This is a genomic window from Phycicoccus avicenniae, assembly GCF_018139485.1.
GTDB classification, from domain to species: domain Bacteria; phylum Actinomycetota; class Actinomycetes; order Actinomycetales; family Dermatophilaceae; genus Phycicoccus; species Phycicoccus avicenniae.
Genome location: NZ_JAGSNF010000023.1, coordinates 1 through 55,634 on the forward strand (window position 1 = coordinate 1; position 55,634 = coordinate 55,634).

Sequence of the window (55,634 nt, forward strand, 5' to 3'; positions counted from 1 at the left end):
AGACCTCGACACCGTCGCCGACGGCCTCAACAACCGCCCCCGGATGACCCTCGGCTGGCACACCCCCGCCGAAGCCCTCGCCGACGTAGCCTGAAACCCCCCGTTGCACTCACCGATTGAATCCGCCGCCGATCCGTCTGCGTGTTGCCCGATCTCGACCGACCTCCCAGCTCGACCGACCTTCCGGCTCGACGGACCTTCCGGCTCGACCGACCTTCCGGCTCGACGGACCTCCGGCTCGACGGACCTCCCGGCTCGACGGACCTCCCGGCTCGGCGAAGCACGGGGGCGACGACCGGGTCGACCTGCCGACGACGCGTCGGTCAGCGGGCGGTGACGGCGACGACGAGCGGGATCGTCGAGGCGAGCACGAGGACGGTGTCCCGGACCCGCCATGGCGCCGGCGCCCACCACGTCCGTCGCTGGGCGGTCGCGAACCCGCGGGCGTCCATCGCGACGGCGAGCTCGGCGGCGGACCGCAGCGTCCGCACGAGCAGGCCCATCGTCGCGGCCCCGAGGTACGCGGCGACCGAGCGCGGGTGCCGCCAGGAGACCCCGAGGCCCCGGACCCGCCTTGCCCGGCCGATCTCGCTCCACACGGCACCGAAGGTGTGCACCCGCTGCAGCGCCGCCGCGACGGCGACGACCGGGCGGTCGGGCAGCCCGAGGCGCTGGCCCAGGTGGTCGCCGAGCCGGTCGGGGTCGACCCACGGGACGAGCACCGCGGACGGCAGGACGATGACGAGCACCCGGAGGGCGACGGTGGCGGCGGCGTCGACGTCCTGACCGGCGAGCAGCCACGTCGACCACGCGACGGACACCGCGGCGAGCAGGCCGGGCAGCATCCGCAGCCCGACCCGCCGCAGCCGCGCCGGCGGGCGGTCCCCGGCGCCCGGCGCCGCCAGCCCGACGACGGTGAGCACCGCCTGCACGGCGAGCACGGCGAGCGAGGTCGACCAGTGCGGCGACAGCACCCCCGCGGGGACGCCGAGGAGGGCCCCGCCGAGGAGCGCGAGCGGCCCGCAGCGGGCGACGAGCGGCACCCGGGCGGGGGGCGGCTCGGTCGGCGGTGGCGGCGGCACCGTCCGGTGCACGACCTCGGCACGCGCGACGACGACGGGGTCGTGCGTCGCGGCGACGACCGCGCCGCCCGCCGCGCGGTAGGCGGCGACGAGACCGACGAGGGCCGCCCAGGTGTGGCGGTCCTGCCCGACGGTGGGCTCGTCGGCCAGCAGCACCGCGGGTCCGTGGAGGACGGCGGCGGCGACCGCGAGCCGTCGCTGCTCGCCCCCGGACAGCTCCCGGGGGTCGGCGTCCGTGAGACGGCCGAGGTCGAGCGCCTCGAGGAGCCGGCGGGCGCGGTCCTCGACGTCGGGGCCGTCGTGGCCGAGCGAGCGCGACGTCACGAGGACCTCGTCGAGGACCCGCCCCGTGACGATCGTCGAGCTGGCCCACTGGGGGACCCACGCGAGGACCGAGGCCAGGGCCGCGGCACCGAGGTCCCCGGGCGCCACCGGGCCCTCGGGACCCGTGACCCGGACGGCCCCCTCGGGCTCGCCGTCGAGGAAGCCCGCGAGCGCGGAGAGCACCGTCGACTTCCCGGACCCGCTCGCCCCGACGAGGGCGGTGAGGGTCCCCGGGTGCGCCGCCAGCGGGTCGCCGAGGACGGCCGCCCGCCGGGTGCGCGCCGTGCCGTCGAGCAGCCGGGTCGTGCGGTCGACGGCGAACGGGTCCGCGGTGAGCGCTGCCCCGGGCACCGCACCGACCGCGAGGAGCGAGGGGTCGACCGGGGTCGGCTCCGGCGGCGGCACGCCCGGCACCCAGATGCCCATCGCGAGCAGGCGATCCCGTTCGAGCGCGAGGACCTCGCCCACCGGCCCGTCGGCGACGACGCGGCCGTCGTCCGAGAGCACGACGAGACGCTCGACGAGGTCGACCCACGGCTCGAGGACGTGCTCGACGACGACGAGGGTCCGCTCACCGTCGCGGGCGAGGCCGGCGACGGCCGAGCGCACCTCCGCGGCGCACTCCGGGTCGAGCATGGCCGTCGGCTCGTCGAGCAGGACGAGGGACGGGTCGAGCGCGAGCGTCCCGGCGAGGGCGAGCCGCTGGGTCTGCCCGCCGGACAGCGCCGAGGTCGGGGTGTCGAGGTCGAGGTGGCCGAGGCCGACGGCGGCCAGGGCCCCGGTGACGACCGGCGGCATCGCCTCGCGGGCCGTCCCGACGTTCTCGAGCCCGAAGGCGACGTCCCGGCCCACGGTCGCCGCGACGACCCCGGCGCCCGGCTCCTGGAGGACGAGGCCGACGGCTCCCGGCCGGGTGCCCGGGTCGTCGCCGTCGAGCGTCACCGCCCCGCCGAGCTCCCCCGCCTCGACCGTGCCGAGGAGCCCGGTGAGCGCACGCAGCAGGGTGGACTTGCCGGACCCGGACGGGCCGACGAGCAGGACCCGCTCGCCGGGGCGGACCGTGAGCGAGACCTCGCGCAGCACCGGCTCGCGCCGCCCGTAGGGGCGCCAGGTGAGCCGGTCGACCTCGACCCGCCCGCGGACGGCGGACACCGCCGGCTCAGACAGCCCGGGTCTCCCGGTGCTCCTGGCCGGCGGGGAACGCCGACAGCGCGCCCGCCCGGGCGAGCGCCCGGGTGAGCAGCCAGGCGACGACCCCGGCGAGCACGACGCCGGAGACCCCCATCGCCGCGAGGTAGACGAGCTTGTCGCGCAGGACCCACTCGGCGTACCAGCCGCCGCCGTTCGCGAGGACGGACAGGACCGGGACGTCGGCCCACGAGGCGGGGAAGCTGACGGTCTCGAAGAGCCACTCCAGCGGCGCGGAGAGCGCCCCGGCGAGCGCGGCGGCGCCGATGCCGAAGAACCGGTAGCCGAAGATCGCGAAGGCGATCTCGGCGCCGAGGCCCTGGAGGATGCCGGAGACGAGGACGGTCGCGCCCCACTCCGTCCCGGGGACCATCGACACGAGCGCGGCGACCACCTCGCACAGCAGGGCGGCGCCCGGGCGGCGGACGACGAGCCCGCCGATGACGCCGGCGAGGAACCAGGTGCCGACGAAGAGCCCCATGAGCGGGGCGTAGCCGATCTTCAGCGCGGTGATCGGCCCGTTGTAGACGATGCCCCAGCCCCAGAAGGCGACCCCGAGGGCCGCCCCGAGGAAGGTGACGGTGAGGATGTCGACGGTGCGCCACCCCATGAGCGGGCGGGTCGCGGTGATCGACCCGCGGCGGGCGGTGACGTCGGACGTGGTGGACGGACGCGTGGGTGCAGACATGGCAGTTGCACGACTCCCTATCGCCGGTGCTAACCGGATCAGGTTCAAGGGTCTGCGGCGGACCGCACTCTCAGCGCCGGGTGGCGCTCCCCTGTCGGTGGACCCCGCCACCATAACGCGCTCGGGGATACAGTGGCCAGGACGGGCCGCCGCGCCCGTCCGACCACCTCCGCGAGCCACGGAAGGACGCGCCCATGGGCACCCTCGCTTGGAAACTCCTCGGCACCGGGGGACCGATCCTCGCCGGCATCCTCGCCACGAAGGCCGTCAACGCCGTATGGGCCAAGGCCGGCCAGGACGAGATCAACCCGAAGAACCCCGACGCCCCCGTCGTCAAGGCCCTCGCCTACGCGGCGATCATGGGTCTCGCGGTCGGCGCCGCCCGCACCCTCACCGAGCGCAAGGCCGCGTCGTACTACCGCAACTCCTCGGGCCACCTGCCGAAGGAGATCAAGGTCGAGCCGATCTCGTGAGCGAGGCCGCACCGGGCGACCCGGCCGCGGAGGCCGCCGCCCGCGCCCGGGCCGCGGTCGCGACGTCGGGGCTGGCCTACGAGATCACCGAGCACGGTCGCGTCCGCTCGCTCGCGGAGGCCGCCGCGGCCCGCGGCGTCGAGCCGGGCGGGATCGTCAAGACGCTCGTCGTCCGCCGCGCCGAGGACGACTATCTCTTCGTCCTCGTCCCCGGCGACCGCGAGATCTCCTGGCCGAAGCTGCGGGCCCACCTCGGCGTCAACCGCATCTCGATGCCAGACGCCGACACCGCCCGTGAGGTCACGGGCTACGAGCGGGGCACCATCACCCCGTTCGGCTCGCTGCGCCGGCTGCCGGTCCTCGCCGATGCCACGATCACCGGTCGCACCGTGTCCGTCGGGGCCGGGGCGCACGGGGTCGCGGCGACGGTCGGGGCCGACGCCCTCGTCGCCGTGCTCGACGCCGACGTCGCGGACGTCACCGACCCCGTCGCCGGGTGACCGAGCGCCGCCGCGTCGACGGCGATCGGACCGTGCTGTCGGTCCTCACACTGCGCTGCGCCGCGCCGACCGGGCCCGACGTCGTCCTCGTCCACGGGACGGGATCCGACGCGACGACCTGGGACGAGGTCGCCGTGGGACTGGGGACGGACCGCACCGTCCACGCCGTCGACCTGCGTGGACACGGACGCAGCGACCGGCCCGGCACGTACTCGGTGGCCCTCATGGCCCAGGACCTCGCGCAGGTCCTGCCGCACCTCGTGGCCGGTCCCGTCGACCTCGCCGGGCACTCGCTGGGCGGGCTCGTCGCCCTGCGCCTCGCCGACGACCGCCCCGACCTCGTCCGTCGGCTCGTCCTCGAGGACGTCGGTCGGCTCCACCCGCGCCCGCCGACCGCGCCTGCGCGCCCGGACGAGGACCCCGGCTTCGACTGGCGCGTCGTCGAGCAGGTCCGCCCGGAGGTCGACGACCCCGCTGCAGACTGGCCGGACCTCCTCGCACGGCTCAGGCCCCCGGTCCTGGTCGTCGCCGGCGGTCCCGAGCGCTTCGTCGACGAGTCGCACGTCCATGAGCTCGTCGACCTCGTCCCCGACGGCCGGTCGCTGACCCTGGGGACCGGACACGAGGTGCACCTCGGCGCGCCGGCGGCGTTCGTCACGGCCGTGCGGACGTTCCTCGACGGGTGAGCGGCCCGGGCACCGCTTGCCGGTCCGGCAACGGGACGCGGCGTCGAGCGACGGGCGGCAGCAGACTCCTGCCATGACCGACATGAGCAGCCAGGAGCTGTGGGACGAGCTGTACTCCGAGCAGGACCACGTGTGGAGCGGGGCGCCGAACCACGCGCTCACCGTCGAGGTCGCCGACCTCGCCCCGGGCCGGGCGCTCGACGTCGGCTGCGGGGAGGGCGCGGACGCGGTGTGGCTCGCCCGGCGGGGCTGGGCCGTCACCGGCGTCGACCCCTCGACCGTCGCCCTGGGGCGCGCCCGGCGGCAGGGCGCCGACGCGCGGGTCGACGTCGACTGGCGGCACGGCGTCCTCGCCGACCTGGACCTGCCGGGCGCCGGCTTCGACCTCGTCTCGGCCTTCTACGCCGTCCTGCCGCGGGAGACCGACCCGGTGCCGCGGCTCGTCTCGCTCGTGGCTCCCGGCGGGACGCTGCTCGTCGTCCACCACGACATGGTCGGCGACGGTCACGGGCACGGCGACCACGAGCACGGCGACCCGGTGGACGAGCCGGACCCCCGCTTCGACCACGAGGCGCTCGTGATGCCGGACGAGGTGGCGGCGGCGCTCGGCGACGGGTGGACCGTGCACGGCCCGGAGCTCCGCGACCGCGTCATCGACGGCGGCCGGGGCGGGCACCACGTCCGCGACGTCGTCGTCCGCGCCGTCCGGAGGGCGTGAGGGTCGACCCCGCCGGGTAGGGCCGTCACACTGGAGACCCAGCACGACGGAGGTGTGATGGACCCCCGCCCCACGGACTCCTCGGGGACCGGGCCTGCGAGCAGGGAGCCCCCGGGCACCGGACCCTCGTCGACCGGGCCTCCGGGCGCCGGTCCTGAGAGCACGGGCCATCCGGGCACCGGGCCCTCGTCGACCGGGCCCCCGGACCGCGCGGACGCGAACCCGGCGGCCTCCGGGTCGGCGCGCGGCCGGCCCGCGGCGGCCGGGCCGCTCACGGCGGTCGGTGTCGTGCTCGCCGCGCTCCTGGCCGCGGCCGGTCGGGTGCCGGCGCTCGGGCAGAGCCTGCGGCCGGACGAGTCCGGCTACACCCTCGTCGCCCGCGCGTGGGACCCACGGCCGAGCGACCCCTACGGCGAGTACTGGGTCGACCGGCCCCCGCTGCTCGTCGCCGTCTTCCGCCTCTCCGACGCCCTCGGCGGCCCGTCCGCGATCCGCTGGGTGGCGCTCGCGGCATGTGTCCTCTTCGTCCTCGCGACGGCGGCCGCGGCGCTCGAGGTCGTCCGGCAGGTGCGACCGGGCGCGACGCCCGGCGTCGTCGCGGCCGTCGTCGTCCCGAGCGCCCTCGCCGCCGCGGCCCTGACCTCGAACTCCTCGGTCGACGCGGTGCTCGCCAAGGGCGAGGTGCTCTCGCTGCCCCTGCTCACCGGCGCGGTGTGGCTGTCGCTGCGGGCCGTCCGGACGGGGTCGATCGCCCTCGTCGCGCTCGCCGGTGTCCTCGCGGGCCTGCCCCCGGGACTGAAGCAGAACCTCGTCGGCGCGGTGGTGTTCGGGATCGTCCTGCTCCTCGCCACACGCCTGCGAGGGGGCCTGGCGACCGGCGCGACGCTGCGCATGCTCGGGGCGTTCGTCGGCGGGGCCGCCCTGCACGTCGTCGCGACCCTGATCTGGGCGAGCGTCGCCGGCGTCCGGTGGGGCGCCCTCTGGTACGCCGTCGCCGGGGTCCGCTCGGACGCCCTCGACACCATCGCGTCGCAGAGCCTGTACACCGCCCTGCGCCGGGGGACGACGCTCGCGGAGGTCGGGATCACCTCCGGGCTCGTCGTCGTCCTCGCGTGGTTCGTGCTCCGCGCGGTCCGGCGCCACCGGGTGCTCACCCCGGTCTCCGTCGCCCTCGTCGTCATGGTCCTCGTCGACGGGGTCGGGCTGCTCCTCGGCGGCAGCTACTGGGTCACCTACCTCGTCCCGCTCTACCCGGCCGCGGCCCTGGCCCTCGCCGTCCTGCTCGCCGCCGGCACCGAGGACCGGACCCGCCGCACCGACCGCGGGGTCGGGGCGGCCCTCGTCACCGTCGTCGTGGCCTCCTCCGTCGCGGCGGGCATCGGGGACCTGCGGACGTGGCCGCAGTCCCAGCGGCCGACCAGCCGGGTGCTGCTCGGCGCCTCGATCGGCGCCGCCTCGCAGCCCGGCGACACCCTGACGCTGTTCCGCGGCTCCGCCGACGTCCAGCTGGCGTCGGGGCTGCCCTCGCCCTACCCGTACCTGTGGAGCGTGCCGGGTCGGGTCCTCGACCCGACGGCGCAGGAGCTCGCGGACCTCATGCGAGGGCCGGACGCACCGACGTGGTTCGTCCTCGCCTACGACCTGGACACGGCGGGGACCCCCGCCCCGCGGACCGTCGGCCCGGTGCTCGAGGAGCGGTACGTCGAGATCGGGACGGGCTGCGGCGGGATGCCGGTGTACCGCCTCGCGGACGAGCCGAGACCGGACCCCGTCCTGCGGTGCGGGCCCCTACGCGCGGCGGCCGAGGACGGCTGAGGCAGGCACCTACGCTCGGACGATGAGCACCGGCACCGGCACCGGCACCGTCACCGTCGTCGTCCTCGCCGGCGGCCGCTCGACGCGGTTCGGCGCGGACAAGCTCGCAGCGTCCCTGGGCGGCGGCACCGTCCTGGACCACCTGCTCCAGGCCCTGCCGGCGCATTGGTCCGTCGTGGCCGTCGGGGGCCGACGGGACACCGCGCGCCCGGTGACGTGGGCGCGGGAGAGACCGGCGGGCGCGGGTCCGCTCGCCGCCGTGCTCACCGGTGCCGGAGCCGCCGGGACCGACCTCCTCGCCGTCGTCGCAGGGGACATGCCGCACGCCGCCCCTGCGCTCGTCGACCTCGTCGCGGCGCTGGACGGGGCCGCGCCGGACGTCGCCGCCGTCGTCGCCGTCGACGACGAGGGGGTGCCCAACCCGCTGCTCGCGGCCTACCGGACCCCCGCCCTCCTCGCCGCCGCCCCCGAGGACCCCGCAGGGGTGCCCGCCCGCCGCCTCCTCGGCCTGCCGCACCGCAGGGTCGCGGTCACCGGCCGGGCGGGCCGGGACGTCGACACCCCCGCCGACCTGGCCGCGCTCGACGACGACGCCTAGCCTCGCAGGTATGCAGGCCATCACGATCCCCGAGCCGGGCGGCCCCGAGGCCCTCGTGCTCTCCGACGTCGAGACCCCCCGGCCGCGCGAGGGGGAGGTGCTCGTCCGGGTCGTCGCCGCCGGGGTGAACCGCGCCGACTCGATGCAGCGCCAGGGGTTCTACCCGCCGCCGAAGGGCGAGTCCGAGGTCCCCGGTCTCGAGGTGAGCGGCACCGTCGCGGAGCTGGGCGACGGGGTCGAGGGCTGGTCCGTCGGCGACGAGGTGTGCGCCCTCCTCGCCGGCGGCGGCTACGCCGAGCACGTCCGGGTGCCGGTGGGGCAGCTGCTGCCGGTGCCCGCCGGGGTCCCGCTCGTCGACGCCGCCGGTCTGCCCGAGGTCGCCTGCACCGTGTGGTCCAACGTCTTCCTCACCGCGAACCTGCAGCCCGGCGAGGTCTTCCTCGTCCACGGCGGGTCCTCCGGGATCGGGACGATGGCCATCCAGCTCGCGAAGGCCGTCGGCGCGACCGTGGCGACGACCGCCGGGAGCGCCGCGAAGCTCGACGCCTGCCGCGACCTCGGCGCCGACGTCCTCGTCAACTACCGCGAGGAGGACTTCGTCGAGCGCGTCAGGGGGGCCACCGACGGCCACGGCGCCGACGTCGTCCTCGACGTCGTCGGGGCGAAGTACCTCGGGCGCAACGTCGACCTGCTCGCGACGAACGGGCGCCTCGTCGTCATCGGGCTGATGGGCGGTCGCACCGGCGAGCTCGACCTCGGCGCCCTGCTCGCCAAGCGCGGCGCCGTCGTCGCGACGTCGCTGCGATCGCGGCCCGCGGCGGAGAAGGCGGCGATCGTCGCGGCCGTCCGCGAGCACGTGTGGCCGCTCGTCGCCGACGGGGTCGTGCGGCCCGTCGTGCAGTCGCGCCACCCGCTCGCGGACGCCGCCGAGGCGCACCGCGAGATGGAGGCGAGCGGGCACGTCGGCAAGATCCTGCTCACCGTCGGCTGACGGGCACCGCCGGTCCCTACCGCCGGGCCGCCCCGCTGCGGTAGACATCCGCCATGCAGGCCGTCGCCCTCGCCCTCACCGCGCTCGTGGCGCTCGTCCACGTCGGCGTCGTCGTCCTCGAGACGGCGCTGTGGGACACCCCGCGCGGCCGGGCGGTCTTCCGGATGTCGCGCGAGCAGGCGGCGGCGACGAAGGTGCTCGCGGCGAACCAGGGGCTGTACAACGGCTTCCTCGTCGCCGCGCTGGTCCTCGGCCTGCTCGGTCCGGAGGAGCACCGGGCCGCGTTCAGCGTCTTCGGCCTCGGCTGCGTCCTCGTCGCGGGCGTCTTCGGGGCGGCGACGGTGAGCCCGCGCATCCTCCTCGTCCAGACCGTCCCGGCGGCCCTCGCGCTCGGGGCGTGGGCGCTCAGTTGACCTGTCGGTCGCGGCCCTCCCAGTAGGGCGCCCGCAGCTTGAACTTCTGCAGTTTGCCCGTGGCGGTCCGCGCGAGCTCGTCGCGGAACTCGACCGAGGTCGGCGCCTTGTAGCCGGCGGCCCGCTCCTTGCACCAGGCGATGAGGTCGGCCTCCCCGACGTCCTCCCCCTCGGCGAGGACGACGAGCGCCTTGATCGTCTCGCCCCACCGCTCGTCGGGGACACCGATGACGGCGACCTCGGTGACCGCCGGGTGGCTGAAGAGGACGTCCTCGACCTCGATCGACGACACGTTCTCGCCGCCGGTGATGATGACGTCCTTCTTGCGGTCGCTGATCGTGAGGTAGCCGTCCTCGATCGTCCCGCCGTCGCCGGTGTGGAACCAGCCGCCGTCGAGGCAGCGGGCGGACTCCTCCGGCTGGTCCCAGTAGCCCTCGAGGACGACGTTGGAGCGCGCGAGCACCTCGTCCTCCTCCGACAGCGACAGGGTGACCCCGAGGGCCGGCACCCCGGCGCGCACGAGGCGCGCGGCGCGCTCCTCGGTGCCCAGGTCGTCCCACTCCTCGCGGGTGCGGTTGATCGTGAGCAGCGGCGAGGTCTCGGTGAGCCCGTAGATCTGGATGAACTCCCAGCCGAGCTCGGACTCGACGCGCGCCACGGTCGTCGTCGGCGGCGGGGCCCCGGCGACGATGATGCGCACGCGGTCGCGGCCGGGGACCTCGCCCTCCCACGTGCGGGCGGCGTCGAGGACGGCGTTGACGACGGCCGGCGCGGCGCACATGTACGTCACGCCCTGGTCGCGCACCCGGCGCAGGATCTCGGCGCCGTCGACCTTGCGCAGGACGACCTGCCGGACGCCGAGGCCGGTCGCGACGAACGGCATCCCCCATCCGTTGGCGTGGAACATCGGCAGGGTGTGGAGGTAGACGTCGCGGTCGGACACCCCGGCGTGCAGGCCGAAGGTCAGGGCGTTGGTCCAGATGTTGCGGTGGGTGATCTGGACGCCCTTGGGCCGGGCGGTCGTCCCGGAGGTGTAGTTGATCGTCGCGGTCGCGTTCTCGTCGCGCTCCCAGGGGCGGGGGGTGCTGCCCTCGGGCGCGAGGACGGCGGCGTCGTCGCCGAGGACGAACCGGTGCTCGGCGGTGACGTCGGCGAGCGCGGCGTCGACCTCGGGGTCGACGAGCAGGACGCGGGCGCCGGAGTGCTCGACGATGTAGCGCACCTCGTCGGGCTTGAGCCGGAAGTTCACCGGGACGAGGACGCGCCCGGAGCCGCAGACGCCGAAGAAGGACACGAGCATCCGGGCGGCGTTGTGCGACACGATCGCGACCCGCTCGCCGACCCCGACCCCGAGCTCGTCGAGGCGGGCGGCCTGCCGCTCGGCGAGCGCGGCGACCTCGGCGTACGTGAGGTCGCCCCACGGGTCGGCCGGCTGGTCCGGCTCGTCGACGACCCCGACCCGGTCGGGGTAGACCGTGCGGGCACGGTCGATGAAGTCGGACACCGTCATCGGGACGAGCATCGGAACACCTCTCCGTCGTGGGGTCCGGACCGGTCGTCGTCGACCGCCCGCTCCGACATCCTCACCGCTGCCGGTCCGTCGCGCCACCACCCGTCCGGACGGACCGGCCCGCGTCCGATCCCGCCGACCGGGTGCAGACCTCTCCGACCCATGCCGATCCCGCCGACCGGGTGCAGACCTCTCCGACCCATGCCGATACCGCCGAAGGGAGGCGTCGTGGCGGCAGGGGCCGACGAGGTCGGCAGATCCCGGCGAGACCGACAGGTCAGGGAGAGGTCTGCACCCCGTCAGGCCTCGATGGAGGACACGGGACACGTTCGCCCGGGGAGATGCTTGACGGCGGCCGGTAATACTCGGTATACATCTCCCCGACAGACCCGACATACCGGGTATGCACCCCTCGGAGAGGAGCCCACGATGTCCGTCCGCCTCGGCCTCATGGCCCTCCTCGCCGAGGGCGACTCCTACGGCGCCCGCCTGCGGGCCGACTTCGAGGCACGGACCGGCGGCACGTGGCCGCTCAACGTCGGGCAGGTCTACACGACGCTCGACCGGCTCGTCCGCGACGGGCTCGTCGAGCAGGCCGGCGAGGCCGACGACGAGGGCCGCATCCCCTACCGCCTCACCGACCCCGGCCGCGCCGAGCTCGGCGTGTGGTGGACGACACCGGTCGACCGGTCGAGCACCCCGCGCGACGAGCTCGCGATCAAGCTCGCCCTCGCGGTCACCGCGCCCGGCGTCGACGTCCGCACCGTCGTCCAGGACCAGCGCACGTCGACGCTGCGTCACCTGCGCGACCTCACCCGCCTCAAGCGGGACGCACTCGCCCGCGCGGAGGGGTCGGGCGAGCGCACCACGGACGGGGACGGGCAGCCGGCGGAGCAGGGGCTCGCCTGGCTGCTCGTCCTCGAGAACCTCGTCTTCGCCGCCGAGGCCGAGGCGCGCTGGCTCGACCACGTCGAGTCCACGCTCGCCCGGCACGTCGCGCTCGGACGCCCCCGCCCCCCGGCCGGGCCGCCGCAGCGCACCACACCGACCGCCGACGCCGCGTCGGCCCACCTGGAGGGGAACCGATGACCGACACCACCGCCCACGTCGTCCTGCGCGACGTCGTCCGCGTCCACGGCGACGGCCCGACCGCCGTCCGCGCCCTCGACGGCGTGAGCCTCGAGATCCACCCCGGCGAGCTCGTCGCCGTGATGGGCCCGAGCGGGTCCGGCAAGTCGACCCTGCTCAACGTCGCGGGCGGCCTCGACCGCCCGACGTCGGGGTCGGTGACGATCGGCGACCAGGACCTCACGACCCTCGACGCCCGCGCCCTCGCGAAGCTGCGCCGCCGCCGGATGGGGTTCGTCTTCCAGGACTACAACCTCATCCCGAGCCTCACCGCCGCCGAGAACGTCGCGCTGCCGCTCGAGCTCGACGGCACCCGCGCCCGGCTCGCCCGCCGGGCCGCACGGCACACCCTCGACCTCATGGGGCTGATGGACCTCTCGGACCGATACCCCGACCAGATGTCGGGCGGCCAGCAGCAGCGGGTGGCGATCGCCCGCGCCCTCGTCGGCACCCGCCGGTTCGTCCTCGCCGACGAGCCGACCGGCGCCCTCGACAGCCACACCGGCGAGGAGGTGCTCCGCGTCCTGCGCGAGCGTTGCGACGACGGGGTCGCCGGGCTCCTCGTCACGCACGAGGCCCGTCACGCCGCGTGGGCCGACCGGGTCGTCTTCCTCCGCGACGGGAAGGTCGTCGACTCGACGGGCGGCCCCGACCGCGCCGAGGACCTCCTCGCCTCCGGCACCGTGTGATGAGCACCCTCACCTCCCCGCGCCCGGACCTCGCCCCCGGACCGGGCACCGACGACGAGCCCGCGGACGCCTCCCGGTTCGCCCGGTGGCGCTCGAGCTGGGCGGTCGCGATGCGGATGGCCCGACGCGACGTGCGGCGCTACCGCGGCCGCAGCGCGCTCGTCGTCGTCATGGTCCTGCTGCCGACGCTCCTGCTGTCGGCCGTCGTCACGCTCGCCTACACCGAGGACGTCTCCGGCGTCGAGCAGATCCCCTCCCTCATGGGGTCGGGCCAGGCGGTCCTCGAGGGTCCCGAGCCGTTCCCCCTCGCCCAGGGGCCGACCCCGAGCGAGGGGCTCGCCGGGGGCGACGACGCCGCGACCCCCGTCCCGGGCTACGACGCCGAGGCGGGCGCCGACGTCAACGCGGCCGCGGTCGCCGACCTCCTCGGCCGGCCGGTGGTCGCCGAGTCCGGCGAGAGCGTCCGTGTCACCCTCGACGGGCGTCGACGGTCGTTCTCGACCCTGGCCCTCGACGGCCGCGCCGGCCTCGGCGAGAAGCTGACCCTCACGACCGGCCGCTGGCCCGAGGCGCCGGCGTCCGACGGGCCCGTCGAGGCGCTCGTCACCCCCGAGGGCGAGCGACGAGGCCTGCCGACGAGCGGCACCTTCGTCGGGAGCTTCGAGGGCACGGAACGGACCGTCGAGGTCGTCGGCACCGCGGACGCCGCCACCCGCTGGGACCGGCCGGGGCTCGTCACCGCGGCCCCGGTCGGGGAGCGGGCCGCAGGGGGCCGGTGGATCGTCACCGGGAGCATGCCCGTCCTGTGGGAGGACGTACGCGCCCTCAACGAGTACGGCTTCCAGGTGACCTCCGCCGCGGTGCTCGCCGACCCACCCGGCGAGGCCGAGCTCGCACCGGAGGTGCGCGACCAGATCGTCGCGAACGGCAACCGCACGGCGATGTACGTGGGCCTCGCCGGGGCGATGCTCCTCGTGACGACGACGCTCCTCGTCGGGCCGGCGTTCGCCGTCAACGCCTCCCGGCAGCGCCGTACCCTCGCCCTCACCGCGAGCAACGGCGCCCCCACCGCGGCCCTGCGCCGGACGGTGCTGGCCCAGGCGCTGGTCCTCGGCGCGCTCTCCGCCGTCGTCGCGGTCGGGCTCGGGGTCGCGGCCGCCTACGGCATCGTGGTGTTCGCCCGGGCTCGCAGCCCGTTCTCCTTCACCGGACCGTTCGACGTGCGCCCGCTCATGCTCGGCGGGGTGCTCCTGTGCGCCGTGGCATCGACGGTCGTCGCCGCCCTCGTCCCCGCCCGTCGCCTCGGCCGGCTCGACATCGTCGGCGTCATGCGCGGACAGTCGGTCTCGCCGCGTCCGAGCCTGCTCGTCCTCGCCGTCGGCGTCGTCACCACGACGGTGGGAGGGCTGCTCACCCTCGCCGGCACGAACGCGCTGCCGCCCGCCCTGGCCTCGGTCGTCCAGCCGTGGGTCGGCTACTCGACCGAGTACCTCGTCGTCGTCGGCGCGGTCGTCCTCGTCGTCGGCTCCCTCCTCCTCGTCCCGATGGTCCTCGCGGGGGTCGGCCGGCTCGGCGGCCGGCTGCCGACGTCGCTGCGGATGGCGACCCGCGACCTCGCCCGGCACCGTGCTCGCAGCGCGCCGTCGGTCGCGGCGATCCTCGCAGCGGTCGCCGGGCTCACCTTCGGGCTCACCGGCCTCGCGAGCGACACCGAGCAGGCCGCGCGGCAGTACCTGCCCTCGACCGTCCCGGGCGAGGTGCTCGTCGACTCGTGGGGGGACGACACGCTGACGACCGAGACCGTCGCCTCCGCCGCCGGCCCCGACGTGCTCGTCACCCCGAACGAGACCTTCGCCGGGGACCCCGGACGGTTCTCCTTCGAACCGCCACAGGACTCGTACCGCGTCGCGTTCGTGAGCGTCGTCCCCGAGGGGTGCACGGTCGAGGAGACCCTCGGCTGGATCTCGGCCGGACCGGACACCGAGGGGTGCGTCGTCGCCGGCTCCGAGTCCTTCGGATCCGGCGCGGTGCCGGTGCTCCCGGCCGACGAGCTCGTGCGCCGCCTGGAGCTCTCCGGCGCGGACGCGGAGGCCGTGCGGGCCGGAGCGGTCGTCCTCGTCGGTGACCTGTCGGAGCCGGTGCGGGTCGCGCAGGGGACGTACGCCGTCGACCCGGCCGCCACGGAGCCGATCGACCCGGACGTGGAGACGACGTCCGACGAGGAGGTCCCGGCCGTCGTGCTGCCACTCACGAAGGACACCAGCGGCAGGGCGTTGCAGGCGACGATGCTCGTCCCGGCGGAGTCCTCCGTCTCGAGCGACTGGCCGCTGCGCACCGGGAGCTGGACGGTCCGCACGCCCGACGGCGACCCGGTGCCGGAGTCGACCGTGGAGACCCTGCAGGAACGGCTCGGCGACGAGGTCGGCGTCCGCCAGGAGAACGGCTTCGAGCGCAGCGACCGCGTCGTCGTCGCCATCCTGCTCGGGGTGTTCGCCCTGCTGATCCTCGTCGTGACGCTCACCTCGACCGCGCTCACCCTCGCGGAGCAGCAGACCGACCAGGCGACCCTCGCCGCCCTCGGCGCGACCCGGGGGACGAGGCGGGTCATGGCCGCGGCCCAGGCGTTCGCGCTCGCCGTCGTCGGATGCGTCCTCGGGGTGGCCATCGGCATCGTGCCGGGCATCGCCATCTCCGTGCCCCTCACGAGCGGCGGCTACGACCCCCTCGCGCCGGGCGGCGTCGGCACCGAGGGCAGCATCCTCGTCGTCCCGTGGGTCTCGCTGCTCGTCGTCGGGGTGCTCGTGCCCGTCGTCGCGGCCGCGCTCGCGGCGGCCGGCATCCGCAAGGCCCCGCAGGTCACCCGCCGGACGACCTGAGCGGTCCTGACGCACGGCGCACCGGCGGTAGACTGGGTGCAGCACAGGGTCCCCGGTGCGCCGTGTGAGGTGGGAACGGCGCACACCGGACCGCCCGTACCCCGGGCAGACCCAGGAGCGTCATCCCCGTGTCACCCCTCGCCGGCTACCGGCGCCTGCTCGACCTCGCCGGCCCCCTCTACGTCCTCGTCGCCTTCGTCGGCCGCCTGCCGCTCGCCATGAGCCAGATGGGCACCCTCCTCCTCGTCGCCGGCGCCACCGGCTCCTACGGCACCGGCGGGGCGGCGGCCGGGGCGATCGCCGTCGCCAACGGGATCGGGGCGCCGGTCGCCGGCGCGCTCGCCGACCGCGTCGGCCAGCGCCCCGTCGTCCTCGTCCAGAGCCTCGTGGGCGGCGCGGGACTGCTCCTCCTCGTCGCCGTCGTGCGGGCGGAGTCCGAGGCCCCGCTCGTGATCGCCGCCGCGGGCCTCGCGGGGATCGCGATGCCCCAGGTCGGCCCGCTCGCGCGGGTGCGGTGGCGGCCGCTGACCCGGGACACCGGCAGCCACCAGCGCCGCCTGCTCGAGACGGCGTTCTCCTACGAGGGCGCCGCCGACGAGGCCTCGTTCGTCCTCGGCCCGGCCCTCATCGGCGCGCTCGTCGTCCTCGTCGACCCGGCGCTTGCCGTCACCGTCGCCGCGGTCGTCCTCATGACGTTCGGCAGCGCCTTCGCCCTCCACCCGTCGGCCCGGCTCACCCACGCGCACCGGCCGACCGCGAGCGCCGTCGGGCGGGTCCTCACCCCGGTGTTCGTCGTCCTCCTCGCCGCCCAGGCCCTCATGGGGGTCGTCTTCGGGTCGGTGCAGACCGGCACCACGGTCCTCACGACGGCCGCGGGCCAGCCCGGCCTCGCAGGCATCGTGCACGCCACCCTCGGCGTCGGGTCCGTCCTCGCCGGGCTCGCCGTCGCCGGCCTGCCCGACCGGATCGGCGTCCCGAGCCGCATCCTCGCTGCGGCCACGGGCCTCGCGGTGCTGTCGGCGCCGCTGCTGCTCGTCGACTCCGTCCCCGCCCTCTTCGGCGTCGTCCTCGTCCTCGGGTTCGTCGTCGCGCCGTACATGATCAGCAACTTCGTCCTCGGAGAGCGTGCGGTGCCGCGGGCCCGGGTCGGAACGGCGATGACGCTGCTCGCGGCCGTCACCGGCGGTGGCTACGCCCTGGGGTCCGCCGTCGCAGGACGTCTCGCCGACGTGCACGCCCACCCGGGCGCGTTCGCGGTCACCGTGACCGCGGGGGTCTGCGCGGCGCTGCTCGCGCTCCTCGCCCAGCCGGTCATGCGTCGGGTCACGCCTGCGGCGGACTGACGCTGAGGAGGTCACCGACCTGGCAGTCGAGGACGTCGCACACCGCCGTGAGGGTGCTGAACCGCACGGCCCGGGCGCGGTCGTTCTTCAGGACCGAGAGGTTGACGACGGTCACCCCGACGGCCTCGGCGAGCGCGGCGAGCGTCATCCCCCGCGCCTCGAGCAGCTCGTCGAGGTGGCAGTGCACCCGGTGCGGCTCGTCGACCGGCATCAGACGAGCCCCTCGAGGTCCTCGCGCATCCTCGTCCCGGCGCGGAACGCCTCGGCGACCACGAGGACGAGGAACCCGGCGACGAGGGCCTCCCAGCGGACGTCGATGACCCCGGTGAGCTCCGGCAGGTCGAGCGAGGCCACGACCTGCAGGTCCGCGACCCCGCGGAGCACGCCGAGGACGGGGACGCCCAGGGCGACGAGGACCCCGAGGACGCGCAGCCGGACGACGGTGCGGGTCCCGAAGGCCTCGCCCCCCACGATGTCCGCGGTCGTGCGCCACAGCATCCAGCAGCCGACCGCGACGAAGACCGTCACGAGGACACCCGGTGCGAGGTCGAGCAGCCACAACGACGCGCTCGGACCGGGGACGACGGCCCGGACCGTCCCCTCCGCGTCGTGGGCCACGCCGGCGACGTCCAGGCGGGGGGCGTCCACCGGGCCGACGTAGTCCACGACGATCCCGCGCCCGGTCACCCACCGCCACAGCGGCACGATCACCTGCGTCGCCGCGGTCATGACGGTGGTGACGGTCAGGATGACCGCGGCTGCCACCCGGTCCGACCGGTCCAGCTCCCACAGGCTGCGGACTGCCGCGCGTGACCGAACCATGAGGTCCTCCATGTCGTTCGTCGATATGTTGTCGAGGAACGATATGCATATCGACTGTCGATGTCAACGGTCGGCTGTCCGGACGAGGGGGCAGGATGGGCGGATGAGCGACGAGGCGAAGCGCCCGCAGGACGACACCGACGACGAGCAGGGCCGACAGGTGCCGGCGGCAGTCTCGACCGACGACGAGAAGGTCGTCGTCGTGACGCCCGAGGGCATGGGCGTCGCACCCCGCACCGCCCCCGACGAGGGCGACGAGACCCGTCCGACGAACCCCGCCGACCTCGTCGAGCAACCCGCGAAGGTCATGCGGATCGGCTCGATGGTCAAGCAGCTCCTCGAGGAGGTCCGCAGCGCCCCGCTCGACGAGCAGGGCCGCGCCCGCCTCGCCGACGTCCACGAGCGGTCGCTCGCCGAGCTCAAGGACGGCCTCGCCCCCGAGCTCGTCGAGGAGCTCGAGCGGATCGCCCTGCCGTTCAGCGAGGAGGCCCCGAGCGACGCGGAGCTGCGGATCGCGCAGGCCCAGCTCGTCGGCTGGCTCGAGGGGCTCTTCCACGGCATCCAGACCGCGCTCGTCGCGCAGCAGATGGCGGCGCAGGCGCAGCTGCAGCAGATGCGCCAGCTGCCCCCGGGCACGGCCCAGGGCCACGGCGGGCCGGGGCACCAGCGGCCGGGGCACCCCGGCCAGGGCGGCCCGCTCCCGGGCACGGGTCCCGCCGAGGGCACCGGTCAGTACCTCTGACCCACCCCCATCGGGTGCCGCCCCGCGCGCGGCAGCCAGTGCAGGGCCACCGGTGACCCGTCGACGGTGACGACGGGGATCTCGATCCCGAAGACCTCCCGCAGCACGTCGGTCCGCAGCACCTCGGCGGGCCTCCCCCGCGCGACGACCCGCCCGTCGCGCATGCCGACGACGTCGTCCGCCCAGGCCGCGGCCATGTTGACGTCGTGGAGGACGACGACGACCGTCCGCCCGAGGTCGTCGGCGGCCGTGCGCAGCACCCGCATCACCGAGGCCGCGTGCTCCATGTCGAGGTTGTTGAGCGGCTCGTCGAGGAGGACGTACGGCGTCTCCTGCGCCAGCACCATCGCGATGAACGCGCGCTGCCGCTGGCCGCCGGACAGCTCGTCGAGGTAGCGGTCGCGCAGGTCGGCCATCCCCACGTGCGCGAGCGAGGCGGCGACGACCTCGTGGTCGGCGGTGGTGAGCCTTCCCCCACTGTGCGGGAAGCGGCCGAACCGGACGAGGTCGACGACGGTGAGCCGCGCGGACAGGCGGGTGTCCTGCCGCAGGACGGCGAGGACCCGCGCCACCTCCCGGTCGGGCGCCCGGGCCACGTCGACCCCGTCGACGACGACCCGACCGTGGTCGGGCCCGAGCAGCCGGGAGACCGCCGCGAGCAGCGTCGACTTCCCCGCGCCGTTCGGTCCGACGAGCGCCGTCACCGCACCACGGGTGATGTCGAGCGCGACGTCGTCGAGGACGGGCGGGCCGGACGGGGTGTAGGCGTGGCTGACGTGGTCGACGTGGATCACAGGCGTACCGATCGCAGGAGGAGGACGAGGAAGTAGACCCCGCCGACGAGGTTGACGACGACGGACAGCGGGGTGGCGAGGTCGAGGACGTGGGTGACGACGACCTGGCCGAGGACCGTCGTCGCCGCCCCGGTGACCGCCGCCGCCGGGACGAGAACGACGTGGGTGTGCGTGGGCAGGAACTGGCGGGTGAGGTTCGCGACGAGCAGGCCGAGGAAGAGCATCGGCCCCACGAGCGCCGTCGACGTCGCGACGAGGAGGGTGACGACGACGAGCACCCGGGTCACCGTGCGCCGGTAGTCGACCCCGAGGGCCACCGCGGCGTCCCGGCCGAGGTCGACGACGTCGAGCCGCCGCAGCAGCGGGACGAGCGCGGCGAGACCCGCCGCCGACGTCGCCGCGCAGACCAGGAGCAGCCGGACGTCGACGGTCGTGAAGCTCGCGAAGAGCACCGCCTGGAGGGTGAGGTAGTCGTCGGGGCTGAGCATCCGGCTCGCGAGCGTGCTGAGCGAGGCGAAGAGCGACCCGAGGACGATCCCGACGAGGACGAGGACGAAGAGGTTGCGGCTGTGCCGGCGGAAGAGCCACCGGAAGAGCAGCACCCCGAAGACCGTCAGCAGGGCCGTGTCGAGGACGAACGACTCGACGACGCCGAACAGCTGCAGCGCCCCGGCCCCGAAGGCGAACACCGTCACGGTCTGGATGAGCACGTAGAGGGTGTCGAACCCCATGACGCCCGGGGTGAGGATGCGGCTGCCGGCGACGGTCTGGAACGCCAGGCTCGACGCCCCGACCGCCGCCCCGACGACGACGAGCGCCCCGAGCTGCCGGCTGCGCAGGTCCAGCGCGTACGCCCACGAGCCCCGCAGGTCCCACAGCAGGTGCGCCGCGCAGCCGACGAGCAGCACGAGGACGAGGACGACCAGTGCCCGGCGGACCCTCGTTCGCCGGGCCCGCTCGGACGACGACGGGCCGACGGCGGGGCCGGGGTCGAGCGGGGTGGACGGGTCGAGGACGGTGCTCATCCGTGCGCCTCCTTCCCGGACGCGGTGCGCAGGACGAGCCACAGGAAGACCCCGGCCCCGAGGACTCCGGCGACGGTGCTCACCGGGATCTCGTAGGGGAAGCGGACGACCCGCCCGACGACGTCGCACGCGAGGACGAAGCCGGCGCCGGCGAGGGCGACGACCGGCAGGGTGCGCCCGACGTGGTCGCCCAGGGCGAGCGAGACGACGTTCGGGACGATGAGCCCGAGGAAGGGGATCGCCCCGACGACGACGACGACCGTCGCGGCCATGACGGAGACGACGACGAGACCGACGGACCGGACCGTGCGGTAGGAGACCCCGAGGTTCGTCGCGAACTCCTGGCCCATGCCGACGACGGTGAACCGGTCGGCGTAGACGTAGCCGACCGCGCCGACGGCCAGGACGAGGAAGAGCGGCTCGTACTGCCCCTCCGTCGCGGCGCTGAAGGACCCGGTCGACCAGAAGTCGAGGAGCTGGAGCAGGTCGCGCTGGTAGGCGACGAACACCGTGACGGCACCGATGACCCCGCCGTACATGATCCCGACGAGCGCGACGACGACCGGGTCGCGGTGCCGCACCCCGCGCAGCAGCCGGAGGAAACCGGCGGTCGCGACGACCGAGGTGGCGATCGCGACGACCATCTTCACCAGGAGCGAGGCAGCGGGCACGAGCAGCGTCGCCACGAGGATGCCGAGCACGGCGGCCTCGACCGTCCCCGCCGTCGTCGGGGAGACGAACGAGTTCTGGGTGATCCGCTGCATGACGAGCCCCGCGACCGACAGCGCCGCCCCGGCGAGCAGGATCGCGAGCACCCGGGGGATCCGCGAGACGCGGATGACCTCCCACTGCTCGGCGGTCGGGGACAGCAGGTCCGCGACCGGGATGCGGACGACGCCGACCGCCATCGACAGCCATGCCGCGACGAGGAGGCCGAGGAGCCCGAGGAGCAGGTGGCGCCCGCGGACCCCCGACGTGCGGGGGTCCGCGGGCGCGGGCGCGGTGACGGTCAGAGCGAGCCCCGCACGTCCGCCGCCATCTGCAGCCAGGAGCCCGGGGCGCTCGTCGCGAGGTACCAGGCGAAGCCGTCGATCTCGACGACCCGGTCCTCCTGCGCGGCCGTCGTCGAGTCGGCGAGGCCGCCCTCGAGGACGTCGAGGGCCGGCGTGGCGTCCTGCCCGATGGCCTTGGCGCGGTCGAGGACGAAGAGGACGTCGGGGTCGTACTCGACGAAGAACTCCTGGCTGATCTCCTCGCCGTGGCCGCCGTCGCCGTCGAGCGGCGCGTCCGTCGGGTCGTACCCGAAGTCGGCGAAGACGGTGCCGAAGCGCGACCCGGGGCCGTAGGCGCTCACGGTGCCGTCGCTCACCTGCACGACCATGGCGGTGCGCCCGGTGGCCCGGACCTCCTCGCGGACCGCCGCGACCTCGGCCTCCACGTCGTCCATGAGCGCGCTCGCCTCCGCGTCGATGCCGAAGACGGCGCCGAGCGCCTCGACCCGCTCCCGGGTCTCGGCGAGGATCTCGGCGGGGTCGGTGGCGCGGACCGACATGTCGAGGACCGCGGGGGCGAACCGCTCGAACTCGGCGACCACCTCCGGGGTGCCGCTGCGGCTGCCGACGATCACGAGGTCGGGCTCCATCGCGGCGATCGCCTCGTAGTCCGGCTCGAAGACGTCCCCGACCTTCGGGACCTCCTCGCCCTCGTACACCGCGAGGTCCTCGGGGAGCGTGCTGTTCGGCGTCGGGACGGCGTCCGCCTCGATGCCGAGGTCGGCGAGGGTGCGGATGACGCTCCAGTCGGTCGCGACGACGACCTCCGGCTCGGTGGCGACCTCGACGGTCCGGTCCTGGGAGTCGGTGACGCTCACCGTCGTCGGGGCTCCGTCACCGGACGCGGTGTCGGCGGACGCGGCGTCACCCCCGGACGCGCTGCCGCCGCAGCCCGCGAGGGCGAGGGCGGCCGCGGCGAGGAGGCCGGCGGGGGCGGTGCGTCGTAGGACGCGGGGACGGGTGGTGGGCATGGGGGAGCCTTTCGGTGGGTGGGTCCGGTCGCCGGGGCGACGCGGGGGGTCGGGTGGGGACGGGTCAGGACTCGAGCGGCGCGTGGTGGTCGCGGCCGGCGACGCCGTGGCGCCAGTAGCCGTGCACCTCGAGGGCGTCCGGGGCCACCCCGAGGTCCTTGGCGGCGCGACGCACGGCGAGCATCGAGCCCGCCTCGCCCGCCGCCCACACGAGGTCGTCGGGGCCGGGACGGAGGTCCGCGAGGTGCCGGGCCAGCCCGGCGCCGTCGGTCCCGGCGACCCAGGTGACCCGGGCGTCCCCGCGGGCCGGCAGCGGGACGGCGGCCGTCGCGGGGTCCTCGACCTCGACGGCGACGTCGACGAGGGCCCCGGCGGGCGCCTCCTCGAGCCACCGGGCCGCGACGGGCAGGGCGGACTCGTCGAGGAGGCAGAGGTACCGGGCCCGGTCGCCGGGCATGACGACGGACCCGCGCGGCCCGAGCACCCCGACCGGGGTCCCCGGCGCTGCGGCGGCGGCCCAGGTGCTCGCGGCCCCCTCGCCGTGCAGGACGACGTCGACGACGACGTGCCGCTCGTCCGGGACGGCCCGGACGGTGTAGTCGCGCAGGACCGGTCGCGGCGCCCCCGGCTCGGCATCGGTCCCCGGCCGGGGCAGGACGAGGTCGCCCGTCACGGGGTGCGGCAGCGCCAGCTTGACGTGGTCGCCGACGGCGAGCGGGACGAAGGGGACCGCGGCGGCGTCGGCAGCGAGCGCGAGGGTGAGTCGGCGCAGCCGAGGGCCGAGGTCCTCGACGACGGAGACCTCGGCACGACGGACGTGCAGGTCGTGGCGGACGCGGGTGGCGGTGGCGGACAAGGGTCCTCCTCGGGTGCAGCGGTCGTGTCGGTGACTGAGGTTAGCCTTACCTAACCACACGCTCGCACGGGGGGTCCACCGACCGAGACGGGACACCCGCCGCTCCTCGGACCGCCGTCGGCCCTACCGTGAGGGCGTGCACCTCGACGTCGTCTCGCTCCGGCTCCTCGCCGACGTGGCCCGGCTCGGGAGCATCGGGGCGGCCGGGCGGGCCGCCGGGATGAGCCAGCAGTCGGCGTCCGAGCGGCTGCGCGCCCTCGAGCGCGACGTCGGAGCCGGCCTGCTCGCCCGCAGCCCCCGCGGCGCGCGGTTGTCCCCCACGGGCCGGCTCGTCGTCGAGTGGTCCACGGGCCTGCTCGAGGAGGTGACCGCGCTCGAGGGGGCGCTGCAGAGCCTGCGCGAGGACCGCAGCCGCGAGCTGCGGGTGTGGGCCTCGCTGACGATCGCGGAGACGGTCCTCCCCGGGTTGCTCGTGCGCGCCCGCCGCGAGCTGCCCGGCCGCCTGGCCCTGCACACCGCCAACTCCGACGCCGTCGCCGCGGCGGTCCGGGACGGCGGGGCCGACCTCGGGTTCGTCGAGGGCCCGGTCGACCGCGGCGGCCTCTCGGCGCGCGACGTCGGCGAGGACGAGCTCGTCGTCGTCGCCTCCCCCGAGGACCCGTGGGCCGGCCGTCGCGCGGCCCTCGGACCGGCCACCCTCGCGGGCCGCCCGCTCACCGTCCGGGAGCGGGGCTCGGGCACCCGGCGGGTCTGGGAGCAGGCGCTGCTCGCCGCGGGCACCCCCGGCGCCCCGCCGGAGGTCGAGCTCGACACGACGGCGGCCCTGCTCGCCTCGGTGGCCGGGGGCGGTCCTCCCGGCGTCGTGAGCCGCCGCGCCGCCGCGGCCGCCCTCCGGGTCGGGACCCTCGTCGAGGTGCGGACGACCGGGATCGACACCCGACGGACCTTCACCGCACTGTGGGTCGGCGGGGCGACCCCGCCCGCCGGGCCCGCCCACGACCTCGTCGCCCTCGTCGCCGCCGCGGGTCACAGCCGGATCCTGTGACCCGACAGGGCCGGGCCGGCTACCGCGCGGGCGCCCGAGGCCGCACGCTCGAGGGGTGAGCCACCCCGTCCCGACGCTGCCCCCGGCCGGACCGCCCTGGTACCCGGCCGTCATGGGGACCGGCATCCTCGCGACGCTGCTCCAGCTGCACGCCGGGGGCCCGTGGGGGGTGCTGCACGCGGCCGCCGTCGCGGTGCTGGCGCTCGCCTGGGCGGTCCTCGCGGGGCTCACCGCCGCCTTCGCCGTCCGCGTCGCCGGCGACCCGGGCCTCCTGCGGCGGACGTGGACCGATCTCGCCGTCCTGCCGTTCTGGGGCACCGTCGCGATGGGCCTGCTCGCCGTCGGCGCCGCGACCCGGACGGTCCTGCCGGCCGCCGCGCCGGGGACGCTGCCGGCCGCCGTCGTGGTCGACGGCGTGCTGTGGACCGCCGGGACGCTCCTCGGGCTCGGCACCGCCTTCGGCTTCGGTGCCGTCCTGCTGAGGACCCGCGACCACGCGCCGACCCTCGTCCACGGCCTGCCGATCGTCCCGCCGATGGTCTCGGCCACGACGGGCGCCGGCCTCGTGGCCGACGTCGGAGCGCCGGCCGGCCGGTTCCTCCTGGTCCTCGTGACGTCGGCCTGCTTCGCCGTCTCGCTCGTCCTCGGGCTCCTCGTCTTCGCGCGGGCCTACCACCACCACTGGCGGGTCGCTCCCGTCCCGCTCGCCGCGGCCGCCTCGACCTGGATCCCGCTCGGCATCGTCGGGCAGTCCACGGCCGCCGCCCAGGGGATCGCCGGAGCCGCGTCGGGCCTGCTCGCGTCGGACGCCGCGGCCACGGCCCGGGACGTCGCCGTCGGCTACGGGCTCGTCGTCCTCGGGCTCGGGGCCCCGCTCGTGGGCTGGGCGGTCGTCGTCACGGTGCGCGGGTTCGTCGGCCGGATGCCCTTCGGGCCCGGCTGGTGGGCGCTCACGTTCCCGGTCGGCACCCTCTCCCTCGGTGCGCACGCCCTCGGCGGGGCGACGGGCTCCCCGGTGCTGCTCGTCCTCGGCGGCGTCCTCCTCGCGGTGCTCTGCGGCACGTGGACGCTGTGCGCGACGGCGTCGCTGCGGGCCCTCGTGCGCGCGGGGACGGGCAACCGGGGTCAGAGCGCCGCCGAGAGCCCCCGCGCCGCCTGGCGCCCGGTGAAGAGGCAGCCCCCGACGAAGGTGCCCTCGAGCGCCCGGTAGCCGTGCACCCCGCCGCCGCCGAACCCGGCGGCCTCCCCCGCCGCGTACAGCCCCGGGACGGGTGACCCGTCGGCGCCGACGACCCGGCCCGACAGGTCGGTGCACAGCCCGCCGAGGGACTTGCGGGACAGCACCCGCAGCCGGACCGCGACGAGCGGCCCGTGCGCCGGGTCGAGGATCCGCCCGGGCGGGAAGGCCCGCTTCGTGAGCCGGTCGCCGCGGTAGCCCCGGGCGACCCGGATCGCGGCGACCTGGGCGTCCTTGGTGAAGGGGTTGTCGACCTGGCGGTCGCGCTCGACGACCTGGCGCTCGAGGTGGGCGGGGTCGAGGGGGAAGTCGGGCTCGAGGTCGTTCATCCGGCCGACGAGCCCGCCGATCGTGTCCGCCGTCAGCCAGTCCTCCCCGTGGTCGAGGAACGCCTGGACCGGCGGCTGGACGGGGGTCACCGGCCGGCGCAGGACGTCGCGGTACCGGCGTCCGGTGAGGTCGGGGTTCTGCTCCGAGCCGGACAGCGCGAACTCCTTGCCCGCCATCGACCGGTTGAGGACGAACCACGAGTGGTCGGCACCGGTCCGTCGGAGGTGCCCGAGCGTGCCGAGGGTGTCGAAGCCGGGGAGGAACGGGCTCGGCAGGCGGTCGCCGTGGGCGTCGAACCACAGGGCGCTCGGGCCGGGCAGGATCCGGATCGCGTGCCCCGGCCACACCGGGTCCCAGTTGCGGACACCCTCGACGTAGTGCCACATCCGGTCCCGGTTGACCACCCGGGCCCCGGCGTCCTCGGAGATGCCGAGCATGCGGCCGTCGACGTAGGCGGGGACGCCCGTGAGCATCGTGTCCGGTGCGCTGCCGAGCCGCTCCGGCCAGGCCCGGCGGACCAGGTCGTGGTCCCCGCCGATCCCGCCGGACGCGACGAGCACGGCGGCCGCCCCGAGCTCGAACTCGGCCTCGACCTCACGGCTGCTCGCCACCCCGCGGGGCGCGGGGTCCGGCACCAGCCGCGACCCCCGCACCCCGGTCACCGCGCCACCGCTCGTCACGAGGGCGTCGACCCGGTGCCGCGGCCGGTACACGACTCGGCCGGCGGCCATGTGCTCGCGCAGCCGCCGCTCGAAGGGGTCGACGAGGCCGGTCCCCGTGCCCCACGGGATGTGGAAGCGGGGGACGGAGTTGCCGTGCCCGCCGCTCGTGCCGTCACCGCGCTCGGCCCACCCGACGACCGGGAAGAAGGAGACCCCCCGCTCGCGCAGCCACGACCGCTTCTCCCCCGCGGCCCACTCGACGTAGGACCGCGCCCACTCCCGGCCCCAGTGGTCCTCCCCCGGCGCGCCGTCGTCCGCGGTCAGCCGGTCCCAGCCGGCGCTGCCCTGCCAGTCCTGCCACGCGAGGTCGAGCGAGTCGCGCACCCCGAGCCGGCGCTGCTCCGGGGTGTCGACGAGGAAGAGTCCGCCGAAGGACCACCACGCCTGGCCACCGAGGTTCGCCTCGGACTCCTGGTCGAGCAGGACGACCGCCCGCCCCGCCTCGGCGAGCTCGCAGGTGGCGACGAGGCCGGCGAGCCCGGCCCCCACGACGACGACGTCGGCATCCATGGCGCCACGATAGGCACTGCGGCACCGCCCCCGGGAGGGCCGGCGCCGCCGAGTCTTTGGATCACGTAAGGATCGCCCGCCCCACGGGGCCCGGCCCTGGCGCCGCGCCGCGCCGCGTCGCCATGCTGCACGGGATCGCCGCAGCGACGCGGCGACGGATCGAAGGAGATCGGCGATGGCCACGAGCGCGAGCGAGACGACGTCCGACGGGACGGACGCGAGCGAACCGAGGTTCCGGCTCGTCGGACCGGGGCTCATCGTCGCCGCCACGGGCGTCGGCGCCGCCGACCTCGTCGCGACGATGGTCGCCGGCAGCCGTTACGGCTACGCCCTGCTGTGGGCCGTCGTCCTCGGCTGCGTCATGAAGGTCGTCCTCGTCGAGGGCGCCGGGCGGTACTCGCTCGCGACCGGGCGCACGATCTTCGAGGGCTGGCAGTCCCTCGGTCGGTGGACCACCTGGTACTTCGGTCCGTACATCGTGGTCTGGGGGTTCGTCTACGGCGCGGCCGCGATGGCCGGCACCGGGCTCGCCCTCTACAGCCTCTTCCCCGTCATGGGGGTGACGGCCTGGGGCGTGCTGTCCGCCGTCCTCGGTCTCGCCGTCGTGTGGACCGGCCGCTACGTGCCCTTCGAGCGGGTGCTCAGCGGGCTCGTGCTCCTCATGTTCGTCACGATGGTCCTCGCCGCCGCCCTCACCGCGCCCAACCTCGGCGAGATCGTCACCGGCATCGTCCCGCTCCTTCCCGAGGGCTCGACGATCTACGTGCTGAGCCTCGCCGGCGGCGTCGGCGGCACGATCACCCTCGCGGCCTACGGGTACTGGGTCCGGGAGAAGGGGTGGCGCAGCCCGGCCGCGATGAGGGTCATGCGCCTCGACAACGCCACCGCGTACGTCGTCACCGGGCTCTTCGTCATCGCCACCCTCGTCGTCGGCGCGGAGCTGCTGTACTCCGCCGGCATCGCCGTCGAGAGCGGCGACGAGGGCCTCGTCCAGATCGGCGACGTCCTCGCCGAGCGCTACGGGCAGGCCGCCGGCACCGTCTTCGTCGTCGGCTTCTGGGCCGCCGCGATGAGCTCGCTCGTCGGCGTGTGGAACGGCGTGAGCCTGATGTTCGCCGACTTCGCCGGCGGGGTCCGCGGCCTCGCCCCCGACCACGCCGACCGCCTCGCCGGGGGTCGTTACTACAAGGCGTACATCCTGTGGCTGACCTTCCCGCCGGTCGTCCTCATGCTCCTCGGCCGGCCGGTCTACCTCATCCTCGCGTACGGCGTCCTCGGAGCCCTCTTCATGCCGTTCCTCGCCGTGACGCTGCTGTGGATCCTCAACAGCGACCGCGTCCCGCAGCGGTGGCGCAACAAGCCGGTGACCAACGTCCTGCTCGGGCTCTGCGCGGTCGCCTTCCTCGTCCTCGGCGCCAACGAGTTCGTCGGTGCCGTCCAGCGCGCCTTCGGCGGCTGACCCGGACCGGGAGCGGTCGCGCCGTGTGGGCCCCGGCGCGGCCGCTCCTATCCTGACCCCATGCGGATCATCGTCGTGGAGGACGACGACGGGGTGGCCGAGGCCCTCGTCGACACCCTCACCGACGCCGGCTGGGACTGCCGCCGCTGCGCCCGCGGGGACGACGGGCTGCGCGCGGTCCGCGACGCCGACCTCGTCCTCCTCGACCTCGGCCTGCCCGACATGGACGGTCTGGACTTCCTGCGCACCCTGCGCCGGGCGAGCGAGGTCCCGGTCCTCGTCCTCACCGCGCGCGACGGTGACGGCGCCCACGTGCTCGGCCTGCGCGCCGGGGCCGACGACTACCTCGTCAAGCCGGTCCGCGCCCCCGTCCTCGTCGCCCGGGTCCAGGCCCTCGCACGGCGGGCCCGGGTCGCGGCGCCGACGCCGGGCGCGGCTCCCGGCGTCCTCACCTGGGGCGGACTGCGCCTCGACGTCGCCGCCCGCACCGCCGTGCGCGACGGCACCCCGGTCGACCTCACGGCCACCGAGCTCGAGGTGCTCCTCTGCGTGGCCGAACGTCCGGGGGAAGCGGTCAGCCGCGAGACGGTCCACCTGCGGGTCTGGGGCGGACCGGACCCGGGGCGGTCGCGGTCGCTCGACTTCATCGTCGCCTCGCTGCGCCACAAGCTCGGGCCCGACCTGCCGCTGACGACGGTGCGCGGGTTCGGCTACCGCCTGGAGACCTGATGGAGCGCCGGGTCCGGCTCGTCGTCGCCGCGCTCCTCGTCCTCGCCGTCGGCAGCCTCGCCCTCCCCCTCGCCCTGGCCCTCGCCGACCGACGCACCGGCGACCTCGCCCTGGAGCGTCAGCGCCAGCTCACCGCCCTCGCCGAGGTCGCGGCCGGCCCGGCCGCCGCGCCCTCCGCCGCGCGCTACCACGCGGTGCACGGCGAGCCGGTCCTCGTCGTCGACGGACAGGGACGTCCCACCGGGACCGCCGGCCCCATCGGGACCGACGACCCCGCCGTCGCCGACGCCGTCCGCCTCGCGCTCGTCGACGACGCCTCCCGGCCGTTGCCGCGGGTGCTGCCCTGGACGAGCGAGGACCCCGTCGCCGCTGCGACGGCCACGGCGGACGGCGAGGTCGTGGGCGCCGCCGTGACCCGGGTCGACACCTCGTCCGCCGCGCGGTGGGTCGGGCTCGCCTGGGCGGTCATCCTCGCCGGGGCCGCCGGGCTCGGCGTCCTCGCGCTGCTCCTCACCCGGTGGGTCGCCCGCTGGGCGATGCGCCCGGTCCACGCGCTCGAGGACTCCGCCCGGGCGATGGCGCACGGCGACCGCGGGGGCGGGGTGCTCGCGGAGGGTCCGGCCGAGCTGCGCGAGCTCGTCACCGAGTTCAACCGGATGGCCGACGCCGTGCAGCGCTCGCTCGACGACCAGCGTCGCCTCGTCGCGGACGCCTCGCACCAGCTGCGTAACCCGCTCGCGGCCCTCCGGCTGCGGGCCGACGCGCTCGGGGGGTCCGTCGCCCCCTCCGGCGCCCGGACGCACGCCGCGCTCACCCGCGAGCTCGAGCGGCTGGAGAGCCTCCTCGACCGGCTGCTCGCCCTCGCCCGGGCACAGGAGGCGGCGGCCGCCCGACGCGCGGGCGGGCCCGGCAGGGGCGAGCCCGCCGGTCTCGGGGAGGTCGTCGCCGACCGCATCGAGGCGTGGGAGCCGCTCGGCGCCGCCGAGGGTGTCGGGCTCGTCGCCGGGCCGGTCGAGGACGTCGCGGTCGAGGCCCCCGGGGACGTCGCCCAGGTGCTCGACGTCCTCCTCGACAACGCCGTCCGGCACACCGGGACGGGCACGACGGTGACGGTGAGCGGCGGCGACGTCGGGGGGCACGTCGTCCTCACCGTCCGCGACGACGGGCCGGGGGTCCCCGACGGCGCGTGGGACCGGTTCTGGAGCGGGCCGCGCCGGCCCGGCGCGGTCGGCGGCAGCGGGCTCGGCCTCGCCATCGCCGACGAGGTGCTCCGCGCGCGGGGCGGCTCGGTCGTGCTGCGGCCAGGTCCGCACGGCGGCACCGAGGCGGTCGCCGACCTCGGCCCGCTCGACCCCCGGCCCGCCCACGGAACGGCCCACGGCACGGCCTCCCGCGAGGTCGGCCGGTGAGCGGGCGGGCCACGCCCGGCGCCGGCCGACGCGACGTCCTCCGCGGCCTCGCGGGCGCCGCGGGGGTCGGCACGCTGGCCGCGCTCACCGGCTGCGCGGACGACCGTCCCCGCCGGCTCGTCGTCGCGGCGGGCGACGAGCGGGGCATCTACATCGCCTTCGCCCGCCTGCTCGCCGACCGGGTGACGGCGAGCACCGGGATCGCCGTCGAGGTCGCGCGCACCGAGGGCAGCGTCGACAACGTCGAGCGGCTGCGGGCGGGGCGGGCCGACCTCGGGCTCGCCCTCGCGGACACCCTCGGCGACCCGCCACCGGACGGCGTCACGGCCGTCGCGCGCGTCTACGAGAACTACCTCCAGCTCGTCGTGCGGGCCGACGGGCCGGTGCGCCGGCTCGAGGACCTGCGCGGCCGGACCGTCTCGCTCGGGGCCGCGGGGTCCGGCGCGGCCGTCACCGGGGCCTCCCTGCTGCGGTCCGCCGACCTGCCCGTCGGCGACGGCGCGGAGCGGGTGCGGGTGACGTACGCAGGGCTCGCGACGGCGCTGGACCAGCTGCGCCGCCGGGACGTCGACGCCGTGCTGTGGTCCGGCGGCATCCCGACCCCGGCCGTCTCGGCCGCCGACGAGGCGACCCCGCTGCGGATGCTCGACCTCGCCGACCACGTCGAGCGGCTCGCCACCTCGTCCGGCTTCCCCTACGCCCCGCGACGGGTCCCGCCCGTCGGGTACGCCCCCGCCCAGGGGGACGCGGCCCGCACCGTCGGGGTGCCGAACCTGCTGCTGGCGCGGGCCGGTCTCGCCGACGACCTCGTCGCACCCGTCGTCGACGTCCTCGCCCGGCGGGCCGCCGTGCTCCTGCCCGACTACGTCCGCGGCCTGCAGTACCTCACGCCCGCGACGATGATCCAGACCTCACCCGTGCCGCTGCACCCCGGGGCGGTCGACGCGTACCGAGCGCTCCACGGCTGAGGTCCGCCACCGCAGGGCCGTGAGGTCGGGCAGGACGAGGTCCGCCTCGGCCCCGACCTCCTCCGCCGTCATCGTCGAGGTGAGCCCGACGAGCCCACGGCAGCGGGCCGCCCGTGCGGCCTGCAGCCCGGCGACCGCGTCCTCGACGACGAGGCACTCCCCGGGGTCCACCCCGAGCCGCCGCGCACCGAGCAGCCACGGGTCCGGGTGCGGCTTGCCCCGCGTCACGTCGGACGCCGTGACGACGACGGTCGGCCGCGGGAGGTCGGTGGCGGTGAGGCGGGCCTCGGCGAGGTCGTCCGTCGAGGACGTGACGATGGCCGTCGGCACCCCGGCCGCGCTCAGCCCGGCGAGCAGGTCGAGGGCGCCCGGCAGGACGACGATGTCGTCGACGTCGGTCCGCTCGATCTCACGGATCCGCGCGAACGCCTCGTCCAGCCGGTCCTCCGGCAGCAGCCGCGCGACGATGCCGCGGGCCGTCACCCCGTGGAAGCCGATGAGGCGCGCCGGGTCGACGTCGTACTCCTCGCACCCGCGTCCCCACGAGCGCTCGACCGCCGCGATCGAGTCGATCAGGGTGCCGTCCATGTCGAGCAGGACCCCTGCGAACGGGCGCGCGAACGGGTCCTCCCACGGGTCTGAGGGGGGTGACGCGGCGGGCTCGGGTGGCATGCGGTCCACCCTAGGGAGGGCCGCCTATCGTGGACGACATGGCTCGTCCCCCGGGTGCCCTGAGGACCGCGGTCGTCAGCGCGACCGTCGCGGCCGTGTCGCTCGTCGGCGGGTGGACGTGGGCGCAGAAGCTCGTCGGGACCGGGTTCGACCCCCGGGTGGAGTCGATCAGCGCGCTCGCGAGCCTGTCGACCCCGCACCGCTGGGTCATGACCTCGGCGCTCGTCGTCACCGGCCTCGCCCATTGCGTCACGGCGTGGGCGCTCGGCTCCGCCCGGTGGACCGGCCGGGCCGTCCTCGCCGCCGGCGGGGTCGCGACCGTCCTCGTCGCCCTCCTGCCGCTGCCCTCGCGCGGGGGGTCCTCGACCGCCCACCACGTCGTCGCGGCCGCCTCCTTCCTCCTCCTCGCGCTGTGGCCGGCGCTCGCGGCCCGCTCCGGTCCCGGACGCCTGCTGCGACCGGTCCCGGCCCGCGTCGGCGCCGGGGTCCTCACCCTCGCCGTCGCCTCCCTGCTCCTGCCCCTCGGTGGCTTCGGGCTGCACGAACGCGTCGTCGCCGCCCTCGTCGTCGTCTGGCCGCTGCTCACCGCGGTCTCGGTGTGGTGGGCGGCGGGGCACCGCATCGGGTCCGCGCGGGTGACGCACGTGCTCGCCGGGGTGCTCCTCGCCGCCGCGTGCGTCGTCGCGGGCGTCGCGGCGACGACCGTCTCCCCCGTCATGGCCGAGACCCGCAACTACCAGGCGGCGGTCACCCTCGACGGCGACCCGCGCCGTGCCGGGCAGATCGTCGCCGAGACGACCTTCGGGAACGTCGAGCTGTCCTTCACCGGGATCGCGCCGGGCGTGCGGGCGGTGCCCCAGGTCAAGGCGAGCATCTCCGACGTGCTCTCCCGCCCCCAGGCCGGGCTGTCCGCGCTGCGGCCCGGGCCGGCGGAGCTCGACGAGGCGATCCGGGACGCCGCCGCCAAGGTGCTCGGCCGGTTCGCCCTCGGGGGGGTCGTCGTCCTCGGGCTCGTCCTCGGGGCGTGGACGCTCGCCCGCCGACGCCGCCCGCCCCGGTGGCTCGTCACGGCCTCGGCCGGTGCCTGGCTCGCGGCGACGATCGGCACCTCGGCCGCCCTCTACACGACGTACCAGCCGGGGCGGCAGGGCACGTTCACGGCGACCGAGGTGCTCGGCACGCTCCAGCAGAACCAGGGGCTGCTCGACGACGTCGAGACCCGGGCCACCCAGGTCGCGCCGTACCTGCGCAACGTCCTCGCGCTCTCGACGGCGCTCCAGCAGCGGTACGCGGGCGACTCCCTCGAGCCCGACCCCGCCCTCAGGGTGCTCTTCGTGAGCGACATCCACGGGGCGAACCAGTACCCGCTCATGCGGACCGTCGTCGAGGACCAGAGCATCGACCTCGTCGTCGACAGCGGGGACCTCGTGAACTTCGGCACCGTCCAGGAGGCGCAGGCCTCCGACCTCTTCGCGGGCATCGAGTCCCTCGGCGTGCCGTACGTCTTCGTCAAGGGCAACCACGACGCGACGTCCTCGACCGACACGGCCCTGCTCGACCGGATGGCGGAGGTCCCGAACGTCCTCCTGCTCCAGGACGGCGAGGGCGACTACCAGCAGCTCGACGTCGGCGGCCTGACGATCGCCGGGTTCAACGACCCGCGCTGGTTCGGGGACCCGGGCACGGGGTCCAGGGTCGCGCAGGAGCCCGCGCGGGAGGCCTTCCAGCAGGCGTTCGCCGACCGGCCGGTCCCCGACGTCGTCGTGAGCCACGAGCCCTGGGCGCTCGAGGGCGTCGACGGGGGCGTGCTGCTCAACGGCCACATGCACACCTCGGACATCGAGGACAACCGGATCCAGGTCGGCACCTTCACCGGCGGCGGCCCGGTCGCGCACTTCCTCGCGAGCGAGGACGGGGAGGAGCTCGTCGGGCAGCCGTCGGCGTTCGACGTGCTGACCTTCGGCACGGACTGCCGGCTGTCCTCGCTCACGCAGTACACGCTCCAGGACGTCATCGAGGGGCGCCCGACGTACGACGACGTGTCGATCCGCAACGGCGACCGCATCGACACCCGCCCGGACGCCCCGGAGCGGCAGTGCGAGCCGGGGTCCGAGCCGGCCGTCGAGACCGTCCCCGCTCCGTAAACCGTTCACAGGGCGGACCTCGTGAACGGGTAAGGAGTTCCACCCGGACGGCAAGGACCTCGTCAGTTTTCCGTCAGAACGGTCGGTTCGGATTGCGCCGACGGCCCGCTCCTGAGGGGGTGGGGCGCGGATCGCACCCCGCGGTCCACCGCCGGCCCCACCCACCCGGGTCCGACGGGAGCACACGACAGGAGAACCGCTCATGAAGCACCGGATCCTGGCCGTCGGCATCGCCACCAGCGCCGTCGTCGCCGCCGCCTCCGCCTCCGCCTGGGCCGCCCCCACCGCGGTGTCCCCGCTGGAGGACCCCGCCAAGGTCGTCGCCACGTTCGTCGCCGAGCGCGACGGCATCAGCATGGCCGCCGCCGAGAAGAAGCTCGCCGCGAAGGACAAGGGCCAGAAGGCCTACGACGCGCTGCAGAAGGCCGGCGTGGCCGAGGACGGCGCGTACTTCGAGGGCACCGAGCTCGTCGTCCTCGTCGACACCCCCGCCGCCGCCCGGGCCGCCGAGGCCCGCGGCCTCGTCGCGAAGCAGGGTCTGGGGCAGAAGGACCTCGACGCCGTCGCCGAGCGGGCCGTCGAGGCCGCCGGCGGGACCGAGGCGCTCGTGTCGGTCGCCCCCGACCTCGCCGGCCAGCGCGTCGTCGCCACCGTGACCGACGCCGCGAGCCAGGACCTGCGCGCCGCCCTCGAGGGCGTCGACGGTGTCGAGGTCGAGACCGGCGAGTCGCTGTCGACCCAGGTCAACGTCTACCCGGGCCGGATCATGGACCTCGTCCCCGGCACGAACTGCTCGCTCGGCTTCCCGGGCTTCCGCGGGAGCGACAACGTCCTGCTCACCGCCGGCCACTGCGTCGAGGGCAACCCCGACGTCTACGACGCGAGCTTCACCCACATCGGGCGTGGCGTCGCCTCGCGCTTCCGCACCGGCTCGCCGAGCGTCGACATGGGCCTCATGGACATCGACTCCGAGGACACCGGCCAGCCGCTCGTCGACACCCGTGGCGGGCTCAGCGGCTACGTCCCGGTCAACGGCATCAGCAAGAACGCGGTCGGCTCGGACATCTGCAAGGCCGGCAACACGACGGGCTGGACCTGCGGCCAGATCCAGGGCTACAACGTCACCGTCAACTACGGCGGCACCGTGACCTCGGGCCTCGCCCGGGCGTCGGTCTGCACCGAGGGCGGTGACTCCGGTGGCGCGTACATCGGGTCGAACAACCTCGCCCAGGGCATGACCTCCGGTGGGCCGGTCGGCGTCGACTGCGGCTTCAACCAGGGCTACTCGGCTGGGAGCTACAGCTTCTACCAGCCGGTCGTCGACGCCGCGAACTACTACGGCGTCACGGTCAGCACCTACTGACCGCACGGCCCGGTCGGCGACGCGTCCCGCCGCCGACCGGGCGACCGGCGTCACCTGCCGGTGCTCGGACCCGACGGCCCGTCCTTCCTCCGGGGGCGGGCCGTCGCCCGTGTCCGGGGTCGTCGCGCGTCCCGGCGCCGTCTGTCCGGGCTCGCTGCGTCGGTGCCGCCGAGACATGCCGATCTCGCCGGATCCGGGCGTCAGGACACCGATGGTCGGCGAGGTCGGCATGTCTCGGAGAGGTCCTCCCCGTCGCGACGAGCTCGGCATGGGTCGGAGCGGTGTCCGGGTGCTCGGTCGGTGCGCGCTCGCCCGGTCGGTGCGCCATGGCCCACCGAGCGAGCGAGGTGACCGGGGGCCGGCGACGTCGCACCGACCCAGCGAGGTCGATGGGAGACGTGGGGCGGACGGGGCGTGCGGGACGACGCCGGCGGGCGTCAGGCGCTCGTGATCTCCGCGTGGTGCAGGACGGCGGGCTTGGCCGCGGCGCCACAGCTGAGCGGTGCATCGGTCTGCTCCTCGGGCCGCACGTCGACGACGACCCGTTCCGGCACCGGTCCGCCGCCGAGGATCTCGACCCGGGTGACGCCGCTCTCCGCGTCGGTCTCGACCCGGCCGGGCACCGCCTCGTCGAGCCCCGCGGGCCCGTACTCGGCGAGCACCCTCGCCTGCGCCGCCTGCACCGCCGGCTCCCAGCGGGTCACCCCGCGCAGGTGCCTCCCGTCGACCCGGCCGTCGAGGTGGGCCTCGACGAGGGCGGGCACGCCCGCCGTGTCGAGGTAGCCGTAGCAGGCCCCCTCGGGCAGGACGAGCATCGTCCCGGCGAACCGGTGCCCGCCGAGGTGGGTGCACTCCCACACCTCGTCCGGCCAGCGCCGGTCCAGGGCGGCGACGATGGGACGCCCGCGGACGGCGCAGCACGCGTCCCGGGTCCCCTGGGTGCACACGAGGAACATCGGGTCGGCGTCCTCGTCGCACGAGCTGAGCTCGACCCCGAGCGAGCGCGCCGCCGCGAGGAGGTCGTCGGCGGTCCGCCACGTCCCCCGCGTCCGACAGCCGCGGACGGTGTCGACGGCGAACCACTGCGGGGCCCCCGGGTCGAGCGCCCGACGGCCCTGGCGACGCACGAGCAGCGCGCGCCCGCCGAACGAGGCGCAGATCGCCTCGATCTCCTGACCGACCCGGCCCGCGAGCGGCGGGGTCTCGAGGGGCTGCTTGGCCCACGGCCCCTGGTGCTCGATGAGCAGCCACCGCGAGGCTACCGGTGCGGTGCCCCCGAGCGGCTCGCCGCGATGACGGGCCGCCGCGGAGCAACGGGACAGGTCGGTGAGAGCCACGGCCGCGATGCTACGCGCGCCCGGTCCCGCCGACCCGTCCCGCCCCCGCGTCAGGCGCGTCCGTGTGCAGCCCGGCTGCGGCGGCTCAGGCTGTCGATGACGACGGCGAGCAGCAGGACGGCCCCCGTGACGATGTACCGGATGTCCGCGGACACCGACAGCAGGGCGAGGCCGTTGCTGATCGAGTAGATGACGAGGATGCCGAGCAGCGCCGAGTACGCCGACCCCCGGCCGCCGAAGAGCGACGTCCCGCCGATGACGGCCGCCGCGATGGCGTTGAGGTTGGTGTCCGCGCCCCCGCTGCTCTGGTTCGCCGACGCGAGCCGCGCCGCGCCGAGGATCCCGCCGAGCGCCGCGAACGTCGAGCAGAGGACGAACACGCTGAGGAAGGTCCTCTTGACGTCGATCCCGGCGCGGCGGGCGGCCTCGACGTTGCCGCCGATGGCCAGGACCGAGCGGCCCCACGTCGTGCGCCGGATCGCGAGGTCCATGACGACGACGAGCGCGAGGAACAGGACGACCATCGTCGACAGCCCGCGGTCGTCGTTGAGGACGGCCACGACCACGACGAGGAGCACGCCCATGACCGCGGCCCGCACGGCGACCATCGTCACCGGCGTCGCGGACAGCCCGGCCGCCACCCGTCGCCGGTCGGTCCGCAGCCGCGAGGCGAGGTACACGACCGGGACGGCGACGGCGAGGACGTACGACAGCCACGCCGGCAGGTACATCTGCGAGGCGAACTGGACGATGGCGGACTCGAACGGCAGGTTGACCGTGCCGTCCGTCCCGAGCACCCGCAGCTGCAGGCCGAGGATGGCGAGCAGCCCGGCGAGGGTGATGACGAAGCTCGGCACCCCGAACCTGTTGAACAACAGGCCGTAGACGAGCCCGACGACCGCACCGGCCGCGAGGGCGAGGAGGACGGCCACCGCGATCGGCGCCCCCTGGTTGACGAAGAGGACGACGAGCACCGCCCCGGACAGCCCGTACATCGAGCCGATCGACAGGTCGATCTGGCCGAGGAGCAGCACGAGGACGACACCGAGGGCGAGGACGCCGGTCGGCACCATCTGGAGGCTGAGGTTGACGAGGTTGCGGCTGCTGATGAAGGCCGGGTTGAGGGCGTAGAAGACGCCCCAGATGATGACGAGACCGACGACGACCGGCAGCGAGCCGAGGTCACCGGACTTGACCCGCTCCCACGTGGCGCCCGCCCATCCGCGCAGGCCCTGCGCCGCGATGAGCCGCTCGTCCTGGAGGTCGGCGGGGACGACCGGGCCGGCCGGGACGGCGGTCGGGTCGGTGGGGGTCTGCGACGTGCTCACGACTGCTCCTCCTGCGGGGCCCGCCGGGCGGCGCGCGCGGTGACGGCGTTGGTCGTCGCGCCGGTGATGGCGGCGATGATCTCGGTGCTGCTCGTGTCGGCGACCCGGAAGACGCCGTTGTTGCGGCCGAGCCGCAGCACCGCGACCCGGTCGGCGACGGCCATGACGTCGGACATGTTGTGGCTGATGAGGATGACCCCGAGGCCCTTGTCGCGCAGCCGCTCGACGAGGTTGAGCACCTCCGCCGTCTGGGCGACGCCGAGGGCGGCGGTCGGCTCGTCGAGCATGACGACCTTCGGGTCGCCGAGCAGCGAGCGGGCGATGGCGACGGTCTGCCGCTGCCCGCCGGACAGGCTGGCGACGGGGATCCGCACGCTCGGGATCTTCGCGCTCAGCTCGCGGAGCAGGCGCCAGGACTCCTGCTCCATCGTCACCTCGTCGAGGGCCCCGCCGTGCTTGCGCTCGTTGCCGAGGAAGAGGTTGCCGACGACGTCGAGGTTGTCGCACAGCGCGAGGTCCTGGAAGACGGTCGCGATGCCCAGCGCCTGCGCCTCCGAGGGCGAGGTGATGGACACCGGGCTGCCGTCGAAGACGACGTTCCCGCCGTCCGGGGCGTACACCCCGGCGATGGTCTTCACGAGGGTGGACTTGCCGGCGCCGTTGTCGCCGACGAGCGCCACCACCTCCCCGGCGGCCACCTCGAAGTCGATGTCCTTGAGGGCCTGGACGGCGCCGAAGCGCTTGGACACACCGGTCATCGACAGGACGGGCGCCAGGGTGGTGGTGGTGCTCACGGTCGGCTCACTCCTTCGTGAGGGGTCGGGCTCAGGAGATGCCGAGCTCGGTGCAGGCGTCGGCGTACTCCGCGGTGCAGATCTCGTCGGCGGTGTAGAAGCCGTCGGCGATGATCGTGTCGGCGACGTTGTCGCGGGTGACGACGATCGGCTCGAGCAGCGTCGCGGGGACGCCCTCCTTGTCGGCGGAGGACTCGGGGGTCTCGCCGTTCGCGAGGGCGAGGGCGGCCTTCGCGGCGTCCTCGGCCTCGGGCTTGATCGCCTTGTAGATCGTCAGCGCCTGGTCGCCCGCGATGACCCGCTGGATGGCCGCGACCTCGGCGTCCTGGCCGGTGACCGGCGGGAGCGGGTCGACGCCGCCACCCTTGAGGGCCGCGATCGCGCCGCCCGCGGTGCCGTCGTTCGCCGCGTAGACGCCGACCAGACCGCTGCGGACCGAGCCGACCTGGCCCTCCATCCACGCCTGCGCCTTGTCCGGGCTCCAGTCGGGGGTGTCGTACTCGGCGGCGATCGTGTAGCCGCTCGTGTCGAAGACGCTGTGCGCGCCGGCCTTGAAGTCGGCGGCGTTGGCGTCGGTCGGGGAGCCGTTGATCATGACGATGTCGCCGCTGTCGTCACCCGCGGCCTGCATGGCCTCGACGAGGCCCTGGCCCTGCAGCTCGCCGACCTTGCGGTTGTCGAACGAGACGTAGTAGTCCGAGCCGGCGACGAACCGGTCGTACGCGACGACGGGGATGCCCTGCGACTTCGCGTTCTGGACGATGGAGACGGCCGACTCGCCGTCGACGGCGTCGAGGACGAGGACGTCGACACCCTGTGTCACGGCGGCCTCGGCCTGCTGCTGCTGCTTGGCGGCGTCCTGCTCGGCGTTGCTGTAGACGACCTCGCAGTCGGGGCACTCCGCCGCGACGGCCTCCTCGAAGAGCGGCTTGTCGAAGGCCTCGTAGCGGGCGGTCTTGTTCTCCGGGAGGAGCAGGGCGATCTTCTTCGCGTCGCCGGAGCCGGAGTCCGACCCCGCGTCGCTGCCGCCGGAGGAGTCGCTGCCGCAGGCGGCGAGGCCCGAGACGGTGATCCCGAGGGCCAGGGCCGCGCCGGCGAGCCGGGTGAACCGAGTGGTCATGTGTCTCTCCTGTGCCATGACGTCCGCAGCCCCAGTGGTGCGGTCCGTCGTGGATTCAACCGCCTTCACACCTTGACGTCAAGAGGTGAATTCAAGATGTGACGTCGACCCCCGGTCACCCCGTCGACAGCGCCGCCCGGTCGGCCTCGTCCCGCAGCTGCTCCGCGAGCACGAGACCCCCACGGACGTCCGCCTCGTCGGGCGGCAGCTCACCGACCCGGATCTCGACCGACGCGGCCGCGCTGGGGATGGCGCACCGCTCGACGGACTCGCGCACGGGTCCGAGCAGGAGGTCACCGAGCCGGGCCACCTGGCCGCCGATCGCGATGACCTCGGGGTTGAGCATCGTCACGACGCCCGCGAGCGCCACCCCGAGGTGCCGACCACTGTCCTGGAGCACCCGCCGGCAGCCGGGGTCCCCGTCGAGCGCACGGGTGATGACGTCCCGCAGGGTGAGGCCGCCGTGCGTCGGACGCAACGCCGCGAGCACCGGCGAGGCGCCGACGAAGGTGTCGAGGCAGCCCCGGTTGCCGCACCGGCAGACCGGGCCGTTCTCGTCGATCGTCACGTGCCCGATCTCGCCGGCGGTCCCCGCGCTGCCCCGGAACAGCTCGCCGCCGATGATCAGCCCCGCGCCCGCCCCGTACGACACCTTGACGAACATGCCCGTCGAAACTCCTTGCAGCGCACCGTGCTTGAACTCGCCGAGCGCCGCCAGGTTGGCCGTGTTGTCGAGCGCCACCGGCACCCGGACCGCGTCCGACATCGCGGCGGCGACGTCCGTCCCGCGCCAGCCGGGCAGGATGCCGTCGCTGCCGACGTGACCGGACACGGTGTCGATCGGGGCCGGCAGCCCGACGACGAGCGCGCGCAGCCCGGACATCTCCTGACCGGCGCCCTCGACGAGCTCGTGGACCAGCCGGGCGGCCCGGTCCGTGCCCTCGTCGGCGTGGTGGTCGGCGGGCAGCGGCATCCGCTTCTGGGCCACGACCTCGTCCGACGCGGCGGCGACCGCCACCCGCACGTCGCGGTCCCCGAACACCGCGGTCGCGAGCAGGCCGCGGGCCGTCGCGACCGAGACCTGGGTGGCGCGGCGGCCGTTGCGGATGCTCGGGCGCAGGAGCACCGCACCCGCCCCGTCCAGCTCCTTGACGAGGTTGGACACCGTCGCCGCGGACAGCCCGGTCGCCGTCGCGATCTCGACCTGGGTCATCGCGCCGTGCTCGCGGACGGCGTCGAGGACCCGCAGACGGTTCATCTCCCGAAGCGACGTCTGCGAGCCCGGCGCGGTCCCGGTTGGGTTCACGCGCCAAACATAAGACCTCACCGCCGCCGACGGAAGGAGGTCTCCACGATCCGCTCAGCGCTCGACGCGCGCGTCGGCGCCGGTCGCCCTACGGTGTCCGGACCGCCCACCACTCCAGGAGAATGACCCATGGCCCGACGACGTGCCCTGGCCGCCGCCGCGACCGTTTCCGCTGCGGCACTTGCCGTCCCGATCGCCCCCGCCCAGGCCGCCGCGCCCTCGTACGTCGCCCTCGGCGACAGCTACTCCTCGGGCACAGGCACCCGCGACTACCTCGACGACGGCACGGACTGCCTGCGCTCCCCCGCCGCCTACCCCTCGCTCGTCGCCGCCGCCCGGGGGTACGACCTGAACCTGCGCGCGTGCTCCGGGGCGGTCGTCGCCGACGTGCGCGCCGCCCAGCTGCCCGCCCTGTCCTCGTCGACGGCCTACGTCACGGTCTCCGTCGGCGGCAACGACGCGGGCTTCGCCGACGTCCTCACCGAGTGCGCGCAGCCCGGCTGGATGAGCGACTGCTACGGCGCGATCGACGACGCCCGCGCCTTCATCGACACGACGCTCCCGGCCCGCCTCGACGCCCTGTACGCCGACATCCGCGCCCGCGCCCCGCAGGCACGGGTCACCGTCGTCGGCTACCCGCGGATCTTCAACGGTGAGGACTGAAACGCCCTCACGTGGTTCTCCCCGACGGAGGAGAGCCGGCTCAACGCGACGGCCGACCGGCTCAACGCGCTCACCGCGCAGCGCGCCGCCGCACGGGGCTTCTCCTTCGCCGACCCGACCTCCCGCTTCGTCGGGCACGCCGTGTGCGACGACCCGGAGTGGATCAACGGCCTGTCGTACCCGATCGTCGAGTCCTACCACCCGAACTCGGCCGGCCACGCCTCCGGCTACACCCCCGCGGTGAGCCCGCTGCTCACCGGCGCCACCGTGACGGCGGGGCCGGCCCTGGAGCGCCGAGCGGTCAGGACGGCCCCCGCGCAGGCGGCGACGCAGCGGCAGTACGCCGCCCTCGACGCGGCGATCGAGCCGAAGCCCGTCGAGCCCGTCGACCTCCACGGCGCCGAGGCCCGCAGGGCCGCAGCCCGCGCCGGGGTCGACGTCGACGACCCGGCGAGCGTCGCCGCGGCCGACCGGCGGGCCGACGCCCGGCAGCTCGCGGCGCGGGGCGAGCGTCCCGTCGGCTGATCCCCGGCCCGGGGCGCGGTCCCGCCCCGGGCCTCGCCCCGGGCTCAGTCGGGGGCCCGGCGCAGCAGCTCGGTCGCGAGGGTGCGGTCGACGACGAGCGAGTCGACCCACCCGCCGACGAGGAACGCGCGGACGGCGCCCGCCTTCGCCTTGCCCGTCGCGAGCGCGATCGTCTGCGGGACGGCGCGCAGCTGCTCGGCCCCGACCGTGACGAGCCGCCCGCCGAGCTCGGTCCCCACCGGCTCGCCCGCGGCGTCGACGAACACCCCGAGCGCCTCCCCGACGGCCCCGGCGGCCTTGACCTCGGCCCGGACGGCCGGCGGGACGGCGTCATGGATCGTCGAGTGACCCGGCACCCAGGCCCCGACCGACAGCACGGCGACAGACACCCGGGCCACCTCGGCGGCGGCCCGTGCGACGGCGGGCTGGCGACGCATCGCCGCGGCGCTCTCGGCGTCGTCGAGGATGAGCGGCGCGTAGTAGACGTGCGCCTCCTGGCCGGTGAGCGCGGCGGCGGCCCGGACGATGTCGACGGGGCTGTGCTCGCCGGGGATGACCATCGCGCCGCTCAGCTGGACGACGGACACCGGCGGCAGGCCGGGCAGCGCCGCGATCATCGCGCTCACCGTCCGGGCCCACGGCAGGCCGAGGACGTCGCCCGGCCGGACGACGTCGAGCAGGACGTCCGCCCCGGCCCGGCCGACGTGCGAGCGCAGCAGGGCCGGGTCGTCGGGACAGTCGACGACGACGCAGCGCCCGAGCCCGTACGCGGTGCGCAGCTCGGCCGACAGGGCACTGTCGACGCCGGTGCTGTCGACGATCTCGATGCGGACGATGCCGGAGGTACGGGCGGCCTCGAGGAGCCGGGCGACCTTGAAGCGGCTCACCCCCATCGCGGCGGCGATGTCGACCTTGCTCTCGCCGGCGAGGTAGTGGCGGCGGGCGGCCTCGGCGGCCAGCACCGCGTCCGCCGCGGGCAGCGGCTCGGCGCGCGTCGCCTCGGTCACAGGACGCGTCCTCTCGGTCGGTGCGGGGGCGGGACGGCTCCGCTCCCGCGTGAGGGTCCTGGGCCGGACCCAGCGGCCGTGGCCGGCCGACGGGTCCCCCCAGTATCCACCGGCGCCCCGGCCCCGGGCAACGACCCGTCCGGCCTGACAGGATGGCGACAGCACCGTCGCACCGACCCGGAGGGGACCCATGACCGACCGCACGCTCGTCGCCGGCGTCGACACCTCGACGCAGTCCTGCAAGGTGGTGGTGTGCGACGCGGAGACCGGTGAGGTCGTGCGCCTCGGCCGTGGGACGCACCCGGACGCCACCGAGGTCGACCCGGCCCACTGGTGGCGCGCCTTCGAGGAGGCGACGTCCGGCGGGCTGCTCGACGGGGTGTCGGCACTGTCCGTCGGTGGCCAGCAGCACGGCATGGTCCTGCTCGACGAGGACGACGAGGTCGTCCGTCCCGCCCTGCTGTGGAACGACACCCGGTCCGCGGACGCCGCCCGCGAGATCGTCGACGAGCTCGGCGGGCCGCAGGCGTGGGCCGACGCCGTCGGCATCGTCCCGCTCGCGGCGATCACGGCGGCCAAGCTGCGCTGGGTCCGCGACCACGAGCCCGCCTCGCTCGAGCGGGCCGTCCGCTGCGTCCTGCCCCACGACTGGCTGACCGGCAGGATCCTCGCCGCCGGCGGGGGCTTCACCGAGTGGACGACCGACGCGGGCGACGCGTCCGGCACCGGCTACTTCGACGCCGGCACCCGCGAGTACCGGACCGACCTCCTCGAGCGCGCCGCCGGCACCTCGCTCGCCGTCCCCCGGGTCGCCGGCCCGACCGAGGTCGTCGGTCGCACGTCCGGCGGGCTGGCCCTGGCCCCGGGCACCGGCGACAACATGGGCGCCGCCCTCGGGCTCGGGCTGCGGCCGGGCGACGGCGTCGTCTCGCTCGGCACGAGCGGGACGGCGTACGCCCGCCACGACCGCCCGAGCGCCGACGCCCGCGGCTTCGTCCAGTCCTTCGCCGACGCCGAGGCCGGCTTCCTGCCGCTCGTGTGCACGCTCAACGCCGCCCGCGTCCTCACCTCCGGTGCGTCGATGCTCGGGGTCGACCTCGCCGGCCTCGACGCCCTCGCGCTCGCCGGCCCACCCGGCGCGGGGGGCCTGACGCTCCTGCCGTTCCTCGACGGGGAGCGGACCCCGAACCTGCCGACGGCGACGGGCACCGTGCACGGGCTGACCCGCGAGAACGCGGCCCCGGAGCACCTGGCCCGTGCGGTCGTCGAGGGCATGCTCCTCGGGATGGCGGCCGCCGTGCAGGCCGTCCGCGACACCGGCGCCCCCGTCGAGCGCGTCCTGCTCATCGGCGGGGCGGCGCAGTCGCGGGCCGTGCGGACGATCGCCCCCGACATCCTCGGGGCGCCCGTCGCGGTCCCCGCGCCCGGGGAGTACGTCGCGGTGGGCGCCGCGCGCCAGGCCGCGTGGGCGCTGTCCGGAGAGGACGCGGCGCCCGCCTGGGACGTCCCGGTCGACGCCACGGCCGAGCCGACCGACGCGGCCTCCGGCGCCGAGGCCCGCGAGCGCTACGCCGACGTCCTGGCCCGGGTGCACCCGGGCCTCGCGTCCTGATCCCGCTCGCTACCGCGCGGTAGGTTGACCCGGTGACTGCGGAGCGCGAGTTCGACATCGTCCTGTTCGGCGCGACGGGGTTCGTCGGCCGGCTCACGGCGCGCCACCTCGCCGAGCACGCCCCCTCGGGGACCCGGATCGCCCTCGCGGGGCGCTCCTCCGAGCGGCTCGAGGCGTTGCGCACCGACCTCGGCTGGGCCTCCGCCGACTGGCCGCTGCTCGTCGTCGACGCCGCCGACGAGGCCGCCGTCGCCGACCTCGCCGCCCGCTCGAGGGTCGTCGTGACGACGGTCGGTCCTTACGCCCGGCACGGGATGCCGCTCGTGCGCGCCTGCGCCGAGGCCGGGACGCACTACTGCGACCTCACCGGCGAGGTGCTCTTCGTCCACCGCAGCATCGCCGCGGCGCACGCCGAGGCGCAGCGCACCGGGGCGCGCATCGTCCACGCGTGCGGGTTCGACTCGGTCCCGTCCGACCTCGGGGTCTTGCTCTGCGCGCAGGCCGCCCGCGAGGACGGCGCGCGGCTCGGACGTACCTCGCTCGCCGTCCGCCGGATGAAGGGCGGCTTCAGCGGCGGGACGATCGACTCGGCCCGCACCCAGGCCATCGAGATGCGTTCGGACCCGGCGCTGCGCAAGGTCGCGGGCGACCCGTGGGCTCTCGCCGAGGGCGGGCGGCCCGCCCGCGCCTCGGGACCCTCCTCCGCCGGTGCGCGGCGCCCTGGCCCCGCGGGCGCCCTCGCCCGGCTCGCGAAGGCCTCACCGGTCCGCCGCGAGAAGGGCACCGACCACTTCACCGGCCCGTTCGTCATGGCCGCCTTCAACACCCGGGTGGTCGCCCGGTCGGCCTCGCTGCTCGGGTACGGGGACGGCTTCCGGTACGCGGAGTACAGCGACTACGGTCCCGGCGCCCGCGGTGCGGTGACGGCGAGCGCGGTGTCCGCCGGGCTGCTGGCGGCCCTCGCGGGGATGGCGTTCCGCCCGACCCGCTCCGTCCTCGACCGGATGCTCCCCGCCCCGGGTGAGGGACCGAGCGAAGAGGCGATGGCCTCGGGACGGTTCCGGATGGAGGTCACCGCCGAGGCGAGCGACGGACGGCGCTACCGGTCCACCGTCGCGGCGCCGTACGACCCCGGCTACTCGGGCACCGCGGTGATGCTCGGCCAGAGCGCCCTCGCCCTCGTCGCGGGCGAGGGGCTGCCCGACGCCGCCGGCGTGCTCACCCCGGCGACAGCGCTCGGGGCACCGCTCGTCGAGCGGCTGCGCGCCCACGACTTCACGCTCGAGGTCGAGCGGCTCGAGGGCTGACGCCGGCGCGCGTCACACCCCCCCGGGCCCGGTCGGGGCTTCCCGACCCGGGGCATTGGTACTACGCTTGGTAGTAGTAGATCCCCGGACCCGGGAGCACGTCATGACCACGACACCCGTCACCGACCTGTCGAGCACCGACGCCCGCGAGATGCTCGAGCGCCACGAGCTCGGCCGGCTCGCCTTCCACCTCGGCGACGAGGTGCACATCACCCCGGTGAACTACGCGGTCGACCGGTACGGTCGGGTCGTGCTGCGGACCGCGGAGGGCAGCAAGCTGCTCGGGATGACGATGGACGCCGACGTCGCCTTCGAGATCGACGAGGTCGACGGCTTCCGCGCCCGCAGCGTCGTCATCCGTGGCCGGGCGCACGTCCTGCGGGGCGCCGAGGCCGAGGAGGCCGACCTTCTGCCCCGTCGCCCGTGGCTCGAGGGGATGCGCGAGGTCGTCGTCGCCATCACCGTGGACGAGATGACCGGGCGCTCGTTCACCCTGCGGCCCCCGACGTCGGTCTGACCCGACGCCCCGTCAACGGACGGCGGTGAGCGGGTCCCGCCCGTCGAGCACCGCGACGACGTTGTCGGCGGCGAGGTCGGCCATCGCCGTCCGGGTCTCGAGCGTCGCCGAGCCGACGTGCGGCAGGAGGACGACGTCGTCGCGCTCCAGCAGGCCCGGGTGGACGGCGGGCTCGTCCTCGAAGACGTCGAGCCCCGCCCCGGCGAGCCGTCCCGCCTCGAGCGCCGCGACGAGGGCGGTCTCGTCGACGACCGGACCGCGAGCGGTGTTGACGAGGTAGGCGGTCGGACGCATCCGGGCGAGGGCGTCGGCGTCCAGGAGGTGGCGCGTCGCCGCGGTGAGCGGGGTGTGGACCGACAGGACGTCGGACCGGGCGAGCAGGTCCTCGAAGCCGACGACCTCCGCGGCGAGCTCCGCGACGGCGTCCGGGTCCGGCTCGGACCGCCCGTGGAGCAGGACGTCCATCCCGAACGCCCGGGCCCGGCGGGCGGTCGCGAGCCCGATGGCCCCCGGCCCGAGGACCCCGAAGGTCCGGCCCTGCACGGAGCTGCCGAGCAGCTGGAACATCCCCCAGCCCCACGGCTGCCCGGACCGGACCACCCGCTCGGCCTCGGCGAGCCGTCGGGTCACCATGAGGGTGAGCGAGATGGCGATGTCGGCGGTCGCGTCGGTGAGCACCCCGGGGGTGTTCGTCAGGGTGACCCCCCGCTGGCGGCAGGCGTCGAGGTCGACGTTGTCGTAGCCGACGGCGACGTTCGCGACGACCCGCAGCCCCGGTCCGGCCGCGTCGAGCAGGGCGGCGTCGACCCGCTGGCCGAGCGTCGCGACGACCGCGTCCGCGCCCTCGACGAGCCCGGGCAGCTCGGCGTCGGGCGGGGCGGAGTCCTCGTCCCGGTAGCGGACCTCGTGATGCCGTCCGAGCCGCTCGACGGCGGTCCCGGGCAGCCGGCTGAGCACGGCGACGGTTCCCATCGCCCCAGTATCGCCACCGCCCACGACCGGCCGGACGGCACCGTAGGCTCGCCCGCATGACGGACGCCGACCGACGCCGCCCCCGGCTGCCGCGTCGGCGCCGGAGCGAGGACCCGCTCGCCGCGACCGAGCGCTGGTTCCTCGCGAACGGGCTGTCCTACTTCGTCCCGGGTGAGCGGGAGAAGGCCGCTGCGGCGCTGCGCCCGCGCCGCGCGCTGCCGCTCGTCGGGCTCGCCGTCGTCGTCATCGCCGCCCTCGGCGGGCTGCTCGGCCGGGTGTCGCAGCAGGTGAGCACCGCCCCCGCGGCGTGGCTCTCGCTCGCCGTCGTCGCGGGCGTGCTCTACGTCGCGACGGCGCTGCGGGCCCGGCCGATCCTCACCTTCGCGGCGACCCGCACCGTGACGAGCGTCCGGCTCCTGGCCTCGACGCTGACCCGGGCCCTGCCGCTGCTCCTCGTGTTCGTCGCGTTCCTCTTCATCAACGCCGAGGCGTGGGAGATGACGGCGAGCCTGTCCTTCGCCACGCACTGGGTCGTCGCGCTGCTGCTCGTCGGCTCCGGGGTCGTCTTCCTCCTCGTCCGGCTGCCCGAGGAGGTCGACGCCCTCGATGACGCCGTCGACGACGAGTTCCTGCGCCGCACGTGCGCCGGGACACCCATGGAGGAGGAGTGCGCGCGGCTCCTCGCGGACGAGGACGCCGACCCCGCGTCGTACGCGATGGTCACCGGGTTCGAGCGCTGGAACCTCATCCTCGCGCTGCTCGTCATCCAGCTCGTCCAGGTCGTCGTCCTCGTGTTCGGCGTCTTCCTCTTCCTCCTGCTCTTCGGGTCGATCATCATGCAGGAGCAGACCCAGCTGAACTGGACCGGCCTCGAGGCCGTTCAGGGCATCCCGAACGTCCCGAGCGTGTCGGTGCAGCTCGTCAAGGTCTCGTTCTTCCTGTCGGCCTTCTCCGGCCTGTACTTCACCGTCAGCGCCGTCACCGACGACACCTACCGGCACCAGTTCTTCTCGCTCGTCACCCGAGAGCTGGAGCGCGCGGTCGGCGTCCGCGCGGTCTACCTCGCGCTGCGGGCCGAGCGTTCCCGGGACTGACCCGCGACGGCCCCGGGCCGCCACCGCGGACGGAGGCGTCGGGCGTCAGGCGTGACCGCCGGTCATCCGGCGCAGCAGCGGCAGCGGCGCCGCCCGCATCGCCGCCCCGACCGGCACCCAGGGCCACGCCGGGACGCGCGCGGACGGCTTCTCCGCCTCCATGGCCTCGACCATCGCCCGCACGCCGGGGACGGTGTCGACCATGAACGGGGTGCCGCGCACGTGCTCGTTCATCTCCGAGCGGATGTAGCCGGGGTGGATCGTCGAGACCCGGATGTCGAGGTCGGGGCGTCCGACGAGCTCGTGCCGCAGCCCTTCGCCGAGCGTCGCGACGAACGCCTTCGTCGCGGCGTACGTCGTCACGGCGCCCGGCAGCCCGCGCAGCGCCGCGACGGACGAGACGAGGACGAGGTGGCCGTGGTGCTGGGCGCGGAAGACCTCCATCGCCGCCTCGGTCTGGGCCAGGGCGCCGAGGACGTTGACCTCGGCGGTCTCGCGGTTGGCCTCGGGGCGCCCGGTCCCGAGCGGCGCACCCTTGCCGAGCCCGGCGTTGACGACGACCCGCTCGAGGGTGCCGAAGTCGGTGCGGAACGCCTGGACCGTCTCCCGGACGGCACCCGCGTCCGTGACGTCGAGCGCGCGCACCTCGACCCGGCGGCCGGTGCGCTCGACGATCTCCTCGCGCAGGGCCTCGAGCCGGTCGGTGCGCCGGGCGGCGAGGCCGAGGTCCCAGCCGCGGGCCGCGAGCTGGCGGGCCGTCTCGGCGCCGAGGCCGGAGCTGGCGCCGGTGATGATCGTCGTGCGGTGGGTCACGGCAGGTACTCCTCCGGGTCGTGGCCAACGCGACGGGCCAGCCGCGCCGCCTGGCCGTGCATGAGCCGGTCGTAGAGCGGCCGCGCGAACCGCTTGCCGAAGTACGCCTGGCGTCCGACACGGTCGGTGAGGATGACCGGCTTCCGCTTCTCGATGCCGTCGAGGACGACAGCGGCCACGTCCTCGGCGCTCGCGGACGCGGTCGTGATGAGCTTCGTCCCCGCCTCCTGCATGGCCGTGTCCTTGCCCGCGAACGAGGAGTGCAGGTTCGTGCGGAAGAAGGCCGGGCAGACGACGCTCACGTCGATCCCCCAGGGGCGCAGCTCGAAGCCGAGGGTCTCGGACAGCGCGACCACCCCGGCCTTCGTCGCGTTGTAGCTCGACATCGCCGGCGCGTGGACGAGTCCCGCGAGGGAGGCGACGTTGACGATGTGCCCGCTGCGCTGCTCCTTCAGGAGCGGGGTCATCGTGTGGCAGCCGCGGGCCACACCGAGCAGGTTGACCTCGACGATGCGCTCCCAGTCGGCCATCGCCTCGACGTCGATCCGGCCGCCCGCGGCGATGCCGGCGTTGTTGACGAGGAGGTCCAGCCCGCCCCACGCCTCCCGGACCCAGGCGAGCGCGGCGTCCCAGTCCTGCTGGCGGCGCACGTCGAGCGTGAGGTAGTCGGCGCCCGCGGGCAGGTCGGCGGGGCGCTCCTCGGCGAGGTCGCACGCGAGGACACGGGCGCCCCGCTCGAGCATGCCGGCGACGAGGGCACGGCCGAGGCCGGACGCCCCACCGGTGACGAGGGCCCGGCGCGGGCCCGGAGGTGCTGAGGTCATCCCTCGACCCTAGACCGCGCCACCGCCGGTGAGGCCCGGCTGTCGGCGGGCCCCGGAGCAGGGGTGGTCACGGAACGCTCCACCCGTGGAGCGAACCCTCCACATGTGGAGGGTTCGGCGACCACCCGGTGCCGGGCGCGCGGCCCGTCGGGGTCGGGAGACAAGGGGGTGTGCCGGGATGCTCCGGATCCGGAGGGGACGCTCCGGACCCGGCGGGTTCCGCGACGACCCCCCACTCCGGGTGTGGATACCGGCCGGGGTATCCTCGGCCGATGCTCGACGTCCTTCGTGCGTGGTCCCCCCGCCGCTGGTGGGCGGCGCTTGGTGCCGCCGCCGTCACCGTCCTCGTCGTGGCCGTCCCGACGGCGATGCTGCCGACTCCGGTGTTCGGCCGGGAGATCCCGACGACCTGGTGGGCCTGGCCGGTCCTCGCCGTCACTGCGGCGCTGTCGGGCCTGCTGTTCGCCACGTACGTCCGCGAGCCGGGCGCGGCCGCCGCCGAGCCCACCGTCGACCGGCGGGGGTTCGCGGGCGGCCTGCTCGCCTTCTTCGCCGTGGGGTGCCCCGTGTGCAACAAGGTCGTCCTCCTCGCCCTCGGGTATGCCGGAGCCCTCCAGTGGTTCGCCCCGGTCCAGCCGGTCCTCGCCGTCGCCGGAGTGGCGCTCCTCGCGTGGGCCCTGCGCGCACGGCTGCGCGGCGAGGTGTCGTGCGCCGTCCCGGAGCCACCGCCCACCACCACCACCACGACCAGGAGCGCGGCCGGGCGCGTGTGACCCGCTGCGCCGGAGGGTAGGACGTGGTCATGTCCACACCCGACGAACTCACCCGTCACGACGTCGACGTCGTCGTCCTCGGCGCGGGCTCCGCCGCCGCGGCCCTCGTCGGCGCCCTGGCCGGCGAGCCGCGCGTCGTCGTCATGGAGGACGCGCTCGTCGGGGGCGAGTGCCCCTACGACGCCTGCGTCCCGAGCAAGGGTCTGCTCCACGACGGGGCCCTCGGCCGGTCGTGGGAGACCGCCCAGACCCGCCGCCGCGGCCTCGTCCACCATCGCGACGACGGCCCGCACGTGGACGACCTCGTCAGGCCCGGCGTCGAGCTCGTCCGGGAGCGGGGGTGGCTCGTCGACGCCCACACCGTGCGGTCCGCGCACCACGAGGTCCGCGCGGAGCACGTCGTCCTCGCCACCGGGGCCGCCGCCTCGCTGCCGCCGCTCGACGGGCTCGACGACGTCCGCGACCGGGTGTGGACGAGCGCCGACGCCCTCCGCGCGTCGTCCGTCCCCGCGCGACTGGCGATCCTCGGCGGGGGTGTCATCGGCTGCGAGCTGAGCCGCATCTTCTCGCTCTTCGGCAGCGACGTCGTCGTGTACGAGCCCGAGGACCATCTCTTCGGAACCCTCGCACCCGAGGTCTCGGAGGCGGTCGAGGCCGCGGTCCGCGCCGCCGGGACCGAGCTGCTCACCGGAGTCGCGCCCACTGCACTGCGACGGCACGGCGACCGGGTGGTCGTCGTCGACGACGCCGGCGGCGAGCGCCACGTCGACCGGGTGCTCGTCGCCACCGGCCGCACCCCACGGACGACGGGCATCGGGATCGAGTCGCTGGGGCTCGACCCCGAGGAGCCGCTGCCGCTCGACGACACCGGCCGGGTCCGGGTCGAGGGCTCGGTCTGGGCGGTCGGCGACGTGTCGGGCCGGCAGCAGTACACCCACGCGGCGAACCACCACGGCCGGGTCGTCGCGGACCACCTCACCGGCAGCGGCCGGCGCCGGCTGTCCGACGTCGTCGACGCGGCCTGCATGTTCCTCGACCCGCCGATGATGACCGTCGGCCCCTCGATCGCGGACACCGCCGGGGACGACGACGTCGTGTGGTCGGTGACGACCGAGGACGGCGTCGTGCGGGCGAACACCGACGAGCGCCGGGCCGCCCTCGCCGTCGCTGCCGACCGGCGCACCGGGACCGTCCTCGCCGCGCACGGCATCGGTGCCGGGTTCGACGAGCTCGTGCACGCCGTCGTCGTCGCCGTCGACGGGCGGGTGCCGATCGACCGGATGCTCGAGTCGATGGTCCCGTTCCCGACGATGGGCGCGATGTGGCGGACGGCGCTCGAGGACCTCGCCGAGCGGACGGGGCCTGGCGGGCGGTGAGCCCCGAAGACCGGACGAGGCCCGGCGACGCTCGTCAGCCGGCGGCGGGGTCCTCTCCGGCCGCGTAGGCCGCGAGGATCTCGGCGACCCGGTCGTCGACCGCCGCGTCGGCGGGGAGGGTCTCGGCGTGAACCCGCCGGCTCGTGAACCGGCCGACCCGGTAGGCCCGCACCTTCCACGGTCGACGGTCGGCGCTCGCCTCGAGCAGCCCTCCGCCGAGCCCGTGGACGAGCATCCCGACGGCGACCCCGACCGACACCGGGGACGCCGGCGTGAGCATCCCGACGTCCTCGCGCACGTCGGCGCCCCGGGTCCGCAGCGACACCCCGCGGCGCGCGGCGAGCACCTCGACGAGGCGGTTGTCGGCGTCCCGCCCGACGGCGCGGCGGCGGAGGGGGTCGGTCCGGTGGTCGGCGCTGGTCATACCGGCACGATAGTGACCGGGACCCCGTTGAGGACGGCGTTGCCGGAGACGGCCTCGACGACCGACGGGTCGGTGACGTCGTTGACGGAGGCCCCGGGCAGGCCGGTGGCCGTCCGCAGCCGGACCCCGTCGCGGTCGTGCCCGTAGCCGTGCGGCAGCGACACGACGCCGCGCATCACGTCCTCCGTCGCGTGCACGTCGACCTCGACCTCCCCGGACGCCGAGGACAGCAGCACCCGCCCGCCGTCGCGCACCCCGCGGACCGCGAGGTCGTCGGGGTGGGCGTGCAGCGCGTGCCGCGGCCGGCCGGAGGTGAGGACCGGGGCGTTGTGCAGCCAGGAGTTGTTGTCCCGCTGGTGGCGCCGGCCGACGAGGAGCAGCGCGTCCGGGTCCTTCGGCGCCTCGAGCGTCGCGAGCACCCGCGGCAGGTCGTCGAGGACGACGGGGGCGGCGAGGTCGACGCGGCGGTCGGCGGTCGCGAGCCGCTCCGGAAGCCGGGGCCGCAGGGGACCGAGCTCGAGGCCGCCCGGCCCGGCGGCGTGCAGCGTCCGGACCGACAGCCCGGCACCCCCGGTGCGCAGCAGCGCGTCGAGCTGGCGGGTCGGCGAGGTGCGCAGGCGGGCCTGCGCCTCGAGCACCCGGCGCGAGAGCCGGCCCCGCCGGGTCGTCCCGCGGGCCCGGAGGTAGGCGAGGCCGAGGTCGCGGGCGATCTCCCAGTCGTGCCGCCCGCCGGGGTCCTTCGGGAGCAGCGCCGGGGTGAACCGGGCGGTGTCGCGGACGGCGAGCAGGTGGAAGACGAGGTCGTAGTGGTCGCGCTCGAGCGGGCCGGTCGGCGGCAGGACGACGTCGGCGTGCCGGGTCGTCTCGTTCAGGTAGAAGTCCACGGCGACGTACGCCTCGAGCCCGCGGACGGCGGCGTCGAGCCGCTGCCCGCCGGGCGTCGACGCGACGGGGTTGCCGGCGATCGTCAGCAGCGCCCGGACCTGCCCCGGCCCGGGCGTCGTCATCTCCTCCGCGAGGGCCGCGACCGGCAGCTCGCCGCCGAACCCCGGTAGCCCGCGGACCCGGGTCCGCCGCCGGGAGAACCCGCCCGGCCCGAGGAGCCCGCGCCCCACGAGGTCGACGGCCGGGGTCGTGAACATGACGCCGCCGGGACGGTCGAGGTTGCCGGTGAGGGCGTTGAGCAGGTGGACGGCCCACTGGCAGACGACACCGAAGCCCTGGGTCGAGACGCCCATCCGGCCGTGCACCGCCGCCGACGGGGCGTCGAGGAGGTCGTTCGCGAGCGCACGCACGGCGTCGGCGGTCATCCCGCTCGCGCGCTCGGCGACCTCGGGGGTGAACGGCTCGACCGCCGCACGGACGGCGTCGACCCCGTCGACGTACGCCGCCGGCGTGGCGTGTCCGGACGCGAGCACCTCGCGGACGAGGGCGAGGAGGACGGCGGCGTCGGACCCGGGCCGGACGGCGTGATGGGTGTCGGCGACGTCGGCGGTCTCGGACCGGCGGGGGTCGAGGACGACGAGCCGGCCGCCCCGGGCCGCCAGCTCGCGGCGGCGCTGCGGGAAGTCGGGGACGGTCCACAGCGAGCCGTTCGAGGCCATCGGGTTGTGCCCGACGAGGACGAGGAGGTCGGTGCGGTCGACGTCCGGCACCGGCAGGAGGAACTGGTGGCCGTAGAGGGCGTGCGCGACGACGTGGTGCGGCAGCTGGTCGACGGACGTCGCCGAGTACCGGTTGCGGGTGCGCAGCAGCTTCACGAGGGTCGGATGGTGGGTGAGCGCCCCGAGGCTGTGGACGTTCGGGTTGCCGAGGTAGACCGCGAGCGCGTCGTCGCCGTGCCGCTCCTGGACGCCGACCAGGAGGGACGCCGCCGCGTCGACCGCCTCCTGCCACGTCGTCTCGTGCAGCTCGCCGTCGCTGCCGCGCACGAGCGGGCGCCGCAGCCGGTCGGGGTCGTCCTGCACCTG

The 55,634-nt window shown here is 75.5% G+C and carries 52 protein-coding genes, 1 pseudogene and 1 riboswitch (1 of these 54 running past the window's edge); of the genes and pseudogenes, 29 read left to right on the forward strand and 24 right to left on the reverse strand.

Annotation, left to right across the window (positions count from 1 at the left end):
* Positions 1-323: 323 nt before the first annotated feature.
* The 3 genes and pseudogenes from KC207_RS15495 to KC207_RS15500 all read right to left on the reverse strand — a co-directional run bounded on the left by KC207_RS15495 (position 324) and on the right by KC207_RS15500 (position 3,282).
* The gene (locus tag KC207_RS15495) at positions 324-2,042 is read right to left on the reverse strand and encodes an ATP-binding cassette domain-containing protein (RefSeq protein WP_437179139.1); all 1,719 of its coding nucleotides are present in this window, start codon (positions 2,040-2,042) and stop codon (positions 324-326) included.
* 12 nt (positions 2,043-2,054) lie between these two features.
* Positions 2,055-2,474: pseudogene (locus KC207_RS17155) on the reverse strand (ABC transporter ATP-binding protein); the annotation flags it as partial.
* 91 nt (positions 2,475-2,565) lie between these two features.
* Entirely contained in the window at positions 2,566-3,282 is a 717-nt protein-coding gene (locus KC207_RS15500) for an ECF transporter S component (protein WP_211604231.1), read from the reverse strand.
* A riboswitch (TPP riboswitch) is annotated at positions 3,280-3,385 on the reverse strand. Its footprint overlaps the gene before it by 3 nt.
* Before the next feature lie 91 nt (positions 3,386-3,476).
* Here KC207_RS15500 and KC207_RS15505 point away from each other — a divergent pair.
* From KC207_RS15505 to KC207_RS15540, 8 genes are all read left to right on the forward strand, one after another.
* Positions 3,477-3,755 carry a DUF4235 domain-containing protein gene (locus KC207_RS15505; protein WP_211604232.1) on the forward strand — a complete coding sequence of 93 codons (279 nt, stop codon included), beginning with the start codon at positions 3,477-3,479 and terminating at the stop codon, positions 3,753-3,755.
* Positions 3,752-4,255, forward strand: a complete 504-nt coding sequence (locus KC207_RS15510) for an aminoacyl-tRNA deacylase (protein ID WP_211604233.1) — start codon at positions 3,752-3,754, stop codon at positions 4,253-4,255. Before KC207_RS15505 ends, KC207_RS15510 begins: the two co-directional genes overlap by 4 nt.
* Positions 4,252-4,941 carry an alpha/beta fold hydrolase gene (locus tag KC207_RS15515; protein WP_249138792.1) on the forward strand — a complete coding sequence of 230 codons (690 nt, stop codon included), beginning with the start codon at positions 4,252-4,254 and terminating at the stop codon, positions 4,939-4,941. The genes KC207_RS15510 and KC207_RS15515 overlap by 4 nt, the downstream gene beginning before the upstream one ends.
* A 73-nt stretch (positions 4,942-5,014) precedes the next feature.
* Complete coding sequence (locus KC207_RS15520; protein ID WP_249138793.1) at positions 5,015-5,659, forward strand: class I SAM-dependent methyltransferase; 645 nt, start codon at positions 5,015-5,017, stop codon at positions 5,657-5,659.
* Between the two features lie 288 nt (positions 5,660-5,947).
* Positions 5,948-7,474, forward strand: coding sequence for a hypothetical protein (locus KC207_RS15525; protein WP_211604234.1), 1,527 nt, complete (start codon positions 5,948-5,950; stop codon positions 7,472-7,474).
* Between the two features lie 22 nt (positions 7,475-7,496).
* Positions 7,497-8,072 (forward strand): molybdenum cofactor guanylyltransferase, encoded by a 576-nt coding sequence (mobA, locus tag KC207_RS15530; RefSeq protein ID WP_211604235.1) that lies wholly within the window; start codon positions 7,497-7,499, stop codon positions 8,070-8,072.
* Positions 8,073-8,082: 10 nt separating this feature from the next.
* Positions 8,083-9,063, forward strand: a complete 981-nt coding sequence (locus KC207_RS15535) for an NAD(P)H-quinone oxidoreductase (protein WP_211604236.1) — start codon at positions 8,083-8,085, stop codon at positions 9,061-9,063.
* A 53-nt stretch (positions 9,064-9,116) separates the two neighbouring features.
* A complete protein-coding gene (locus tag KC207_RS15540; protein WP_211604237.1) occupies positions 9,117-9,476 on the forward strand; it encodes a DUF1304 domain-containing protein in 360 nt (119 codons plus the stop codon).
* On the opposite strand, the gene KC207_RS15545 is transcribed toward KC207_RS15540, so the two are convergent.
* Positions 9,469-10,986, reverse strand: a complete 1,518-nt coding sequence (locus KC207_RS15545) for an AMP-binding protein (protein WP_249138794.1) — start codon at positions 10,984-10,986, stop codon at positions 9,469-9,471. The two genes, KC207_RS15540 and KC207_RS15545, sit on opposite strands and share 8 nt — an antisense overlap.
* A 429-nt stretch (positions 10,987-11,415) precedes the next feature.
* Between KC207_RS15545 and KC207_RS15550 the strand changes: the two genes are divergently transcribed.
* From KC207_RS15550 to KC207_RS15565, 4 genes are all read left to right on the forward strand, one after another.
* On the forward strand, positions 11,416-12,075 hold the full coding sequence (locus tag KC207_RS15550; protein ID WP_211604239.1) for a PadR family transcriptional regulator: 660 nt from the start codon (positions 11,416-11,418) through the stop codon (positions 12,073-12,075).
* Positions 12,072-12,803 carry an ABC transporter ATP-binding protein gene (locus tag KC207_RS15555; protein ID WP_211604240.1) on the forward strand — a complete coding sequence of 244 codons (732 nt, stop codon included), beginning with the start codon at positions 12,072-12,074 and terminating at the stop codon, positions 12,801-12,803. The genes KC207_RS15550 and KC207_RS15555 overlap by 4 nt, the downstream gene beginning before the upstream one ends.
* On the forward strand, positions 12,803-15,679 hold the full coding sequence (locus KC207_RS15560) for an ABC transporter permease (RefSeq protein ID WP_211604241.1): 2,877 nt from the start codon (positions 12,803-12,805) through the stop codon (positions 15,677-15,679). The genes KC207_RS15555 and KC207_RS15560 overlap by 1 nt, the downstream gene beginning before the upstream one ends.
* A 128-nt stretch (positions 15,680-15,807) precedes the next feature.
* Positions 15,808-17,022 (forward strand): MFS transporter, encoded by a 1,215-nt coding sequence (locus KC207_RS15565; RefSeq protein WP_211604242.1) that lies wholly within the window; start codon positions 15,808-15,810, stop codon positions 17,020-17,022.
* Here the strand turns inward: KC207_RS15565 and KC207_RS15570 are convergent.
* Positions 17,003-17,233, reverse strand: a complete 231-nt coding sequence (locus KC207_RS15570; protein WP_211604243.1) for a helix-turn-helix domain-containing protein — start codon at positions 17,231-17,233, stop codon at positions 17,003-17,005. The genes KC207_RS15565 and KC207_RS15570 overlap by 20 nt on opposite strands.
* Complete coding sequence (locus KC207_RS15575) at positions 17,233-17,844, reverse strand: DUF2975 domain-containing protein (RefSeq protein ID WP_211604244.1); 612 nt, start codon at positions 17,842-17,844, stop codon at positions 17,233-17,235. Before KC207_RS15575 ends, KC207_RS15570 begins: the two co-directional genes overlap by 1 nt.
* A 103-nt stretch (positions 17,845-17,947) precedes the next feature.
* Between KC207_RS15575 and KC207_RS15580 the strand changes: the two genes are divergently transcribed.
* Complete coding sequence (locus KC207_RS15580) at positions 17,948-18,586, forward strand: bacterial proteasome activator family protein (protein WP_211604245.1); 639 nt, start codon at positions 17,948-17,950, stop codon at positions 18,584-18,586.
* On the opposite strand, the gene KC207_RS15585 is transcribed toward KC207_RS15580, so the two are convergent.
* From KC207_RS15585 to KC207_RS15605, 5 genes are all read right to left on the reverse strand, one after another.
* A complete protein-coding gene (locus tag KC207_RS15585) occupies positions 18,574-19,380 on the reverse strand; it encodes an iron ABC transporter ATP-binding protein (protein WP_211604246.1) in 807 nt (268 codons plus the stop codon). The genes KC207_RS15580 and KC207_RS15585 overlap by 13 nt on opposite strands.
* Positions 19,377-20,405: an iron chelate uptake ABC transporter family permease subunit gene (locus KC207_RS15590; RefSeq protein WP_211604247.1), complete on the reverse strand. Its 1,029-nt coding sequence runs from the start codon at positions 20,403-20,405 to the stop codon at positions 19,377-19,379. The genes KC207_RS15585 and KC207_RS15590 overlap by 4 nt, the downstream gene beginning before the upstream one ends.
* Positions 20,402-21,313 (reverse strand): ABC transporter permease, encoded by a 912-nt coding sequence (locus KC207_RS15595; RefSeq protein WP_249138795.1) that lies wholly within the window; start codon positions 21,311-21,313, stop codon positions 20,402-20,404. The genes KC207_RS15590 and KC207_RS15595 overlap by 4 nt, the downstream gene beginning before the upstream one ends.
* A 101-nt stretch (positions 21,314-21,414) precedes the next feature.
* On the reverse strand, positions 21,415-22,428 hold the full coding sequence (locus tag KC207_RS15600; protein ID WP_211604248.1) for a siderophore ABC transporter substrate-binding protein: 1,014 nt from the start codon (positions 22,426-22,428) through the stop codon (positions 21,415-21,417).
* A gap of 64 nt (positions 22,429-22,492) precedes the next feature.
* Complete coding sequence (locus KC207_RS15605; protein WP_211604249.1) at positions 22,493-23,284, reverse strand: siderophore-interacting protein; 792 nt, start codon at positions 23,282-23,284, stop codon at positions 22,493-22,495.
* A 136-nt stretch (positions 23,285-23,420) separates the two neighbouring features.
* On the opposite strand from KC207_RS15605, the gene KC207_RS15610 reads away from it, so the two are divergent.
* Both KC207_RS15610 and KC207_RS15615 read left to right on the forward strand, forming a co-directional pair.
* Entirely contained in the window at positions 23,421-24,329 is a 909-nt protein-coding gene (locus KC207_RS15610) for a LysR family transcriptional regulator (protein ID WP_211604250.1), read from the forward strand.
* A gap of 55 nt (positions 24,330-24,384) precedes the next feature.
* Positions 24,385-25,539 carry a TDT family transporter gene (locus KC207_RS15615; RefSeq protein WP_249138796.1) on the forward strand — a complete coding sequence of 385 codons (1,155 nt, stop codon included), beginning with the start codon at positions 24,385-24,387 and terminating at the stop codon, positions 25,537-25,539.
* Here KC207_RS15615 and KC207_RS15620 read toward each other — a convergent pair.
* Positions 25,455-27,128: an FAD-binding dehydrogenase gene (locus KC207_RS15620; RefSeq protein ID WP_211604251.1), complete on the reverse strand. Its 1,674-nt coding sequence runs from the start codon at positions 27,126-27,128 to the stop codon at positions 25,455-25,457. The two genes, KC207_RS15615 and KC207_RS15620, sit on opposite strands and share 85 nt — an antisense overlap.
* A gap of 175 nt (positions 27,129-27,303) precedes the next feature.
* On the opposite strand from KC207_RS15620, the gene KC207_RS15625 reads away from it, so the two are divergent.
* Genes KC207_RS15625 through KC207_RS15640 form a run of 4 tightly spaced genes read left to right on the forward strand, consistent with a single transcriptional unit; the run spans position 27,304 to position 31,693 of the window.
* Complete coding sequence (locus KC207_RS15625; RefSeq protein ID WP_211604252.1) at positions 27,304-28,587, forward strand: Nramp family divalent metal transporter; 1,284 nt, start codon at positions 27,304-27,306, stop codon at positions 28,585-28,587.
* 60 nt (positions 28,588-28,647) lie between these two features.
* On the forward strand, positions 28,648-29,316 hold the full coding sequence (locus tag KC207_RS15630; protein ID WP_211604253.1) for a response regulator transcription factor: 669 nt from the start codon (positions 28,648-28,650) through the stop codon (positions 29,314-29,316).
* Positions 29,316-30,725, forward strand: a complete 1,410-nt coding sequence (locus tag KC207_RS15635) for a HAMP domain-containing sensor histidine kinase (protein ID WP_211604254.1) — start codon at positions 29,316-29,318, stop codon at positions 30,723-30,725. The genes KC207_RS15630 and KC207_RS15635 overlap by 1 nt, the downstream gene beginning before the upstream one ends.
* Positions 30,722-31,693, forward strand: a complete 972-nt coding sequence (locus tag KC207_RS15640; protein WP_211604255.1) for a TAXI family TRAP transporter solute-binding subunit — start codon at positions 30,722-30,724, stop codon at positions 31,691-31,693. The genes KC207_RS15635 and KC207_RS15640 overlap by 4 nt, the downstream gene beginning before the upstream one ends.
* On the opposite strand, the gene KC207_RS15645 is transcribed toward KC207_RS15640, so the two are convergent.
* Positions 31,637-32,365 (reverse strand): HAD family hydrolase, encoded by a 729-nt coding sequence (locus KC207_RS15645; protein WP_211604256.1) that lies wholly within the window; start codon positions 32,363-32,365, stop codon positions 31,637-31,639. The genes KC207_RS15640 and KC207_RS15645 overlap by 57 nt on opposite strands.
* 38 nt (positions 32,366-32,403) lie before the next feature.
* On the opposite strand from KC207_RS15645, the gene KC207_RS15650 reads away from it, so the two are divergent.
* Both KC207_RS15650 and KC207_RS15655 read left to right on the forward strand, forming a co-directional pair.
* Positions 32,404-34,509, forward strand: a complete 2,106-nt coding sequence (locus KC207_RS15650) for a DUF998 domain-containing protein (protein WP_211604257.1) — start codon at positions 32,404-32,406, stop codon at positions 34,507-34,509.
* 202 nt (positions 34,510-34,711) lie between these two features.
* Entirely contained in the window at positions 34,712-35,872 is a 1,161-nt protein-coding gene (locus KC207_RS15655) for a S1 family peptidase (protein WP_211604258.1), read from the forward strand.
* A 437-nt stretch (positions 35,873-36,309) separates the two neighbouring features.
* Here the strand turns inward: KC207_RS15655 and KC207_RS15660 are convergent, their stop codons facing one another.
* The 5 genes from KC207_RS15660 to KC207_RS15680 all read right to left on the reverse strand — a co-directional run bounded on the left by KC207_RS15660 (position 36,310) and on the right by KC207_RS15680 (position 41,709).
* On the reverse strand, positions 36,310-37,209 hold the full coding sequence (locus tag KC207_RS15660) for a ferredoxin family protein (RefSeq protein WP_211604259.1): 900 nt from the start codon (positions 37,207-37,209) through the stop codon (positions 36,310-36,312).
* Between the two features lie 50 nt (positions 37,210-37,259).
* Positions 37,260-38,537: a sugar ABC transporter permease gene (locus KC207_RS15665; RefSeq protein WP_367616055.1), complete on the reverse strand. Its 1,278-nt coding sequence runs from the start codon at positions 38,535-38,537 to the stop codon at positions 37,260-37,262.
* A complete protein-coding gene (locus KC207_RS15670; protein ID WP_211604313.1) occupies positions 38,534-39,295 on the reverse strand; it encodes an ATP-binding cassette domain-containing protein in 762 nt (253 codons plus the stop codon). The genes KC207_RS15665 and KC207_RS15670 overlap by 4 nt, the downstream gene beginning before the upstream one ends.
* Positions 39,296-39,362: 67 nt before the next feature.
* Positions 39,363-40,451, reverse strand: coding sequence for a substrate-binding domain-containing protein (locus KC207_RS15675; RefSeq protein ID WP_211604260.1), 1,089 nt, complete (start codon positions 40,449-40,451; stop codon positions 39,363-39,365).
* A gap of 115 nt (positions 40,452-40,566) precedes the next feature.
* A complete protein-coding gene (locus tag KC207_RS15680) occupies positions 40,567-41,709 on the reverse strand; it encodes an ROK family transcriptional regulator (RefSeq protein ID WP_211604261.1) in 1,143 nt (380 codons plus the stop codon).
* A 177-nt stretch (positions 41,710-41,886) separates the two neighbouring features.
* Between KC207_RS15680 and KC207_RS16970 the strand changes: the two genes are divergently transcribed.
* Positions 41,887-42,420, forward strand: a complete 534-nt coding sequence (locus KC207_RS16970; protein ID WP_249138797.1) for an SGNH/GDSL hydrolase family protein — start codon at positions 41,887-41,889, stop codon at positions 42,418-42,420.
* A 141-nt stretch (positions 42,421-42,561) separates the two neighbouring features.
* The gene (locus tag KC207_RS16975) at positions 42,562-42,945 is read left to right on the forward strand and encodes a hypothetical protein (RefSeq protein WP_249138798.1); all 384 of its coding nucleotides are present in this window, start codon (positions 42,562-42,564) and stop codon (positions 42,943-42,945) included.
* A gap of 44 nt (positions 42,946-42,989) precedes the next feature.
* Here KC207_RS16975 and KC207_RS15690 read toward each other — a convergent pair whose 3' ends face one another.
* Positions 42,990-43,952 (reverse strand): sugar-binding transcriptional regulator, encoded by a 963-nt coding sequence (locus KC207_RS15690; protein ID WP_211604262.1) that lies wholly within the window; start codon positions 43,950-43,952, stop codon positions 42,990-42,992.
* 190 nt (positions 43,953-44,142) lie between these two features.
* Here KC207_RS15690 and xylB point away from each other — a divergent pair, with 190 nt between their 5' ends.
* The 3 genes from xylB to KC207_RS15705 all read left to right on the forward strand — a co-directional run bounded on the left by xylB (position 44,143) and on the right by KC207_RS15705 (position 47,388).
* The gene (gene xylB, locus KC207_RS15695) at positions 44,143-45,564 is read left to right on the forward strand and encodes a xylulokinase (protein WP_211604263.1); all 1,422 of its coding nucleotides are present in this window, start codon (positions 44,143-44,145) and stop codon (positions 45,562-45,564) included.
* A gap of 32 nt (positions 45,565-45,596) precedes the next feature.
* Complete coding sequence (locus tag KC207_RS15700; RefSeq protein WP_211604264.1) at positions 45,597-46,871, forward strand: saccharopine dehydrogenase family protein; 1,275 nt, start codon at positions 45,597-45,599, stop codon at positions 46,869-46,871.
* Between the two features lie 103 nt (positions 46,872-46,974).
* Positions 46,975-47,388, forward strand: a complete 414-nt coding sequence (locus KC207_RS15705) for a pyridoxamine 5'-phosphate oxidase family protein (RefSeq protein WP_211604265.1) — start codon at positions 46,975-46,977, stop codon at positions 47,386-47,388.
* 12 nt (positions 47,389-47,400) lie between these two features.
* Here KC207_RS15705 and KC207_RS15710 read toward each other — a convergent pair whose 3' ends face one another.
* Positions 47,401-48,360: a 2-hydroxyacid dehydrogenase gene (locus tag KC207_RS15710; RefSeq protein WP_211604266.1), complete on the reverse strand. Its 960-nt coding sequence runs from the start codon at positions 48,358-48,360 to the stop codon at positions 47,401-47,403.
* A gap of 56 nt (positions 48,361-48,416) precedes the next feature.
* Here KC207_RS15710 and KC207_RS15715 point away from each other — a divergent pair, with 56 nt between their 5' ends.
* Positions 48,417-49,454: a hypothetical protein gene (locus KC207_RS15715; protein WP_249138799.1), complete on the forward strand. Its 1,038-nt coding sequence runs from the start codon at positions 48,417-48,419 to the stop codon at positions 49,452-49,454.
* A gap of 45 nt (positions 49,455-49,499) precedes the next feature.
* Here the strand turns inward: KC207_RS15715 and KC207_RS15720 are convergent, their stop codons facing one another.
* Complete coding sequence (locus tag KC207_RS15720; protein ID WP_211604267.1) at positions 49,500-50,267, reverse strand: SDR family oxidoreductase; 768 nt, start codon at positions 50,265-50,267, stop codon at positions 49,500-49,502.
* On the reverse strand, positions 50,264-51,091 hold the full coding sequence (locus KC207_RS15725; protein WP_211604268.1) for an SDR family NAD(P)-dependent oxidoreductase: 828 nt from the start codon (positions 51,089-51,091) through the stop codon (positions 50,264-50,266). Before KC207_RS15725 ends, KC207_RS15720 begins: the two co-directional genes overlap by 4 nt.
* Positions 51,092-51,363: 272 nt before the next feature.
* Here KC207_RS15725 and KC207_RS15730 point away from each other — a divergent pair, with 272 nt between their 5' ends.
* Together KC207_RS15730 and KC207_RS15735 are read left to right on the forward strand one after the other, a co-directional pair.
* A complete protein-coding gene (locus tag KC207_RS15730; RefSeq protein WP_211604269.1) occupies positions 51,364-51,864 on the forward strand; it encodes a hypothetical protein in 501 nt (166 codons plus the stop codon).
* 29 nt (positions 51,865-51,893) lie between these two features.
* Positions 51,894-53,240 carry an FAD-dependent oxidoreductase gene (locus KC207_RS15735; protein WP_211604270.1) on the forward strand — a complete coding sequence of 449 codons (1,347 nt, stop codon included), beginning with the start codon at positions 51,894-51,896 and terminating at the stop codon, positions 53,238-53,240.
* A gap of 34 nt (positions 53,241-53,274) precedes the next feature.
* On the opposite strand, the gene KC207_RS15740 is transcribed toward KC207_RS15735, so the two are convergent.
* Positions 53,275-53,664 carry a hypothetical protein gene (locus KC207_RS15740; RefSeq protein WP_211604271.1) on the reverse strand — a complete coding sequence of 130 codons (390 nt, stop codon included), beginning with the start codon at positions 53,662-53,664 and terminating at the stop codon, positions 53,275-53,277.
* A protein-coding gene (locus tag KC207_RS15745) for a molybdopterin-dependent oxidoreductase (protein WP_211604272.1) crosses the window boundary here: on the reverse strand, positions 53,661-55,634 show its 3' portion. 186 nt of this gene lie beyond the right edge of the window; the window shows 1,974 of its 2,160 coding nt (coding positions 187-2,160); its start codon lies beyond the right edge, outside the window; the stop codon is at positions 53,661-53,663. The genes KC207_RS15740 and KC207_RS15745 overlap by 4 nt, the downstream gene beginning before the upstream one ends.

Excerpts from the sequence above, each read along its gene's own strand:
- KC207_RS15500 (WP_211604231.1), bottom strand. The coding sequence starts at position 3,282 with ATGTCTGCACCCACGCGTCCGTCCACCACGTCCGACGTCACCGCCCGC.
- KC207_RS15620 (WP_211604251.1), bottom strand. The coding sequence starts at position 27,128 with ATGGATGCCGACGTCGTCGTCGTGGGGGCCGGGCTCGCCGGCCTCGTC.
- KC207_RS15630 (WP_211604253.1), top strand. The coding sequence starts at position 28,648 with ATGCGGATCATCGTCGTGGAGGACGACGACGGGGTGGCCGAGGCCCTC.
- KC207_RS15730 (WP_211604269.1), top strand. The coding sequence starts at position 51,364 with ATGCTCGACGTCCTTCGTGCGTGGTCCCCCCGCCGCTGGTGGGCGGCG.
- KC207_RS15570 (WP_211604243.1), bottom strand. The coding sequence starts at position 17,233 with ATGCCGGTCGACGAGCCGCACCGGGTGCACTGCCACCTCGACGAGCTG.
- KC207_RS15625 (WP_211604252.1), top strand. The coding sequence starts at position 27,304 with ATGGCCACGAGCGCGAGCGAGACGACGTCCGACGGGACGGACGCGAGC.
- KC207_RS15535 (WP_211604236.1), top strand. The coding sequence starts at position 8,083 with ATGCAGGCCATCACGATCCCCGAGCCGGGCGGCCCCGAGGCCCTCGTG.
- KC207_RS15560 (WP_211604241.1), top strand. The coding sequence starts at position 12,803 with ATGAGCACCCTCACCTCCCCGCGCCCGGACCTCGCCCCCGGACCGGGC.
- KC207_RS15705 (WP_211604265.1), top strand. The coding sequence starts at position 46,975 with ATGACCACGACACCCGTCACCGACCTGTCGAGCACCGACGCCCGCGAG.
- KC207_RS15710 (WP_211604266.1), bottom strand. The coding sequence starts at position 48,360 with ATGGGAACCGTCGCCGTGCTCAGCCGGCTGCCCGGGACCGCCGTCGAG.
- KC207_RS15635 (WP_211604254.1), top strand. The coding sequence starts at position 29,316 with ATGGAGCGCCGGGTCCGGCTCGTCGTCGCCGCGCTCCTCGTCCTCGCC.
- KC207_RS15505 (WP_211604232.1), top strand. The coding sequence starts at position 3,477 with ATGGGCACCCTCGCTTGGAAACTCCTCGGCACCGGGGGACCGATCCTC.
- KC207_RS15550 (WP_211604239.1), top strand. The coding sequence starts at position 11,416 with ATGTCCGTCCGCCTCGGCCTCATGGCCCTCCTCGCCGAGGGCGACTCC.
- KC207_RS15735 (WP_211604270.1), top strand. The coding sequence starts at position 51,894 with ATGTCCACACCCGACGAACTCACCCGTCACGACGTCGACGTCGTCGTC.
- KC207_RS15650 (WP_211604257.1), top strand. The coding sequence starts at position 32,404 with ATGGCTCGTCCCCCGGGTGCCCTGAGGACCGCGGTCGTCAGCGCGACC.
- KC207_RS16970 (WP_249138797.1), top strand. The coding sequence starts at position 41,887 with ATGGCCCGACGACGTGCCCTGGCCGCCGCCGCGACCGTTTCCGCTGCG.
- xylB (WP_211604263.1), top strand. The coding sequence starts at position 44,143 with ATGACCGACCGCACGCTCGTCGCCGGCGTCGACACCTCGACGCAGTCC.
- KC207_RS15655 (WP_211604258.1), top strand. The coding sequence starts at position 34,712 with ATGAAGCACCGGATCCTGGCCGTCGGCATCGCCACCAGCGCCGTCGTC.
- KC207_RS15740 (WP_211604271.1), bottom strand. The coding sequence starts at position 53,664 with ATGACCAGCGCCGACCACCGGACCGACCCCCTCCGCCGCCGCGCCGTC.
- KC207_RS15675 (WP_211604260.1), bottom strand. The coding sequence starts at position 40,451 with ATGACCACTCGGTTCACCCGGCTCGCCGGCGCGGCCCTGGCCCTCGGG.
- KC207_RS15670 (WP_211604313.1), bottom strand. The coding sequence starts at position 39,295 with ATGACCGGTGTGTCCAAGCGCTTCGGCGCCGTCCAGGCCCTCAAGGAC.
- KC207_RS15580 (WP_211604245.1), top strand. The coding sequence starts at position 17,948 with ATGAGCGACGAGGCGAAGCGCCCGCAGGACGACACCGACGACGAGCAG.
- KC207_RS15600 (WP_211604248.1), bottom strand. The coding sequence starts at position 22,428 with ATGCCCACCACCCGTCCCCGCGTCCTACGACGCACCGCCCCCGCCGGC.
- KC207_RS15725 (WP_211604268.1), bottom strand. The coding sequence starts at position 51,091 with ATGACCTCAGCACCTCCGGGCCCGCGCCGGGCCCTCGTCACCGGTGGG.
- KC207_RS15595 (WP_249138795.1), bottom strand. The coding sequence starts at position 21,313 with ATGGCGGTCGGCGTCGTCCGCATCCCGGTCGCGGACCTGCTGTCCCCG.
- KC207_RS15495 (WP_437179139.1), bottom strand. The coding sequence starts at position 2,042 with ATGCTCGACCCGGAGTGCGCCGCGGAGGTGCGCTCGGCCGTCGCCGGC.
- KC207_RS15540 (WP_211604237.1), top strand. The coding sequence starts at position 9,117 with ATGCAGGCCGTCGCCCTCGCCCTCACCGCGCTCGTGGCGCTCGTCCAC.
- KC207_RS15555 (WP_211604240.1), top strand. The coding sequence starts at position 12,072 with ATGACCGACACCACCGCCCACGTCGTCCTGCGCGACGTCGTCCGCGTC.
- KC207_RS15520 (WP_249138793.1), top strand. The coding sequence starts at position 5,015 with ATGACCGACATGAGCAGCCAGGAGCTGTGGGACGAGCTGTACTCCGAG.
- KC207_RS15715 (WP_249138799.1), top strand. The coding sequence starts at position 48,417 with ATGACGGACGCCGACCGACGCCGCCCCCGGCTGCCGCGTCGGCGCCGG.
- KC207_RS15575 (WP_211604244.1), bottom strand. The coding sequence starts at position 17,844 with ATGGTTCGGTCACGCGCGGCAGTCCGCAGCCTGTGGGAGCTGGACCGG.
- KC207_RS15590 (WP_211604247.1), bottom strand. The coding sequence starts at position 20,405 with ATGAGCACCGTCCTCGACCCGTCCACCCCGCTCGACCCCGGCCCCGCC.
- mobA (WP_211604235.1), top strand. The coding sequence starts at position 7,497 with ATGAGCACCGGCACCGGCACCGGCACCGTCACCGTCGTCGTCCTCGCC.
- KC207_RS15545 (WP_249138794.1), bottom strand. The coding sequence starts at position 10,986 with ATGACGGTGTCCGACTTCATCGACCGTGCCCGCACGGTCTACCCCGAC.
- KC207_RS15680 (WP_211604261.1), bottom strand. The coding sequence starts at position 41,709 with ATGAACCGTCTGCGGGTCCTCGACGCCGTCCGCGAGCACGGCGCGATG.
- KC207_RS15645 (WP_211604256.1), bottom strand. The coding sequence starts at position 32,365 with ATGCCACCCGAGCCCGCCGCGTCACCCCCCTCAGACCCGTGGGAGGAC.